This window comes from Stenotrophomonas sp. PUT21, from assembly GCF_052232875.1.
GTDB lineage: Bacteria > Pseudomonadota > Gammaproteobacteria > Xanthomonadales > Xanthomonadaceae > Stenotrophomonas > Stenotrophomonas maltophilia_N.
The window spans coordinates 4,136,808-4,194,478 of the sequence record NZ_CP197645.1; the positions used below are offsets into that span (position 1 = coordinate 4,136,808).

48 protein-coding genes and 2 pseudogenes (2 of these 50 cut by a window edge) are annotated in these 57,671 nt (G+C 66.3%); 31 read left to right on the top strand and 19 right to left on the bottom strand.

The genetic code is table 11. The features are described from left to right. A protein-coding gene (gltB, locus tag ACTT2I_RS18455; RefSeq protein ID WP_088435340.1) for a glutamate synthase large subunit crosses the window boundary here: on the bottom strand, positions 1-1,701 show its 5' portion. The gene continues 2,754 nt to the left of window position 1, outside the view; only the first 1,701 of its 4,455 coding nucleotides appear in the window; it begins with the start codon at positions 1,699-1,701; the stop codon falls past the left edge of the window. 167 nt (positions 1,702-1,868) lie between these two features. Further along, a complete protein-coding gene (locus tag ACTT2I_RS18460) occupies positions 1,869-2,225 on the bottom strand; it encodes an I78 family peptidase inhibitor (protein ID WP_253247802.1) in 357 nt (118 codons plus the stop codon). Between the two features lie 180 nt (positions 2,226-2,405). Between ACTT2I_RS18460 and ACTT2I_RS18465 the strand changes: the two genes are divergently transcribed. Beyond that, positions 2,406-3,470, top strand: coding sequence for a DNA topoisomerase IB (locus ACTT2I_RS18465; RefSeq protein WP_421100054.1), 1,065 nt, complete (start codon positions 2,406-2,408; stop codon positions 3,468-3,470). Between the two features lie 9 nt (positions 3,471-3,479). Here the strand turns inward: ACTT2I_RS18465 and ACTT2I_RS18470 are convergent, their stop codons facing one another. Further along, a complete protein-coding gene (locus tag ACTT2I_RS18470; RefSeq protein WP_088435343.1) occupies positions 3,480-3,821 on the bottom strand; it encodes a hypothetical protein in 342 nt (113 codons plus the stop codon). Between the two features lie 207 nt (positions 3,822-4,028). Between ACTT2I_RS18470 and ACTT2I_RS18475 the strand changes: the two genes are divergently transcribed. Next, positions 4,029-5,150, top strand: coding sequence for an SDR family oxidoreductase (locus tag ACTT2I_RS18475; RefSeq protein WP_421100055.1), 1,122 nt, complete (start codon positions 4,029-4,031; stop codon positions 5,148-5,150). Here ACTT2I_RS18475 and ACTT2I_RS18480 read toward each other — a convergent pair. Further along, positions 5,107-6,252: a serine hydrolase domain-containing protein gene (locus tag ACTT2I_RS18480; protein ID WP_421100056.1), complete on the bottom strand. Its 1,146-nt coding sequence runs from the start codon at positions 6,250-6,252 to the stop codon at positions 5,107-5,109. The genes ACTT2I_RS18475 and ACTT2I_RS18480 overlap by 44 nt on opposite strands. A 220-nt stretch (positions 6,253-6,472) precedes the next feature. Between ACTT2I_RS18480 and ACTT2I_RS18485 the strand changes: the two genes are divergently transcribed. Both ACTT2I_RS18485 and ACTT2I_RS18490 read left to right on the top strand, forming a co-directional pair. After that, positions 6,473-6,859: a BlaI/MecI/CopY family transcriptional regulator gene (locus tag ACTT2I_RS18485; RefSeq protein WP_088435345.1), complete on the top strand. Its 387-nt coding sequence runs from the start codon at positions 6,473-6,475 to the stop codon at positions 6,857-6,859. Positions 6,860-6,874: 15 nt separating this feature from the next. Beyond that, the gene (locus ACTT2I_RS18490; RefSeq protein WP_421100057.1) at positions 6,875-8,689 is read left to right on the top strand and encodes a M56 family metallopeptidase; all 1,815 of its coding nucleotides are present in this window, start codon (positions 6,875-6,877) and stop codon (positions 8,687-8,689) included. Positions 8,690-8,740: 51 nt separating this feature from the next. On the opposite strand, the gene ACTT2I_RS18495 is transcribed toward ACTT2I_RS18490, so the two are convergent. From ACTT2I_RS18495 to ACTT2I_RS18505, 3 genes are read right to left on the bottom strand one after another with little or no spacing between them, the layout of a single operon-like run. Continuing rightward, entirely contained in the window at positions 8,741-9,076 is a 336-nt protein-coding gene (locus ACTT2I_RS18495) for an I78 family peptidase inhibitor (RefSeq protein ID WP_088434859.1), read from the bottom strand. 48 nt (positions 9,077-9,124) lie between these two features. After that, positions 9,125-10,231 (bottom strand): ribonuclease H-like domain-containing protein, encoded by a 1,107-nt coding sequence (locus ACTT2I_RS18500; protein WP_421100058.1) that lies wholly within the window; start codon positions 10,229-10,231, stop codon positions 9,125-9,127. Beyond that, the gene (locus ACTT2I_RS18505) at positions 10,228-12,708 is read right to left on the bottom strand and encodes a DEAD/DEAH box helicase (protein WP_421100059.1); all 2,481 of its coding nucleotides are present in this window, start codon (positions 12,706-12,708) and stop codon (positions 10,228-10,230) included. The genes ACTT2I_RS18500 and ACTT2I_RS18505 overlap by 4 nt, the downstream gene beginning before the upstream one ends. A 186-nt stretch (positions 12,709-12,894) precedes the next feature. Between ACTT2I_RS18505 and ACTT2I_RS18510 the strand changes: the two genes are divergently transcribed. Then, positions 12,895-13,362 carry a hypothetical protein gene (locus ACTT2I_RS18510; RefSeq protein WP_421100060.1) on the top strand — a complete coding sequence of 156 codons (468 nt, stop codon included), beginning with the start codon at positions 12,895-12,897 and terminating at the stop codon, positions 13,360-13,362. A 30-nt stretch (positions 13,363-13,392) separates the two neighbouring features. Here ACTT2I_RS18510 and ACTT2I_RS18515 read toward each other — a convergent pair whose 3' ends face one another. The 9 genes from ACTT2I_RS18515 to ACTT2I_RS18555 form a co-directional block, all read right to left on the bottom strand. Beyond that, on the bottom strand, positions 13,393-15,222 hold the full coding sequence (locus tag ACTT2I_RS18515) for a hypothetical protein (protein ID WP_443096738.1): 1,830 nt from the start codon (positions 15,220-15,222) through the stop codon (positions 13,393-13,395). Beyond that, positions 15,219-17,384 carry a hypothetical protein gene (locus tag ACTT2I_RS18520; RefSeq protein WP_443096739.1) on the bottom strand — a complete coding sequence of 722 codons (2,166 nt, stop codon included), beginning with the start codon at positions 17,382-17,384 and terminating at the stop codon, positions 15,219-15,221. The genes ACTT2I_RS18515 and ACTT2I_RS18520 overlap by 4 nt, the downstream gene beginning before the upstream one ends. Then, positions 17,381-18,499 carry a BatA domain-containing protein gene (locus ACTT2I_RS18525; protein WP_421100063.1) on the bottom strand — a complete coding sequence of 373 codons (1,119 nt, stop codon included), beginning with the start codon at positions 18,497-18,499 and terminating at the stop codon, positions 17,381-17,383. The genes ACTT2I_RS18520 and ACTT2I_RS18525 overlap by 4 nt, the downstream gene beginning before the upstream one ends. Beyond that, positions 18,496-19,392 carry a DUF58 domain-containing protein gene (locus ACTT2I_RS18530; RefSeq protein WP_421100064.1) on the bottom strand — a complete coding sequence of 299 codons (897 nt, stop codon included), beginning with the start codon at positions 19,390-19,392 and terminating at the stop codon, positions 18,496-18,498. Before ACTT2I_RS18530 ends, ACTT2I_RS18525 begins: the two co-directional genes overlap by 4 nt. A gap of 10 nt (positions 19,393-19,402) precedes the next feature. Next, positions 19,403-20,386, bottom strand: coding sequence for an AAA family ATPase (locus ACTT2I_RS18535; protein WP_088434853.1), 984 nt, complete (start codon positions 20,384-20,386; stop codon positions 19,403-19,405). A gap of 61 nt (positions 20,387-20,447) precedes the next feature. Further along, positions 20,448-21,149, bottom strand: a complete 702-nt coding sequence (locus ACTT2I_RS18540) for a DUF4159 domain-containing protein (RefSeq protein ID WP_421100065.1) — start codon at positions 21,147-21,149, stop codon at positions 20,448-20,450. A gap of 67 nt (positions 21,150-21,216) precedes the next feature. Then, complete coding sequence (locus ACTT2I_RS18545) at positions 21,217-22,551, bottom strand: TldD/PmbA family protein (protein ID WP_070473830.1); 1,335 nt, start codon at positions 22,549-22,551, stop codon at positions 21,217-21,219. Between the two features lie 20 nt (positions 22,552-22,571). Further along, positions 22,572-24,206, bottom strand: coding sequence for a TldD/PmbA family protein (locus ACTT2I_RS18550; RefSeq protein WP_421100066.1), 1,635 nt, complete (start codon positions 24,204-24,206; stop codon positions 22,572-22,574). Positions 24,207-24,337: 131 nt separating this feature from the next. Further along, entirely contained in the window at positions 24,338-25,966 is a 1,629-nt protein-coding gene (locus ACTT2I_RS18555; RefSeq protein WP_443096740.1) for a TldD/PmbA family protein, read from the bottom strand. 144 nt (positions 25,967-26,110) lie between these two features. On the opposite strand from ACTT2I_RS18555, the gene ACTT2I_RS18560 reads away from it, so the two are divergent. The 3 genes from ACTT2I_RS18560 to ACTT2I_RS18570 all read left to right on the top strand — a co-directional run bounded on the left by ACTT2I_RS18560 (position 26,111) and on the right by ACTT2I_RS18570 (position 28,522). After that, complete coding sequence (locus ACTT2I_RS18560; protein ID WP_088434850.1) at positions 26,111-26,734, top strand: DUF938 domain-containing protein; 624 nt, start codon at positions 26,111-26,113, stop codon at positions 26,732-26,734. A gap of 92 nt (positions 26,735-26,826) precedes the next feature. Continuing rightward, complete coding sequence (locus tag ACTT2I_RS18565; protein ID WP_088434849.1) at positions 26,827-27,465, top strand: hypothetical protein; 639 nt, start codon at positions 26,827-26,829, stop codon at positions 27,463-27,465. Positions 27,466-27,589: 124 nt separating this feature from the next. Next, positions 27,590-28,522 carry an AEC family transporter gene (locus ACTT2I_RS18570; protein ID WP_088434848.1) on the top strand — a complete coding sequence of 311 codons (933 nt, stop codon included), beginning with the start codon at positions 27,590-27,592 and terminating at the stop codon, positions 28,520-28,522. Positions 28,523-28,547: 25 nt separating this feature from the next. On the opposite strand, the gene ACTT2I_RS18575 is transcribed toward ACTT2I_RS18570, so the two are convergent. Then, the gene (locus ACTT2I_RS18575) at positions 28,548-30,032 is read right to left on the bottom strand and encodes an AAA family ATPase (protein WP_088434847.1); all 1,485 of its coding nucleotides are present in this window, start codon (positions 30,030-30,032) and stop codon (positions 28,548-28,550) included. A 132-nt stretch (positions 30,033-30,164) separates the two neighbouring features. On the opposite strand from ACTT2I_RS18575, the gene ACTT2I_RS18580 reads away from it, so the two are divergent. From ACTT2I_RS18580 to ACTT2I_RS18620, 9 genes are all read left to right on the top strand, one after another. Next, the gene (locus tag ACTT2I_RS18580; protein WP_293984935.1) at positions 30,165-30,797 is read left to right on the top strand and encodes a ParA family protein; all 633 of its coding nucleotides are present in this window, start codon (positions 30,165-30,167) and stop codon (positions 30,795-30,797) included. 13 nt (positions 30,798-30,810) lie between these two features. Beyond that, entirely contained in the window at positions 30,811-31,287 is a 477-nt protein-coding gene (locus ACTT2I_RS18585; protein WP_088434845.1) for a SixA phosphatase family protein, read from the top strand. Positions 31,288-31,329: 42 nt separating this feature from the next. Further along, positions 31,330-31,887: a YceI family protein gene (locus tag ACTT2I_RS18590; protein WP_253247777.1), complete on the top strand. Its 558-nt coding sequence runs from the start codon at positions 31,330-31,332 to the stop codon at positions 31,885-31,887. Beyond that, a complete protein-coding gene (locus ACTT2I_RS18595) occupies positions 31,884-33,950 on the top strand; it encodes a phospholipase D family protein (RefSeq protein WP_443096741.1) in 2,067 nt (688 codons plus the stop codon). The genes ACTT2I_RS18590 and ACTT2I_RS18595 overlap by 4 nt, the downstream gene beginning before the upstream one ends. 25 nt (positions 33,951-33,975) lie before the next feature. After that, a complete protein-coding gene (locus tag ACTT2I_RS18600) occupies positions 33,976-34,413 on the top strand; it encodes a hotdog fold thioesterase (RefSeq protein ID WP_421100069.1) in 438 nt (145 codons plus the stop codon). 181 nt (positions 34,414-34,594) lie between these two features. Further along, entirely contained in the window at positions 34,595-35,386 is a 792-nt protein-coding gene (locus ACTT2I_RS18605) for a lysophospholipid acyltransferase family protein (protein WP_088434841.1), read from the top strand. Between the two features lie 56 nt (positions 35,387-35,442). After that, a complete protein-coding gene (locus tag ACTT2I_RS18610; RefSeq protein ID WP_421100163.1) occupies positions 35,443-36,438 on the top strand; it encodes a YheT family hydrolase in 996 nt (331 codons plus the stop codon). Positions 36,439-36,499: 61 nt separating this feature from the next. Further along, the gene (locus tag ACTT2I_RS18615) at positions 36,500-38,569 is read left to right on the top strand and encodes a tetratricopeptide repeat protein (protein WP_421100070.1); all 2,070 of its coding nucleotides are present in this window, start codon (positions 36,500-36,502) and stop codon (positions 38,567-38,569) included. A gap of 10 nt (positions 38,570-38,579) precedes the next feature. Then, positions 38,580-39,191, top strand: coding sequence for a YbhB/YbcL family Raf kinase inhibitor-like protein (locus ACTT2I_RS18620; RefSeq protein WP_421100071.1), 612 nt, complete (start codon positions 38,580-38,582; stop codon positions 39,189-39,191). A 166-nt stretch (positions 39,192-39,357) separates the two neighbouring features. Here ACTT2I_RS18620 and ACTT2I_RS18625 read toward each other — a convergent pair whose 3' ends face one another. Both ACTT2I_RS18625 and ACTT2I_RS18630 read right to left on the bottom strand, forming a co-directional pair. Next, positions 39,358-40,182, bottom strand: coding sequence for a DUF4377 domain-containing protein (locus ACTT2I_RS18625; protein ID WP_421100072.1), 825 nt, complete (start codon positions 40,180-40,182; stop codon positions 39,358-39,360). A 71-nt stretch (positions 40,183-40,253) separates the two neighbouring features. Then, complete coding sequence (locus ACTT2I_RS18630) at positions 40,254-41,048, bottom strand: undecaprenyl-diphosphate phosphatase (RefSeq protein ID WP_088434836.1); 795 nt, start codon at positions 41,046-41,048, stop codon at positions 40,254-40,256. Between the two features lie 277 nt (positions 41,049-41,325). Between ACTT2I_RS18630 and glnA the strand changes: the two genes are divergently transcribed. The 14 genes and pseudogenes from glnA to ACTT2I_RS18700 all read left to right on the top strand — a co-directional run. Next, positions 41,326-42,735 (top strand): type I glutamate--ammonia ligase, encoded by a 1,410-nt coding sequence (glnA, locus tag ACTT2I_RS18635; RefSeq protein ID WP_019184908.1) that lies wholly within the window; start codon positions 41,326-41,328, stop codon positions 42,733-42,735. 315 nt (positions 42,736-43,050) lie between these two features. Beyond that, positions 43,051-43,389: a P-II family nitrogen regulator gene (locus tag ACTT2I_RS18640; RefSeq protein ID WP_088434834.1), complete on the top strand. Its 339-nt coding sequence runs from the start codon at positions 43,051-43,053 to the stop codon at positions 43,387-43,389. 18 nt (positions 43,390-43,407) lie between these two features. Continuing rightward, positions 43,408-44,841, top strand: coding sequence for an ammonium transporter (locus ACTT2I_RS18645; RefSeq protein ID WP_293980964.1), 1,434 nt, complete (start codon positions 43,408-43,410; stop codon positions 44,839-44,841). A gap of 140 nt (positions 44,842-44,981) precedes the next feature. After that, complete coding sequence (locus ACTT2I_RS18650) at positions 44,982-45,731, top strand: N-acetylmuramoyl-L-alanine amidase (RefSeq protein WP_421100073.1); 750 nt, start codon at positions 44,982-44,984, stop codon at positions 45,729-45,731. After that, positions 45,728-46,903 (top strand): murein transglycosylase A, encoded by a 1,176-nt coding sequence (gene mltA, locus ACTT2I_RS18655; RefSeq protein WP_421100074.1) that lies wholly within the window; start codon positions 45,728-45,730, stop codon positions 46,901-46,903. Before ACTT2I_RS18650 ends, mltA begins: the two co-directional genes overlap by 4 nt. A gap of 61 nt (positions 46,904-46,964) precedes the next feature. Continuing rightward, the gene (locus ACTT2I_RS18660) at positions 46,965-47,315 is read left to right on the top strand and encodes a VOC family protein (protein ID WP_421100075.1); all 351 of its coding nucleotides are present in this window, start codon (positions 46,965-46,967) and stop codon (positions 47,313-47,315) included. Between the two features lie 666 nt (positions 47,316-47,981). Continuing rightward, positions 47,982-48,962 (top strand): AAA family ATPase, encoded by a 981-nt coding sequence (locus ACTT2I_RS18665; RefSeq protein ID WP_049441864.1) that lies wholly within the window; start codon positions 47,982-47,984, stop codon positions 48,960-48,962. Between the two features lie 181 nt (positions 48,963-49,143). Next, complete coding sequence (locus ACTT2I_RS18670) at positions 49,144-51,561, top strand: S8 family peptidase (RefSeq protein WP_049441708.1); 2,418 nt, start codon at positions 49,144-49,146, stop codon at positions 51,559-51,561. A 22-nt stretch (positions 51,562-51,583) separates the two neighbouring features. Then, positions 51,584-51,892: pseudogene (locus ACTT2I_RS18675) on the top strand (leucine zipper domain-containing protein); the annotation flags it as partial. Continuing rightward, positions 51,886-52,464, top strand: a complete 579-nt coding sequence (locus ACTT2I_RS18680) for a histidine phosphatase family protein (protein ID WP_049441709.1) — start codon at positions 51,886-51,888, stop codon at positions 52,462-52,464. The pseudogene ACTT2I_RS18675 and the gene ACTT2I_RS18680, both read left to right, overlap by 7 nt. A 1,563-nt stretch (positions 52,465-54,027) precedes the next feature. After that, positions 54,028-56,448: an integrase catalytic domain-containing protein gene (locus ACTT2I_RS18685; RefSeq protein ID WP_080355801.1), complete on the top strand. Its 2,421-nt coding sequence runs from the start codon at positions 54,028-54,030 to the stop codon at positions 56,446-56,448. 80 nt (positions 56,449-56,528) lie between these two features. Continuing rightward, a pseudogene (locus tag ACTT2I_RS18690) lies at positions 56,529-57,026 on the top strand (AAA family ATPase); the annotation flags it as partial. A gap of 168 nt (positions 57,027-57,194) precedes the next feature. After that, positions 57,195-57,449 carry a hypothetical protein gene (locus ACTT2I_RS18695; RefSeq protein ID WP_229302317.1) on the top strand — a complete coding sequence of 85 codons (255 nt, stop codon included), beginning with the start codon at positions 57,195-57,197 and terminating at the stop codon, positions 57,447-57,449. Between the two features lie 9 nt (positions 57,450-57,458). Then, on the top strand, positions 57,459-57,671 hold the 5' portion of the coding sequence (locus tag ACTT2I_RS18700; RefSeq protein ID WP_049441713.1) for a hypothetical protein. It continues 18 nt past the right edge of the window; 213 of the gene's 231 nt are visible here — the first part of the coding sequence; the start codon lies at positions 57,459-57,461; the stop codon falls past the right edge of the window.

A 57,671-nucleotide genomic window follows, 5' to 3' on the forward strand; every position in this document is an offset into this window, starting at 1 on the left:
GCGCAGCTTGCGCTGGCTGAGCACGGGCGAATTGAGGATGACGTGGTTCACCGTCTCCGCACCGGCATGGAAGATGTTGGTCTCCTTACCGAGCTGGGTGGACAACGACATGACGCAGTCTTCGCGCAACGGATCGATCGGCGGGTTGGTGACCTGCGCGAACGCCTGGCGGAAATAATCGTAGAGCGGGCGGCTGTGCTGGCTCAGCACCGCCATCGGGGTGTCATCGCCCATCGAGCCGGTGGCTTCCTGCTCGGTCTCGGCGAGCGGGCGCAGGATCTGCTCCACTTCCTCGATGCTGAGCTGGAACAGCTTGTGATAGCTGCGCAGGGTGCGCTCGTCGAACGGCTCCTCGACCAGCGACGGATCGATCAGCTCGGTCTGCAGGTAGGTCACGCCCTGCTGCAGCCACTGCTTGTAGGGTGCGCGGCCGCGGTTGATGCGGTCGATGGCGTCCGAGTCGAGCAGGTCGCCGCGCTTGAGGTCGATGGCCATCATCTCGCCCGGGCCGAGCTTGCCCTTGCGCACCACGCGCTCGGCCGGCACTTCCCACACCCCGGCTTCGGAGGCGACCAGGAAGTGGCGGTCGGAGGTCAGCATCCAGCGCGCCGGGCGCAGGCCGTTGCGGTCCAGCGTACAGGCGGCATAGCGCCCATCGCAGGCCACGATGCCGGCCGGGCCGTCCCACGGCTCACTGTTGAGGCCGTAGAACTCGTAGAACGCGGCCAGGTCCGGATCCTTGAACTCCAGCGACTGGGTGGCCGGTGGCACCAGGATGCGCAGCGCCTGGATCAGCTCCATGCCGGCGCTGACCATCAGCTCCAGCATGTTGTCCAGGCTCTGCGAATCCGAGCCATGCATGGAGATCACCGGATCGAATTCGCCGATGTCGAAGCGCGGGGTCTTCCACACCTTGCTGCGCGCCTGCGCCCAGCGGCGGTTGCCTTCGATGGTGTTGATCTCGCCGTTGTGCGCCAGCATCCGGAACGGATGCGCCAGCGGCCAGCGCGGCAGCGTGTTGGTGGAAAAGCGCTGGTGGAACACGATCGCGCTGGAGGCCAGATCGTTGCGCTGCAGGTCCACGTAGAAGCGGCTCAGCTTGTCCGGCAGCACCATGCCCTTGTAGCTGATCGCATTCGGGCTGAGCGTGGTGACGTAGTAGTCGGCGTGCTCGCGCAGCTGCTGTTCGCTGCGGCGGCGGGCCAGGAACAGCGCCAGGGTGAAGGTGGCCTCGTCCTGCGTGGCACCGGCATCGACGAACACCTGTTCGATGTGCGGCAGCGTGTCACGTGCGAGCTGACCGCAGACGCTGGGATCGGTCGGCACCACGCGCCAGCCGACCGGCTGGCAGCCGGCGTCGCGCAGCTGCTGTTCCAGCGTCTCGCGGCAGGCCTGTGCGGCCGTGGCGTCGTGCGGCAGGAACACCACGCCGGCGGCGAAGCGCGCACCAAGCGTGAGCCCGGCCTCGGCGGCGAGCGCTTTGAGGAACACGTCGGGGCGGCGCAGCAGCAGGCCGCAGCCGTCGCCGGTGACACCATCGGCGGCGACGCCACCGCGGTGGGTCATGCGCGAAAGTGCGGCGATGGCGGTATCGACCAGCAGTCGGGACGGCTGGTCGTCGAGCTGGGCGACCATGCCGAAACCACAGGCATCTCGCTCATCTTGCGGGTCGTAAAGCCCTTGGCGGTTGCGGGGGGCCATCTCTGCCTCAATGTCGGGTGAGCGGCGACACTCGTCCCCGCTCAATCCGTTGAGCGCATCTGGAGGCACCGGATGACTCGACTAGAGCATAGTTGCTGCAACGCCGCAATACACGGTTGCAGCCGCAACCAAACCCCTGTGTTTCAGGGGTTTTCCCGCCCGCCTGTTCAGCCGCAACGGACGCCGGCGACCACGTTCTTGGCATCCACTTCCACGTTCAGGCGTTCGCCGATGAACTCCATCGTGGTCATGTCATTCGGCTTGAGCACGCGCAGGCTGGTGGCCCCGGCATCCTGCTGGGCCTGGCTGCCGATCTCGGCGGTATAGGGCTGGCCGACCAGGCTCTGCACCTGGGTGGCATCGCAGCTGCCGACCGGCGGCGCTTCCATGGCTTTGCCGGCCTCGTCGGTCGGCGCGGCCGCCGCTTCGGCAGCCTTCTGTGCATCGGTGGCAACCGCTTCCTGCTCGTCCATGGGCGGGGCGCTGCACGCACCGAGGACCAGCAGGGCGGGGAACAGGGCCATCAGCCCGAAAGAACGCCGCAGGCGGCGGAACGACAGAGACGACATCGGTACTCCAGAAAGCGAGCCAGTAAACGAAGGAGGATATCGCCAAGCGCGGTGTGAGGTGTTTGTGTTGCGTTATTGACGCGGTGCCGCACCGGCAGCGGTAACACTGCGCTTCCCTGATCCCGCGTCGCGTCCATGAGCCCGAGCCGCACCGTCACCCCCGAAGCCGCCGCTGCCCGCCAGGCCGGCCTGCGTTACGTCAGCGATGAACTGCCCGGCATCGCCCGCCGCAAGGCCGGCAAGGGCTTCGCCTACCGCGATGCCGACGGCGCGGCGGTGCGTGATGCCGCCACCCTGGCCCGGATCCGCGCGCTGGCGATCCCGCCGGCCTACACCGACGTGTGGATCTGCGCGCTGCCCAACGGCCATCTGCAGGCCACCGGCCGCGATGCGCGTGGGCGCAAGCAGTACCGTTACCACGCTGATTGGGCGCGGGTGAGGGGCGATGGCAAGTTCGATCGCATCATTGCCTTTGGTACTGCCCTGCCCACGCTGCGCCGGCGCCTGCGCCGCGATCTGAAGCTGCCCGGCTTCCCACGCGACAAGGTGCTGGCGATCGTGGTGGCGCTGCTGGCACAGACGCTGGTGCGCGTTGGCAATGAAGTCTATGCACGTGACAACCGCTCTTACGGGCTGACCACGCTACGCAACCGCCACCTCGCGCTGGTCAAGGGCGGCCGGGCGCAGATGCGCTTCCGGGGCAAGTCCGGGCAGGCGCATGAGGTGGATGTGGATGATCGCGAACTGGTCAAGCTGATCCGTGGCTGCCAGCAGCTGCCCGGGCAGGCGCTGTTCCAGTATCGCGATGACGATGGCGTGGTCCAACCGGTGGACTCGGGCATGGTCAACGACTATCTGCACGATGCGATGGGCGAGGATTTCAGCGCCAAGGACTTCCGCACCTGGGGCGGCACGCTGGAGGCGATCCGTCAGCTTGCCGTGACCGAGCTGCCCGAACCCTCCAGTGAGCGCGCGCTGGCAGCATTGCAGAAGCAGGTGGTATGCGAGGTCGCCAACCTGCTGGGCAACACACCGTCGGTGTGCCGCAAGGCGTATATCGATCCTTGCGTATTCGATGGCTGGCGGGCCGGCTCATTGAAGGCCCTTGCCGGCCTGCGTGGCGAGCGCCAGTGGGAGCTGGCCACGCTGAAAGTACTCAAAGCCGCACGGCGCACCGTCCGGCGCGCCCGCGCGGAATGAGCGGGACGATCAGCCGCAGTAGATCGCGGTGATGTTGTTGGTGTTGCCGGTTTCGATGGTCAGCCGCTCGCCACCGCTTTCCGCACCGGTGGTGGATGGCACCGCGCCGCTGGCGGTCGGGCCGCTTTCCTGGCGCTGACCGCGCAGCACCACCACTTCCAGGCTGTCGCTGTCCACGCGCGCCCTTTCAACGGTTGCCGCCGACGCAGCCAGCCCGGTCGCGCCGCGGACCTTGTCGATATGGCACTGGCCGGAAATGACGCCGTCGATCGGCTGGACCTGCGCGATGGGGGTGCTGCTGCAGGCGGACAAAGCAAGGACGGCCACAGCCGCGGACAGGTAACGAAGCATGCGACGCACTCCATGGGAATTGCGCTCAGGGTGCATCGGCGCCCGTATGCGGCGGATGAATCCTCTACACGGTGTGGGCACGCTCCATTCACCGTGCCTGGCCGCCCGGTTGACCATAGTGGAGGTGCGCACTGCCGACACGGGACCCCCCATACGGCGCGCATTCGAGTTTGATCCACGCATCTGATCCGGCAACAGGAGTCGAGCATGGCCACGGCCAAAACCCGTAAGACCACCAAGACCCCCACCTCCCGCAAGCGTCCCCGTCCGGCGGAGGCGACCGCTGCAGCGACCGAGCCGCGCACCCGCACCCCGGTCGTCAAAACCGCCACCCGCAAGGCGGCCGCCACCGATCCGCGCGCTGCGCGCGTGGCCGCCCGCCAGCGCCGTCTGCAGGACCAGGAAAAGGCGAAGGACGCGCGTGCGGCGAAGAAGGCCGCCAAATCCACGACCAAGAAGGCCACCCAGGCCGGCACGCGTCGCCAGCCGGAGAAAATGCCTGCCGAACAGCTGGCCAAACCCGGCTACGAGCACGAGATGCAGTTGGCCCCGCGCTTCCTCGCGCCGGATTACCAGGGCAGCGGCAAGCTCAAGGGCAAGCGCGCCATCATCACCGGCGCCGACTCCGGTATCGGCCGCGCCGTGGCGGTGCTGTTCGCCCGCGAAGGTGCGGACGTTGCCGTGCTGCATCTGGATGAAAAGAAGGACGCGCAGCTCACCCGCGAGCACGTCGAGAAGGAAGGCGCCCGCTGCGTGGTGATCGCCGGCGACGTGCGCGACCCGGCGTTCTGCAACAAGGCGGTCAAGCAGGTGGTCAAGGCATTCGGCGGGGTCGACATCCTGGTCAACAACGCCGCCTTCCAGCTGCACTGCGACCGCCTGGAAGACCTTGAGGACGACCATCTGCAGGAAACCCTGCAGACCAACATCGGCGGTTACATCCAGATGGCGCGCGCGGTGCTGCCGCATCTGGGCGAGGGCGCCAGCATCATCAACACCGGCTCGGAAACCGGCCTGTTCGGCAGCAAGTCGCTGGTGGACTATTCGGCGACCAAGGGCGCGATCCATGCCTTCACCAAGGCGCTGGCCAGCCAGCTGCTGCCGCGCGGGATCCGCGTCAACGCGGTGGCTCCCGGCCCGGTATGGACCCCGCTGAATCCAGCCGACAAGAAGGCCCCCGATGTGGCCGAGTTCGGTCAGGACAGCGACATGGGCCGACCGGCGCAGCCCGAAGAGCTCTCCCCGGCCTATGTATTCCTCGCCTCGCCGATCACCGCCAGCTACATCAGCGGCGTGATCCTGCCGGTGATGGGCGGGCCGCGCGGCTGAGCGCCGGGACCGGCGCACGGGCGCCGTAGAACGCGGCAATCCGCGGAATGAAGTTCTGCGGGTTGGCCCCGACCAGGTTGGTCAGCACCACGATGGCCAGCCTCTGGTCGGGGTAGACGATGAACGCCGAGCGCGCGCCGCCCATGCCGGCCACCCGGCGATCAGGGCCGCTCTGCAGCACCGCCCAGCCATCGCCCCAGGCGCTGTCGCTGCCATCGTTGAGCCGTTCCGGTGTCCACATCCGGCGGGCGCTGCCAGCGTTGATCAGGCGATTGCCGGACAGCGCGACCAGCCACTGCGCGACGTCGTCGGCAGTGGTCAGCATGCCACCGCCGGCCCACAGCCCCGGGGTCATATCGTAGAACCAGTGCGAAAGCCGCGGGGTCGCATCCGGCGCATCGGTGCGGCGCGGGAACCAGCTGTAGATCGTGGCGCTGTTGGCGATCAGATCGTAGCTGTCGCCGAAGGTGGTGGACGGCATCCCGGCCACATCGAACTGGCGCGTGGCCACGTACCGGTCATAGGGCATCGCCGATTGCGCGGCGATGATCCGCGCGAGCAGCACATAGTTGGTCTGGTTGTAGGTGAAGCGTGCACCGGGGACGGCCTCCACCGGCAGCTGGGTCACGGCCGCCCACGCGGCCTGCTCGGTGCTTCCGCCCAGCAGCCCCTGCGCATCCAGGATGTCCGGCAACCCCGAGGTATGCGCCAGTAACTGCCGGACTCGAACACCGCGCCAGGCCTCGGGCAGATCGGCGAGATAGGCCGAGACCGGTGCATCCAGATCGACCTTGCCTGCTTCGGCCAGTTGCATCACGGCCACCCCGGTGAAGGACTTTGTGGCCGAGTTGAGCGGGAAACGCGTGGTGCGCGTGGCGGGCAGCGTGTTCTCGACATTGGCCAGACCGTGGCTTTCGGACAGCACCACCTTCCCATCCTTGACCACGGCGATCTGCAGGCCGGGAATACGCAGCGTCTCCATGGTCTGGCCGATGAACTGCCGGGTCTGTTGGTTGGCCGTATCCACGTCGCCGGCATGCGCGTGCACGCCCAGCGGGAGCAACAGGGCGACGATCATGATCACGCGACGGGTGGAACGCATGCGGCGGGTCCTTGGCGAAGAGGGCGCGATGCCAGGGCGCAATGCCGCAGCTCGAAGGCTTGGATGCGGGCTGGGGCGAAAAGGTTTAAGGCGCAGGTTCAAGGCGCACGGCGTGGCGGTGGCGCGGTGCCTACCGTTCGTCGGCGCGCGCCCTCCGGCACTTGACGACATCTGTAGTCACTGGCACGGTGGCGACACGTGTAGTCATAGGGAGTGCGCCATGCGCGGCAAGACCATCGGGGACCAGGAGCTGGCCCTGCTGCAATACATCGCGGAGCAGGACCGCCCCAGTGTCGGGGAAGTCGCCGCCGGGTTCGGCGAGCCGCGCGGGTTGGCACGTTCGACCGTGCTGACCATGATGGAGCGCCTGCGCGCCAAGTCGTATCTGAGCCGCAAGCAGGTGGACGGCGTGTACCGCTATGCCACCACCAGCGGCCAGGACAGCGTGGTGCAGGGCGCCGTGGCCAGCTTCGTGGAGAAGACGCTGCAGGGCTCGGTCTCGCCGTTCGTCGCCTTCATGTCGCACAAGGTGGATGTCAGCGATCAGGAACTGGCCGAGCTGGAAGCGCTGGTCGCACAGTTGCAGTCACGCAAGCGGGAGGGCTGAGCCATGGACACGATGATGAGTGAGCTGTTGATGCGGCTGGGCTGGACCAGCGTGCAGAGCGCGGTGCTGGTGGCGCTGGTGTGGGGCGTATGCCGGCTGCTGCCGCAGTTGCCGGCCGCCACCCGCTGCCGCCTGTGGTGGCTGGTGGCCGCGCAGGCGGTACTGGGCCTGGTGTGGAGCAGCCCGCTGGAGTTGGCCGTGCTGCCCGCACCCGCCACCATGACGGCACCGGCGATGGCGTTGCCCGCGTTCGATGCCGCCGCGCAGGCGGCGCCGGTCGCCTACGCGCCGGCTGCGGTCGATGCGGCGACGATGGCGTGGTCCTGGCCCTCGCTGCTGCTGGCCTTGTGGGTCGCCGGCGTGCTGTTGATGGTGGCGCACAGCCTGCGTGGCTACCGCGCCAGCCGCGCGCTGGTGCGCAGCGCCACCGAGTGCACCGACGCCGGGCTGCAGCAGGCATTGCAGCTGGCTGCCGAAGCCCATGGCCTGCGCCGCGCGCCGCGCCTCAAACTCTCCGCGCAGATCCGTTCGCCGCAGTTGATCGGCCCGTGGCGGCCCGTGCTGCTGCTGCCGGCGCGCGAGCTGCCGGCGATGTCGGCGGACGATCTGGACATGGCGCTGACCCATGAGCTGATCCATCTGCAGCGTCGCGACCTGTGGTGGGGCCTGCTGCCGGCGTTGTCGCAGCATCTGTTCTTCTTCCATCCGCTGGTGCATGTGGCGGCGCGCGAATATGCGTTGGCCCGCGAAGAAGCCTGCGATGGTGCCGTCGTGGCCGGGCATGATCATTGCCGCCATGACTACGGCCGCCTGCTGGTGCAGCTCGGTGTGGCGCCGCGTCCTGCGGTGGGCGTGGCCAGCGCCTCGCCGAACCTGCGCAGCCTCAAGCGCCGCCTGCTCACCCTGCAGCAGACCCGCAGCATGCCGCGGGTGGTGTCGCTGGCGATCACTGCGCTGTTCGTGGTGGTTGGCGTGGCCCCGCTGCGGCTGGTGGCTGCACCGCCGCCGCCGCCGGCACCCCAGGCACCGCTCGCGCCCATCCCGCCCGCCCCACCGGCGCCGGCACGTGAACCGTTGCCGCCGCCGGTATCCGCCCCGCAACCCCCGAAGGCTCCGGCAGCACCGCGTGCACCCGAGCCCCCCAAGGACCTGGATGACGACGCGAGCTTTGTGACCCACGGTCAGCTCAGCCTCTCGCGCCAACCCGCGCAGGCCTTCGTGTTGATCGGTGGCGAGAGCAGTTTCGTCGATGCCTCCGTCGCTGATCTCAAACAAGCGCGGCGCGATGCTGGCAGCGATCAACCGGCCCTGTGGGTGCGCCGGGGCCAGGACCGCTATCTGATCCGCGATCCCGCCGTGCTCAAGGCGCTGGGGCAGGCCCAGACGCAGGTCGCCGCGCTGGGCACGGCACAGGCCGCGCTGGGCAACCGCCAAGCGGTGATCGGCCAACAGATCGCGGCGGCATCGCTGCAGATCACGGCCGATGCAATGGCCTCGGTGGATATCAGTGGAGTGGTCAGCAAGGCTATCCGCGAGGCCGGCCTCGACGCCGCTGTCGAAGCTGACCGGGCGGCGCGCCAGGGTGCCCGCGAGTCACGCGCCGCTGCAGCTGCTGCCAGTCGGGCCGCACGCGAGGCACGTACCGCCTCGGCCAAGGCCGTGGATGCCCGGCAGATCTCGCTGGTGGCGCGTGAGCAGGCCGAGCTGGGCAAGGAGCAGGCACGTCTGGCGCAGCAGCAGAGTGTGGCCTCGGCGCGTGCCGTGCGGGAAGTGCGCACCGCCATCGATCAGGCGCTGGCCAGTGGCAAGGCCCAGCGCGTGCGCAACTGACCGGCACGCCAATCAAGGCGGCCCGCATCGCAGGCCGCCGGTTCCAATGAATCACCCGCAGTTGGCGCGCACGATCCTGTTCTGCGCGTCGACTTCGATACTGAGCCGGTCTTCGCGGAAATCCATGGTCATCGCCATGCCCGGCTTGAGCACGCGGGCATTGCGGGCACCGCTGTCCTTCACTGCTTTCTGGATGACTGCCTCGGTGGCGGTCTGGCCGGTCAGGCCGGTGAGCTTTTCCGGGTCGCACTGCGAGGCACTGCCCGCCACCGCGGGTGGGGCGGTCGAGGTCGGGCTGTCGGCGGGTGTTCCCGCCGTCTTGCCGGGATGACTGCAGGCGGCCAGCGGCAGGGCGCAGCCCAGGGCGAACAGAAGGTTCAGACGCATGCGGTGGTCCTCCCACGGTAAGGACCCGCAGTGTCCGTTGGCCGGCCTTTACACCGCGTCAATGGCCTGCAGCGCCAAGGTCTCCCGGTCGCGCTGTTCTTCGGCCACCAGCCGCCGCATCAACAGCGCCAGGGTCACCACGTCCTGGTGGTTATGCTCGGCCACCCGGCGCAGGTTCACCGCACTGCCGCCGCGCAGGTAGTTCAACCACGCAGCCGGGGCTTCCGAGCCGGGCAGGTCGTCTTCGCGCACGATCTGCAGCAGCTGGCGCTCGATCGTGGCCAGCCGGCAGTTCTCCCAGGTGCCGCGATAGCGGCGGCGGGTCGGGAACAGCAGGTCGACGTGGTCCAGCGGGGTGATCGGGCAGCGCTGCCGGGCCAGCCGATAGCGGGTCTTGAGCAGCGGGGCGTCGTAGCAGCGCCCGTTGTAGCTGGAGAACACCGTGCTCGGCTGCAGCCACCCGGCGAATTCGCGCAGCATCGCGGTTTCGGCGGCCATCGTGGTCATCAGCAGCTGGCGGATGCGCAGGCCATCGCCGCGTTCGGGATGGCTGTGCCAGTCCGCCGCGCCGATCATGAAGGCGCGGGTGCCGGTGCCGCCGGCCAGGCCGGTGGTTTCGGTATCGAAGAACAGCAGGTCCTGCGGCTGCACGTGCTCGCCGTCGCGCTTGGCGAAGGCCAGCGACAGCGGCTCGGTCGGAATGGCCTGCGCGACGAATGATTCAATCAGGAACAGGCCCGGCGCGATTTCCTCGCCCGGCACATGGCGGTCCTTGGCGTTCTCGCGCGGGTGGGCGGCGCTGGTGCCACGCTCGCGCAGGCCGAGCAGCCGGCGCAGGCCACCGATCTCGGGCTTGCGCAGCGCAGGCGCCGGGGGCGCCGGCGCGGCCGGTGCGGTATCGCGCGCGGCGGCACCGGTCGGTTTGTGGCGGATCTCCTGCTCCACCCAGCCAAAGACGGAGGGGGGCGCAGGCGTGCGCGCACGGGCGTCGTTGGCGGCGGGCGGAAGGGGAACGGTGCCCGCGTCGCCGGTAACGCCGGTGTCACCCGCATCGGATCGGCCCGCAGTGGCGATGGACGGATCACGGGCCGGCGCCGGCGTCGCATCACCGGCCTGCCGGCGCAGCAGGCGCAGCTTGTCCAGGCTCAGGCTCACGAGGCGACCACCTCGGCGCTCTGGCGCTCACGCCCGGCGGCAGATGGCAGCGCCGCGCTGTCGAACAGATCCAGCACCTTCAGCGCCAATGCCTTGGGCGTGGTGGCATCGTCTTCCTGCCCGGCCAGCACTGGGCCGACACAGGCGGGGCACCCGGCCTTGCAGTCGCAGCCCTGCACCAGCTCGCGCGCCCGCAGCAGCAGCTCGGCCTGGCGCAGCCACAGCGGCTCGCTCAGGCCCACACCGCCGGGGAAGTTGTCGTACAGGTACACCGTCGGCACGAACTGCTGCTGCAGCTCGATCGCGCTGGCATCGAACTCGGCACCCCGCAGCTGCCCGCGGCCACTCTGGTCGGCCACCGCGAACCACGCGCCATCGCCATTGCCGACCGCCTTCTGCAGGTCGCGCGCATCGGCCATCACCGCCACGGTGGCGACGATGTGCAGCGCATAGGCCGCGCCGAGGAAGCCATCCAGCGCTTCCTGCTTGCTGTCGAACGCGGTCAGCAGCAGCGCCTGCGGCAACTGCCACCACACCGCCGTGGTGTGCAGCTCCTGGTCGGGCAGGTTGACCGGGCCGTAGCCGATGTTTTCGTGGGTGTAATAGCGGATCTTCTTGTAGCCGGCCACGCGGCGCACCACGTGCACCTCGCCGTGGTGCGAATCGCCGCGCCCGGCGATGCAGCCATCGAAGCGGTCCAGCACCTTGAGCTTGGTGAAGTCGATGCTGTCGGTGTAGTAGTCCACGTGGGTACGGGTGACGTAGGCCTTGCGGCCTTCCCAGTCCAGCCGCTCCACCTGGTACGGGGTGGACTGCACCATGTGGATGGCACCTTCGTATAGCGTCAGCGCGGCGGCGGAGTAATCCACCTCGGCGATGATCTGCTGCTTGCCGTCGCTGCGGTCCACCACCACGAAGTTGCCATCGGCTACCGAGCGCAGGCTGACCGCGTTGGCCGGGTAGCTGTCGGCGATCCACTCCCAGCGGTCGCCTTCGCGATGGATCACCTCGGTTTCGGCCAGGGCTTCCAGGAACACCAGCGGATCGATCGGCCCGAACGGATCGCCGGCCAGGAACGGCAGTTCGAAGGCAGCGCAGCGGATGTGATCGAACAGGATCAGCGGCTGGTCCGGTGCGATGCGCGCATGCTCGGGCGAGGCCTCGGCGAAGAAATCCGGATGGCGCACCACGTACTGGTCCAGCGGTTGCGAACTGGCCACCATCACCCCGAGTGCGGGCTGCTGGCGGCGTCCGGCGCGGCCGAAGCGCTGCCAGGTCGCGGCGACGCTGCCCGGGTAGCCGTTGAGGATCACCACGTCCAGGCTGCCGATATCCACGCCCAGCTCCAGCGCCGAGGTGCTGACGATGCCGTCGATGTGCCCGGCACGCATCGCCCGCTCGGTTTCGCGCCGCTCGGTCGGCAGGTAGCCGCCGCGGTAGGCGCGGATCCGGGCTGGCTTGCGCGGGTCGTGGTCAAAGATGTCCTTGAGGTATTTGGTCAGCACTTCGACCATCAACCGGCTCTGCGCGAAGATCAGCGTCTTCAACCCGGATTTGATCGCGATGCGGGCGATGCGGTTGCTCTGCGAGCGCGCCGAGGCGCGCAGGCCGAGATCGGCATTGACCACCGGCGGGTTCCACAACAGCACGTGCTTGGGCCCGCTGGGCGCACCGGATTCGGTGATCGCGGTGACCGGCGCTTCGATCAACGCCTGCGCATGTGCCTGCGGGTTGCCGATGGTGGCCGAGCACAGGATGAACTGCGGCTCCACGCCGTAGAACGCGCAGATCCGCTTGAGCCGGCGCAGCACGTTGGTGACGTGGCTGCCGAACACACCGCGGTAGGTGTGCACTTCATCGATCACCACGTAGCGCAGGTTCTCGAAGAACTGCGCCCACTTGGTGTGATGCGGCAGGATCGCCTGGTGCAGCATGTCCGGGTTGGAGACCACGATGTCGCCGTGCAGCCGGATCGCCTGGCGCGCATCGCCGGGGGTATCGCCATCGAAGGTGAAGGCTTTCACGCCCAGATCGCCGGCGCGGTTGAGCTCCAGCAGCTCGGCCACCTGGTCCTGGGCCAGCGCCTTGGTCGGGAACAGGTACAGCGCCTTGGCCTTGCCCTGCATCGCCGCGCTGACCACCGGCAGGGTGTAGCACAGCGACTTGCCGCTGGCGGTCGGGGTCACGATGGCCACGTGTTCGCCGCGCTGGCTGGCCTCCCAGGCCTGCGCCTGGTGGCTGTACAGCTGCTCGATGCCACGCGCCTTCAACGCATTGACCAGCGCGGCCGGCACATCGGCCGGGATCGGTGCGTACTGGCCCTCGCGGGCGGGAATCGTGAAGCTGCCGGTGATGCGGTCGTGGTAGCGGCGCTGCAGGCGCGCGGTCAGCAGCGCACCATCGCGCGAAGGCAGCCCTTCGGTGGTGGCGAGGCGGCGCTCGGCGTCTTCGGTACGCTTGGCGAGTTCGTATGCCATGGTCACAACGGTCTGCAAAGGACGCTATGGAAACATGACGGCGTCTCAATGTCTGAGACATCGCGATGCGCGCGGGTGAATGGTTCAGTGCCTGCCCGTGCTGTCTGGACAGCTGCCATCAACGAAACCTGACGCCGGCCTCCGTATCCTTGAGGCCAGCCCGCAACCAACACGGATGGAGTCGCTGTGGCATTACGTGGACATCAAGGTGCAGCGCTGCTGGCCGGCCTGCTGCTGGCCGCGGCCGCGCAGGCACAGCAGGCCGCGCCACTCGAACCCGTGGACCCGCCGCCCGCGCCGGCGCAGGAGGATGTCACCACGCTGGGCGAGGTGCGGGCGCTCAAACCCGACGACGAGCCGCTGGATCTGTACCGCTTCAAGAATCCGGTGCAGGTACAGCCGAACCGGTTCAGCCGCACCTGGAGCGAACCGCCCTCGCCGGAGCAGGTCAGCATGAGCGGCGGCTATCTGATGATGGGCATCAACAAGGGGCTGGCCGCCGCGGCGCAGGGCGTGAACAAGCTCACCGGTGGACCCGACCAGATCCAGTCCGCGACCGCCCGCCCCCCGCCGGAGTTGACCGACGACGAGCAGCGCCGGGCGCAGGAAGTGTGTGTGCAGCAGGGGGGATGCCCGGCACCGCCGGAGCGCTGAGCGGGCAGGGCAGCATCGCTCCATCGACCGTCAAGCGGGCCTTGCCACCCGTCGCCGTTCCAGCCACCACAGCAGCCCGGCCGCCAGCACGAAGGCGAGCAGCCAGGGCCAACGCGGCCCCGGCGTTTCGATCACGCCGGCCGACGGTGCTGCGGTGCCCACCGCCAGACGCTGTGCGGTGGCTTCCCGCAGCTGTTGGCGATGCAGCGAGCGCGCAGTGGCCGGATCGAACACGTAGAACGCGTGGCGGTTCTCACCCTGCTGCAGCTGATGCCAGCCGGCCTGCATCGGCCAGTAGCCGGCGCAGCGTTCCGAACCGCTGGCCGGATCGATGCGCAGCGCGCTGAGCGCGCCATCCGGTGCGCGCACCTGTGCAGGCTCGCGCAGCTGGCACAGCGCTACGCGCTCGCCGGCCCACGGGGTGTCGGTGTCGACGCGTGGTGCATCTGCGGCGGGAAGTGGGCGTGCCACGCTGGCCAGTACGCCGCTCCACAGCTCGGCGTGGCGATCGTCGCGACCGGCCAGGACCAGTCGATAGCTGTCGGTGACCGGCAGCAGCGCAACACGGCCCCGGCCCAGCGGGCGATAACCGCCGATCGCATTGCCCTTGTCATCGTGCAGCAGCGGTGTCGCGTCGTTGACTGCCACGCCCAGCCGCTCCAATACCGGGACGCTGGCCTGATGCGAGGCGGCGTCGGCTTCTTCGATGTAGGCCGTGGTGTCCGACGCGGGCCGCTGGGGACCCCGGCGTGCCTGCAGCAGCGCGGCATCGGCGTCGGCCGGCAGCGTCAGGGGGGCGGTCTGGTTGTTGCCGCTGATGGGCATCCCCCAGCCGCGCAGCGCCTGGCGCGCGCTGTCGTTGAGCGGGCCGCTGGTGCGGACGAGCACGCCCAACCCACCGCGGATCGCCTGCTGCAGCGCGCTGCGTTGCGTCGCCGACAGCCCGGCCAGGCTGCGCTCATCCAGCAGCACCACATCGGTCCCGGCCAAGCTGGCAGCGGTCAGCGCGATCGGTGCATCGCCAAGTGACACGCCACCGCCCGTGTTGGCCTGCGCCTGTACCCGCAGCCCGGCATCGGTGGCCCAGCGGCGCAGATACTTGAACTCCGGACCGGGTGCACCGGCCAGTATCAACAGGCGAGGCGTCGCGGCGGCGGCGGTGTCCACGGGCACGGCAAGCGTATCGATCACATGTGGCTCGGCGTCGAGCAGGCGCAGGCCGAACACGCTCTGCCCGGCAACGCGGGCCACGCCGCTGAGCTGCACCCGCCCATCGGCGTCTGGCGTGGCCCTGTCGATGACCACACCGGCGGGATCCACTAGTTCGGCGCGCGCGCTTGGCACGCCCTGCGCACGCGCGCTGACGGTGAACACCGCCCCAGGCGCAGTGACCGCCGGCGGCTGCAGCGCGATCCAGCCCTGCGGCGCGTTGGGCGATTCGATGCGCACGCCACGGGGCAGCGCGACATCGCGATCGCGGGCGGACAGACCATCGCCGATCAGCCGAAGGGAAGGGGTACCCGGATGCTGGCGCAGCACGCTGGCCAGGTCCGGTGCCGCGAGCGCGTCGGTCACCTTCGTCGCTTCCGGCAGCGCAACCACGGTTTCGCCCGGTACCGCCGACCAGCGCACCTGATCGGCCGCGGCAGTCAGCACGGTCAGTTGACCACCAGCCACACGCTGCAGCGGCGGCACCAGGGTCAGATAGAGCAGGACGGTCACCGCAGCCTGCATCAACAGCAGGCCGGCGAACACGCCGCGCGCCCGTGTCGGTCCACGCCATTGCTGCCAGCACAGGCGCGCACTGGCCAGCGCCAACACCGCGAGCAGCGCGATCAGGATCCAGCGCGGTTCGCTCATGGTGTGGCCTCCAACGCATCCAGATAGCGCTGACCCATCGCATCGGGTGCGTTGCGCCGGGGGACCTGCGGCAGCGGCCGCAGCAGCGCACGCCACAGCTGCGCACGCAGGGCCTGATGGCAGTCGGCGCAGTCCGGGGTGATGCGCAGTGTTTCGATGGCGGCGGCCAGACTCAGCGGGTCCGGCAGGCGGGCTTCATTGCGCCGCAGCCACTGGGTCAGTGCGTCCAGATCCGGCGCGCTGGCGGGATCGGCAAACTGCTGCCAGACCTGCACGATGGCCTGGTCGGGTGCGTCCAGCGCACGCAGTGGCAACGTGCGGCTGGCCAGGTCGGCGCGATCGCCGGTCATGCGTCGCCCCTCGTCGATCGGTGGGAGCTCCGGGCCGACCCGCGCCAGGTAGATGCGCTCGGCCTGCTGCACTTCCTTGATGAAACCCAGCGCCTTGTAGGCGTAGGGCAGGGCGCGCTCGGGCTGGCCCTGGCGCAGCTCGCCTTCCGACGACCACATCTGATCCAGCGCTGCCTTCAGCGTGGCGCGCGTCTTGGGATCCAGCAGGGTGGCAGCCTCGGCGTGATCGTGGGTGTGGCCGTATTCGGAGAGCACGTCGCTGGCGCTGCCGAACACCGCAGCGTTGCCGTCGGTCGGCGCGCCGTGGTCGTGATCATCATGGCCGGCCTGCGCCTGCGCATGGTCGCCATCGTGATCATGCTCGGCGTCGTTCGTGCTGGCCGGTGTGTCACTGGTCGGCAGGACATCGCTGGTCGGCGGCGGCTTGGCCCCACCTTCGCTCTCCTCGCCGAGGAACTGGCCATAGCGCAGGCGCAGGATGCGCTGGTCCACGCCGATCGCATCGGCGCGTTTGATGAACTCCTCTGCCGGCAGCTGGCGGCGCTCTTTGATCAGCGCTTCGGCGTCGATGATGATCTGGCGCTGGCTGCGGAAGTACGCCGGCAGGGTCTTCTTGACCATGCCCTCCAGGTCGGTGCCCTGGATTTCCGCAGCGCTCGGCAGGCGCAGGATCACGCTGCTGCTCTGGGCGCTCTGCGCAGTAGGTGTGTGGGTATCGCGCACGGTCAGCTGCGCGATCACATCGTTGCCTTCGGTGGCGCCCAGCGCGGCGAGATCCAGCGTGCGCGCGAAACGTCGTTGCGTCGCCGGCCCGGTACCGGACAGGCTGAAGGTCTGCTCGCGGAAGGTGATGTTCTCACCGCTGCCCTGGGCCAGAGTGACCTTCAACTGTGCCGTGGCGACCACGCCGTAGTCGTCGGTGGCCTCGAACTGCAGCGGCCACTGGCGCTGCCCGGGCGTGCCCAGCACAAGACTGCGGTCGGGAGCGATCACGCGTACCACCGGCGGGCGATCGGGCACCACATCGAGCCGGTACAGCCGGGTGTCGCGCAGGGCAGGCTCGGTGACCACGCGGTACAACGCCGGGCGTGTCGCGCTCCACTGCGCGGTCCAGTGGTCGCCGTCGCGTTGCAGCGCGATGCGCTGGCCATCGTGGAACTGCAGCGCAGCGGTCTGCGGTTGCGCCGAAAAGCGCAGCGACCAGTGCAGTCGACTGTCCTGCGGGACCTTGCCGTCCAGCGCGCTCTGCACGTGCGCGGCCTGTCCGGTGTAGGCCGGGGCGGTGATCTCCAGCCGGGTGGAGCGCAGCTGCGGTGGCTGCGCGGGTGTGGCCGGCGGTGCCGCCGCGCCCGGGAACAGGGGCGCCCCGTTCTGGCCGCGTGGCCAGCCCAGCGCAAGCGCCATCACCAGCAGCGAGGTGATTACGGAGGCCAGCAGCCACCGGCCAGGCCAGCGCGGCCGCAGTTCGGGCATGCGCGCCTGCAGGGCGGCGGCGACATGCGTGCGCTGCCGCTGCTGCAACCGGTTCAATGTCTCCGGCAGGGCGAACAGCAGGTCGGCGCTGTCCTGCGCGACCGGGTGGTCGTCCAACCGGCGGACCAGCCATCGGCGATCCAGACGACGTGCGCGCCAGGTCGCCACGCCGACGCTGACCAGCAACGTCAGCAACAGGACCAGGCTGCCCGCGTTGAACCCGGCCACCCGCCACGCCACCGCGCTGACCGCCAACGCAACCGGCACTGCGAGCAGGGTGGTGATCCACCACTGGCGCCGGCGCGCGCGCTGCCAGGCGTGCTGGATGGCCGCGTTCATGCGCCTGGCCCCCGGCGTGGCGAGGTCGCCATCGCCCGTTCCAGCGCGAACAGCAGCACGATCAGCGCCAACAGCCAGAGGGTCAGCTCACGTGGCAGCGGAAGCGGTGTGGCGCCACCGCGCAACGGCTGCTGTGTCGCCGCGGCTGCAAGCGTGGGCGGAGCGGGTGCGGCGACGACGGCCAGCAGCTGACGCGGGAAACCGGGATCGCGCAACACCGGCAGCGCCGTCGGCGTCAGCGGTGCAGTGAAACGCAGCAGGCGACCACTGCCCTCGAACCGCTGTTCCAGCACCACCGCGCCGCCGGCATCGCGCAGGGCTGGCGTCCAACCGGCCCCAGCAGCACCCGGCGCGACCAGTGCGCTGCCACCCTGGTGCACCCACGCCTGCCAGGCATCAGGCAGCGGCGCAGCGGCGAGCCACACGCCGATCTGGCCGGCGCCCGGGGCGGTACCGGCACCCCGTGCGGGAGACAACGCCTGGTTGGACCACGCGCGCTGGAACGCGGCCAGCACGCGCTGCTCGCCTTCAGCGATCTCGCCACCGAGCTGCAGCACAGGCAGCGCCGCCGTGCGCGCGCCGGTCGGCGCCATCGGCATCGGCCGCCAGGTCACGCTACGCGACAGACGCGGGCGTTCGCCATCGAGCCCGGTCATCGGGTCGGGCACGTACACCGTCAGCGGTGCACCGGCGGGCAGGCGCTGATCCAGCTCGCGCAGCAGGCTGGCCAGCGGTTGCGGGGGCGCCGGGGTGCCGTCGGCCAGCGCCGGGAAGCCCGGTGCCAGCCATCGCCAGTCGCCTTTGGCGTCCTGGCCACGCAGGGCCGCGCCGTCCAGACCGGGGGCCACCACCGTGACCGCATGGGTATCGGCCGCGCCACCGTGCAGCACCGGCCTTGCCAGCAACAGGGCCAGCGCGGCGAGCAGCAGCAGCCGCACCAGCAGCAGCGGCCACTCGTCGAAACGGATCTTCTGGCGCGGCCGGATCCGGGCCCGCAGCCAACGCAGGGCGGCGAAGTCGAGGGGCGCGTACTGGTGACGCCGCGCCAGGTGGATCAGCAGCGGCACCAGCCATGCGGCCAGTGCCAGCAGCCCGAGCGGAAACAGCAGGCTCACGCGCCGCCTCCGGCGCCGAGCAGCGCACGCAGCGGCTGATCCAGCGGCTGGTCGAGATAACCGGTAGCGTGCACGATGCCGCTGCTCTGCAGTCGCGCCTGCAGCGCGCGCTGGGCGGCGTCGAAGCGAGCCAGATACTCCTCGCGGATCGCACGGCCATCGCCCAGCACTTCTTCCCCCGTTTCCGGATCGCGGAAGCGGTGACCCTCGGTGAACGGGAAATCGCGCTCTTCCGCGGTCAGTACCTGCAGGTGCAGCACCTCGCGGCGCGCGGCGGCCAGCCGCTCCAGCAGCACGGTGCCGCCTTCGTCGAAACCGTCGCCCAGCGCGACCAGCAGATCGCCGGCCTGTACCCGCTCCCAGACCGGGGCCAGCGCGGTGACCGGCGGCCACGCGCCATTCGCGTGCACTTGGCGCAGCAGCAGGTGCACGCGGTCGCGCTGGCGCGGGCCGTGCCCGGCGGGCACCAGTTGCACGCCCTCGCCGCTGACGACGATGACGCCGAAGCGGTCGCTTTGCTGCAGGGCCAGTTCGACCAGGCAGGCTGCGGTGGCGCAGAGATGGTCCAGGCGCGACCACTCCGGCCGTGCACGATCGCGCTGCCGCGCCGAGGCGCTCGCATCGATCAGCACCCAGGTCGTGATCGGGCTCTCGCGCTCGGATTCGCGCACGAAGAAGCGGTCCGAGCGCGCGTAGAGCTTCCAGTCGATCTGACGCAGTTCATCGCCGGGTTCGTAGGCGCGGTACTGCGCGAACTCCAGCCCGGCACCGCGGCTGCGGCTGGCGTGCTGGCCGATCCCATGCGCGCCACGCGCGCGGCGCGGCAGCAGCCGCAGCGCCTTCAGGCGGCTGCGGACATCAGCGGGGATCGCGATCGGTGCGTTGCGGCTCACGGCGTGTGGATCAACCCGGGAACGGCACGGCCTGCAGCAGCGCGGCGACCACGTCGTCGGCGCTCTTCTGCTCGGCCTCGGCAGCGAAGGACAGCAGCAGGCGGTGACGCATCACCGGTGCCGCCAGCGCCTGCACGTCCTCGCGGGTGGCGGCGAAGCGCCCCTGCAGCAACGCACGCGCCTTGGCCGCCAGCACCAGCGACTGCCCGGCACGCGGGCCGGCGCCCCACTTGATCCACTGGTTCACCGCCGCCGGTGCATCGTTGCCAGGGCGGCTGGCACGCACCAGGCGGGTGATCCAGGTAAGTACGTCTTCGCTGATGTGGACCTCGCGCACGGCGGCCTGCAGGGCCAGCACCTCGTCGGCCTCCATCACCTTGGGCACGCTGCCACTGGCGCTGCCGGTGGTCTGCAGCAGGATGTCGCGCTCCTCCTGCTCGGTGGGGTAGTCCACCCGCACGTGCAGCAGGAAGCGGTCCAGCTGGGCTTCCGGCAAGGGGTAGGTACCGGCCTGCTCGATCGGGTTCTGCGTGGCCAGCACGAAGAACGGTGCCGGCAACGCATAGGTGGTGCCCGCGTAGCTGACGGTGCGTTCCTGCATCGCCTCCAGCAGTGCGGCCTGGGTCTTGGGCGGGGTGCGGTTGAGCTCGTCGGCCAGCAGCAGGTTGGTGAAGATCGGGCCCTTCTGGAACCGGAAGTGACGGTGCCCGGTGCCGTGGTCCTCTTCCAGCAGCTCGGTACCGAGGATGTCGCTGGGCATCAGATCGGGGGTGAACTGCACACGCCGGAACTGCAGCTCCAGTGCCTGGCCAAGCGAGCGCACCAGCAGGGTCTTGCCCAGCCCGGGCGCGCCCTCGAGCAGGCAGTGGCCGCCGGCCAGCAGGCCGATCAGCAGCTGCTCCACCACCGCATGCTGGCCGACCACCGCCTGGGCCAGCGCGCCGCGCAACTGCTGCAGTTTGGGAAGAAGGGCATCAAGGCTGTCGGTCGTCATAAGGCACTCGCAGGATCGGCGTAGAGCCACGCCATGCGTGGCTGGAAATGCAGGAAAAACGTCAGCTGTTCAGGGCATACATCACGATGTTGACCGCGAAACGGGTGTTGTCTTCGGCCAAAAAGCGCTTGTTGCGCCAGTCGTAGTCCCACTCGCACCCGTAATCCTTGTTGCTGTAGAGCACACCGAGGCGGCCATCGATCTCGATGCCCTTGAGGTAATCGTGGACCAGATCATCGCCCCAGCCATTGAGTTCGAACCCGGTGGCCGGCGGGCCCTCGGGAAAGCGGAAGAAACTGCGGTACAGCGCGTGGTTGTTGGGTAGCTTCTTCAGCGCCTTGGGCCCAAAGAGCTTGGCCATCTGCGCTTCGAAGGAAGTGGCGAACAGGCCGTCGATATCGTGGTTGCAGTCATCGACAAACACGAAGCCGCCATTGCGCACATAGCGCACGAAGTTCTGCCGCTCGGCCGCGTTGAACTCGACCAGCTTGTGCCCGGCCAGGTAGCAGAATGGCGCCTCCAGCATGCGTGGATCGGACAGCGCGATCACGTGCTCGGTCGGGTCCACGCGCAGGGATGTGTAATCGATCAGCGAGGTGATCACGTTGGACGGCATGCGCGCGTCCACGTCCCAGTCCCCGGAGTCGTATTTGAGGCGGGTGAACCAGAAATCGTATCGCCCGGCCTGGGCGCGCGCCGGTGTGGGCAGGGCCGCGAACGCGGCACTGCCCAGCATCAGGCGCAGGAACTGTGCACGGTTCATCGCCGCGCACGTTCCCGGAAGCGACCGGCCAGACGAAGAGACGGCCAGTGGCCGTCACGACCGTTCATCAGACCGCGTCGGACAACGAGGTGAAGGTAAAATCGCGCAGCTTCATCGGCGGGATCATCATCACCAGGCTGGATTCGTCACCGGCCACACGCACCGGCTTGCCCAGCTCTTCGATGTTGTTGAGCATGATCACCGGCGACTCGTTGAAGCGGAAGTTCTTCACCGGGTGCTTGATCTGGCCGTTCTCGATGTAGAAGGTGCCATCGCGGGTCAGGCCGGTCAGCAGCACGGTCTGCGGATCGACCATGCGGATGTACCAGGTGCGCGTGACCAGGATGCCCTTCTGGGTGCCACGGACCAGCTCGGCCGTGCTCTTGTCGCCGCCGGACATCAGCAGGTTGCCCGGCCGCGCGTTGGCGGTCTTGCCCTGCTTCTGCGCCCAGAAGCGGGAGTAGTTGAGGTTGGCGATCTTGCCGTCCTTGATGATGTCCAGCTTCTCGCGCGGCTGGCCTTCGTTGTCCCACGGCAGCACGGCGGCCTCGGGATGCCACGGGTCGGCGACCATGGTCACGCGCGGGTCGTAGACCTGCTCGCCCAGCTTGTTGCCGCCGCCCTTCCTGGACAGGAAGCTGCGGCCTTCATCGGCCGAGCGCGCATCGAAGAAGTTCATCATGAAGCTGATCAGGCCGGCCGCGGCCGCCGGCTCCAGGATCACCGTGTACTTGCCCGGCTCCAGCGCCTTGGCTTCGGCCGATTCAGTGGCCTTGCGCATGGCGATGCGGATGTCCTGGTCGGCCTTGAAATCGGCGGCATCCTTGAGGTTGCGACCGACCCAGCCCGAGCCGCGGCCATCTTCGGTGCGCACGGTGCAGGTGTAATCGAAGTTGGTGCCGCGCTGGTAACCGAAGTTGCCGTTGCTGTTGGCGGTCGCCTGGAAGCTCTGGCCGTCTTCCAGGAAGCCGGCCGCGATCAGGCCGTTGCCACGGCACGGCGCGATCGAGTCGGCGGCGACCTTGGCGCGGAAGGCCGGGTCGATGGCCGCGGTGGATTCGCTGAAGGTCGGGCTGGGCCGGTAGGTCTGCTTGCCGATCGCCGGCAGGAACTCCGGGTTTTCCGGGGCCAGGCGGGCCAGATCTTCGGCACGGCGCACCACGCGTTCCAGCGCGGCATCGTCGAACTCGTTGATCGAAGCGGTGCCCACGCGCTTGCCGAAGGCGACCGTCACGGCCAGTTCGGTGTTGTCGACGATGCCGCTGGTGGAAACATTGTTCAGCGCGAAACGGATGTTGCCGTCGATCGAGCCTGCCAGCACGGCGGTGCACTCATCGGCCTTGGAGAGCGCGATGACCTTGTCGAGGATGGCCTTGGCCTGGGCTTCGGTGAAGATACTCATGGATTGGGGCTCCTGACCGGTCAGCCGAGGCTGCGCGCGGTGTTGATGACGTTGATGCCGTTGAAGCGCGCGGTGGACGAACCGTGCGAGACCGCCGAGACCTGGCCGGGCTGGCCCTTGCCGTCGAAGAACGAGCCGCCAAGGCGGTAGTCGCTTTCATCGGCCACGGCGGTGCAGGCATTCCAGAACTCCGGCGTGCGGATCTGGTAGGCCACGTCCTCGAGCATGCGGGTGATCTGGCCGTTCTTGATTTCATAGAACAGCTGGCCACCGAACTGCGCGTTGTAACGCTGCTGATCGATGGAGAACGAGCCGTCGCCGATGATGTAGATGCCGTTCTCGACGTCCTTGATCATGTCGGCCACGCTCAGCTTGGTCTTGCCCGGTGCCATGGACACGTTGGCCATGCGCTGGAACTGCACGCTGGACCACGAATCGGCATAGCAGCAACCATCGGACTCGGTCTTGCCGAGGATGTGGGCCTGGTCGCGGATGGTCTGGTAATCCACCAGCTTGCCTTCGCTGATCAGGTCCCAGCGCTTGGTCTTGACGCCTTCATCGTCGTAGCCGACCGCGCCGAGGCTGCCCGGCTGGGTCTTGTCGGCGAAGATGTTGACCTTGTCGCTGCCGTACTGGAAATGCTGCTCGCGTTTGTCCAGCGTGGCGAAGCTGGTGCCGGCGTAGTTGGCTTCGTAGCCGAGCACGCGGTCCAGTTCCAGCGGATGGCCGACCGATTCGTGGATGGTCAGCCAGGTGTGCGAGGGATCCAGGATCAGGTCGTACTTGCCCGGCTTCACCGACGGTGCCTTGAGCTTCTCCTGCGCCTGCTTGGCCGCGGCGATCGCATCGGCCTTCATGTCGTAGGAGTTGCGGTAGTTGATCACACCGTTGGGCGAGACCGCCTTGCCGGTGCCGACGCCATCGAGGTACTCGTAGCCCAGGCCCATCGGCGAGGACAGCCCGGAGCGGGTGCGGAACTTGCCGGTGCTCTTGTCGATGGCGGTGACCGTCATCGGTGCCCAGATGCGGTGCACGTCCTGGTCGATGTAGGAGCCATCGGTGGAGGCGAAGTACTTCTGTTCGTTGACCAGGAACAGCATCGAGTTGACGAAGCTGGCGCCGGCGCCCATCGCGCCTGCATTGACGTCCAGCAGCAGCTCGACCTTTTCCTTGATCGGCACATCCATCGCGTTCTTGCGGATCGGCGTGCGCCAGGAGACTTCACCCACGCCCGGCGCGGCAGCCAGCTGCACCGGGGCGGTCTGCACACCGGCGTTGGCCTTGGCGATCGCCGCGGCCTGCTGTGCGGCGCGGGCCACATCGGTGGTGCCAAGCTGGTTGGTGGCGGCAAAGCCCCAGGCACCGTTGACGATCACGCGGATGCCCACACCGGTCGATTCGGTGTTCACCACGTTCTGGACCTTGTCCTCGCGGGTGATCACGTACTGGCGCAGGTAGCGACCGATGCGCACATCGCAGTAGGTCGCGCCGGCCTGGCGCGCAGCGGCCAGGGCGGCGTCGGCCAGGCGCTTTTTCAGCGCCGGATCGAGCGCGCTCTGCAGTTGTTCGGCGGCAATGACCTTGCCGAAGAACGACGGCACGATCAGTCCGCCAGCGGTAAGCCCGGTCAGGGCGAGAAAGTCACGTCTTTGCAAGGCAGCTCTCCACGTCGGTGTGGGGGTGGCAGGGAAACAGCGACATCAGGGGACCGCCGCGGCGGCACAGCCGATTCTTGCGGCCGTACGGGCGCCGCGGTAGTGACATTCGGCACGGAGCGGGGCCAGGCTCATCCCAGGCTGCGTGCGGTGTTGATGATGTTGATGCCATCGAAACGCGTGGTCGACGAGCCATGCGAGACCGCCGAGACCTGGCCCGGCTGGCCCTTGCCATCGAAGAACGAGCCGCCGAAGCGGAAATCGCGCTCATCGCAGATCGCGCTGCAGGCATTCCAGAACTCCGGCGTGCGGATCTGGTAAGCGGCATCCTCGACCATGCCGGTGATCTCGCCGTTCTTGATCTGGTAGTACAGCTGGCCGCCGAACTGCGCGTTGAAGCGCTGCTGGTCGATCGAGTACGAGCCGCGGCCGTGGATGTAGATGCCGTTCTCCACGTTCCTGATCATCTCGGCCACGCTCAGCGGAGCCTTGCCCGGCGCCAGCGACACGTTGGCCATGCGCTGGAACTGCACGCTGGACCACGAATCGGCGTAGCTGCAGCCGTGCGATTCCTTTTCACCAAGGATGTGTACTTCATCGCGGGTGGCCTGGTAGTTGACCAGGATGCCGTCCTTGACCAGGTCCCAGCGCTTGGTTTTCACGCCTTCATCGTCGTAGCCCACCGCGCCGAGGCTGCCCGGGGCGGTCTTGTCGGCGAAGAAGTTGACGATGTCGCTGCCCCAGCGGAAGCCCGCATCACGCTTGTCCAGCGTGGCGAAGCTGGTGCCGGCGTAGTTGGCCTCGTAGCCGAGCACGCGGTCCAGCTCCAGCGGGTGACCGACGTTCTCATGGATGGTCAGGAACAGGTTGGACGGGTCCAGCACCAGATCGTACTTGCCCGGCTTGACCGAGGGCGCCTTGAGCTTCTCGCGGGCCTGGCGGGCCGCGGCGATGGCATCTTCGACCGGGTCGTAGGAGTCGCGGTAGGCGACCACGCCGCCCGGCAGCGCGATCTTGCCGCGCGCGTCGCCATCCAGGAATTCGTAGCCCATGCCCATCGGCGAGGACAGCCCGGCGCGCGTGCGGAACTTGCCGCTGGCCTTGTCGATCGCGGTGGCGGTGAACGGCAGCCAGATCCGGTGCACGTCCTGGTCGATGAAGGAGCCGTCGCTGGAGGCGAAGAACTTCTGCTCGTTGACCAGGAACAGGGTGGAGTTGATGAAATCGGCGCCGGCATTGAGCGCAGCGGCGTTCAGCGACAGCAGCATGTCGACCTTGTCCTTGATCGGCACCGCCATCGCGTTCTTGCGGATCGGGGTCTTCCAGCTCACGTCACCCACGCCGGTCACCGGCGCCAGCTGCACCGGGCGGGTCTGGATGCCGGCATTGGCGCGGGCGATCGCCGCGGCCTGCTCGACCGTGGCCAGCACCGCGGCCGGGGTCTGCTGGTGGGTGGCGGCAAAGCCCCAGGCGCCATTGACGATCACCCGGATGCCGATGCCCGAGGATTCGCTGTTGGTGACGTTCTGGACGTTGGCCTCGCGGGTGATGATCGCCTGGTTGAGGTAACGGCCGATGCGCACATCGCAGTAGCTGGCACCGGCGCGCTTGGCGGCGGCGAGCGCGGCCTCGGCCAGAGCCTTGCGGCGGCCCACATCACCCGGTTCGAGCAGCTGCTCGGCGGCGATCAGCCGGCCATGCGGCAGTACCAGGCCCGCCAGGCCCATTCCAGACAGCGCTAGAAACTCACGACGTTGCACAGCTCACATCCCCCAAGGACGGCCGGCGGCGCGCAGCCGGCCGGCGTTGGACAAGTCTTCGACTTTCGGTGGCATCGCACAGTGGCACAAGTGACTGCGGTCATGGTTGGATGGACATCGATTCCCCGCCGATGTGACATTCCGATGAGCCAGATACGCTGGTCCGAGGCCTGCGACCGCAACCGTGCGCCGATCCTGGCAGTGCTGCAGCGCCACCTCGCCGACCGCCACCGGGTACTGGAGATCGGCAGCGGAACCGGCCAGCACGCCGAGTACTTCGCAGCGGCCCTGCCGCACCTGCAGTGGCAGGCCAGCGACCATCCGGACCACCTGCCCGGCATCGCCGAGCGGCTGCAGGCGGCCGGCCTGCCCAATGCGCCGGCGCCGTGGCCGCTGCAGGCCGTGCTGTCCCCCACGCCCGGGCTGGGCCCGCTGCCGGCGGCGCCATTGGCCTTCGATGCGGTGTTCAGCGCCAACACCCTGCACATCATGAGCTGGGCCCACGTCCAGGCGCTGTTCGCCGGGGTGCCGGCGGTCATGACGGATGACGCCGTGCTCTGTGTGTATGGTCCGTTCAACGCCCAAGGCGCGTACAGCAGCGACAGCAACCGCCAGTTCGATGCGTGGCTGAAGGCGCGCGATCCGGCGTCTGGCATCCGTGATGCCGAGGCGGTGGATGCGTTGGCGGCCGCGGTGGGGCTGAAGCTGGTCGAGGACGCGGCGATGCCGGCCAACAACCGCCTGCGGGTGTGGCGGCGGGCCCCATAGGCCGGACCGCCGGTCGGCGGCGCTTGGTGCCGGACGCACGCTGCGGTTAGGATCAGGAGGGGAGGTTGTTGTGACAACCTGGGGGAGTTTGCATGGCAGTTGCAAGACAGATGCTGGCCGGCGTGATGCTGGCTGTGGGGGCTTGTGTGTTCAACGTGTCGGCGCAATCGCTGCCGGCAGTGCAGGAGTTCTACTTCGACACGGACGCGGCCGCCACGCCGATGGTGGTGGTGGCGGGCAGTAGTGGGGATCTGGTCGACCAGTTGATGAAACAGCGCGAGCGCGGCCGCAAGGCGCTCGAGGCGACCGTACAACTGGCCGGCGTGGCGATCGCGCAGGGGCGGCCGGAACTGGGGCGCAGCCTGTACGAGCAGGCGGCGACCACCGCGGCCGCCAGTTCGGTGCAGGCCCGTTCGGTGCGCTGGAACTACGGCTGGGATCTGTTCCGCCTGGGCGAAGCCGAGGCGGCATTGGCGCAGTGGACCACGGCCCAGAGCGGGATGCGGGGCAACCCGTCGTGGGTACCGCCGACCTACGCGCTGGCCCTGTGGACGCTGGGCCGCAAGAACGACGCGGTGCAGTGGTATGCCGCAGCGGTGCGCACCGAGCCGCAGCAGTGGAGCGGGACCGAGGGTTATGCGGCGTTGCTGCCGGGCTGGCGTGACAGCGAACGCAGCACCCTGGCTGAAGTCCAGCAGGCATGGGCGGAAAAGCCGCCGACCTGGCCGTGAGCCCTGTGCTCGCGTGATCCTGCGGGCCTGGCCGCGCCGGCGGACAGGCCCTGATCGCCGTGCAGGCGCCGGCTTCGACCATGGTCGGGGCCGGGGGCGCGGGCGATTCGGCTAGGCTGTCGCGATGGCGTTCGATGCATTCGCTCTCATCCTGACCATGCTCGGCCTGGGCATGGCGTTTTCGCGCCTGCGCGCGCTGCCGGACAACACCGCCGATGTGCTCAACCGCATCGTGCTGTACGTGTGCCTGCCGGCGGCGGTGCTGATGTATGTCCCGCGGCTGCATCTGGATATCAGCCTGATCGGGCTGGTAGCCACGCCGTGGCTGCTGATGCTGTGCACGCTTGCGCTGGTGAGCCTGGCCACGCGCATCTTCGGCTTTGCCCGCGATGTGCATGCGGTGCTGCTGATCTGCGTGGCGCTGGCGAACTCCAGCTTCATCGGCTACCCGATGGTGCGCGCGCTGCTCGGCGATCACGCGCTGCCGTATGCGGTGGTCTACGACCAGTTCGGCACCTTCGTGCTGCTGTCCACCTTTGGTCTGTATGTGATCGCGCGCTACAGCGGCGACACCCCGCCCACCGCTGCGCAGATCCTGCTGCGGATCGCCAGGTTCCCGCCGTTGTGGGCGCTGCTGTTCGCCCTGACCCTGATGCCGGAGCAGCCGCCCACCTGGATCGGCACCGGGCTGAAGCAGCTGGCCGATGCGATGCTGCCGCTGGTGATGTTGGCGGTCGGCTTCTCCCTCCAGCTGCGGTTGCCGCTGGATGAGCTCAAGCCGCTGGGCATCGGATTGTTGCTGAAACTGGTGGTGATGCCGGCGCTGGCGCTGCCGATCGCCTGGGCGTTCGGGCTGCAGGGCACGATGCTGCAGACCAATGTGCTCGAATCGGCGATGCCGACCATGATCACCGCGGCGGCACTGGCGATCGCGCATCGCCTGGCGCCGCGCCTGGCCGCCGCGCTGGTCGGTTACGGCATCCTGCTGTCATTGGCGACGCTGCCGGCCTGGGTGTGGGTGCTGCAGCGCGGGGCCGTTCTTCACGGGCAGCCCTGATCCGGCAGCCGACCAACGGCCGGCGCTACGCGTCCGCGCTGACCGTGCGCCCGCGTGCCCACTCGCGCAGTGCGGTGACCTGCTCGGCCATCAGCACCGACAACGGCCGGCTGCCACGGATCTCCTGCATCAGCAGCTCGGTATCGAGCACGCGTGATTCGGCATGCGCGGCGTACAGCCCCGAGACCACCGCCTGCTCGATCTCGGCACCGGAGAAGCCGTCTGCCGCGGCCGCCAGCGCCGGCAGCGCGAAGTCGTCGGCATTGAGCTGGCGCTTGCCCAGGTGCAGGCGCAGCAGTTCCACCCGGGTGTTGGCATCGGGCAGATCGACGAAGAAGATCTCGTCGAAGCGGCCCTTGCGCAGCAGCTCGGCCGGCAGCTCATGCACCTGGTTGGCGGTGGCGACGATGAACACCGTGCTCTTGCGCTCGGCCAGCCAGGTCAGCAGGTGGCCGAGCACGCGGCGCGAGACGCCGCCATCTTCGCCGCCGCTGGCCAGGCCTTTCTCGATCTCATCGATCCACAGCACGCACGGTGCCAGCTGTTCGGCCGAGGCCAGCGCATCGCGCAGGTTCTTCTCGGTCTCGCCGTGGTACTTGTCGTACAGGCTGCCGAAGTCCAGCCGCAGCAGCGGCACGCCAAACCCGGCGGCGGTCGCCTTGGCCAGCATCGATTTGCCGCAGCCCTGCACGCCCAGCAGCAGCATGCCCTTGGGCGGGTCCAGGCCGGCCGGGCCTGCGCCGCCGAGGAAGACGGGGCGGCGCTGGTTGACCCAGCGTTTGAGCCGGTTGGCACCGGCCACGTCGGCAAAGCGGGTGGTGTCGTATTCGTAGTGCAGGTGACCGGCGCGGTTGAGCAGCTCGAACTTGAGCCGGGCCAACTGCGGCAGGTCGTCCTGGCTGAGCGCGCCATCGGCGAAGATCAGCTGGCGGGCGATCCGCCGCGCATCGACCAGGCTCAGCCCACGCAGGTTGTGCAGGATCTTCTGGACCGCCTCGTTGTCCACCTCCACGCGCCGCCCGCCGTTCTCGCGGGCATAGGCTTCGGCTTCCTCGCGCAGCATCTTCAGCAGCGCATTGAGGTCGGGCAGGCGCGGGTTGAAGCGGGTGGCCAGCGCCTCCAGTTCGGCCGGCAGCTCCACCTTGGCCCCGATCAGGACCAGCACGTGCGCCTCGCAGTGTCGCCGCTGGATCAGATCGCGCAGGGCGCGCTGGTGGCTGGCATAGCCCAGATAGGGATGGAAATCGAGCAGCAGGTAGATGCCGCGCTGTTCGGCCTGGCGGATCATCTGCAGGGCGGCACTGGCATCGGGCGGGCCGACCGGGTCGTCCTCGCGGTCCATGTCGATCCGGCGCAGGCCTTCGGTGATCGACCAGCGGTGCAGGGCGCGCCAGACATGCATCAGGGTCTGCCGGAACAGCTCGACCACCCGGCCTTCATCCTGGGTCTCGATGATGATCAGCGGGGTGTTGGCGCGGATCAGCGCGCTCAGGTCCTGTAGTTCGCTCATGCCGGCGGTCAGTCCATTGGAGCCATGCACGATAGCAAAGCCGTGGCCGTCGGTTCTGGTTCAGCGCTGCGACTATCTCCGTCACAGGCGCCGGTGTAGGCTGCGGGAACGTTCCCCGGAAGCGAGGCTTGCATGAAGACGATCCTGGTGGCCGGTTCCAAGGGCGGGGTGGGCAAGACCACCGTCGCCACCCACCTGGCGGCGCATTCGGCATTGGAAGGCAAGCGGACCGTCCTGGCCGATGCCGATCCACAGGGCTCCAGCACGCGCTGGGCACAACGCCGTTCGGTCCTGGAAAGCGCCGTGCTGCCGATCGACGTGTACCGCAAAAAGAGCTGGGAACGACTGGTTCCCGATGGCACCGACGAGGTCATCATCGATGCGCCGGCCGGTGCGATGGCCGACGATATTCCGCATTTCCTTGACGTTGCCGATGCGGTGGTGGTCCCCGTGCTGCCCTCCGCGCTGGATATCGAGGCCATCGTCGGCTTCCTCAACAGCCTGTCGCGCGTGCCCCGCGTCCACAACCGCAGCCTGCCGGTCGGGTTGGTGCTCAACCGCACCAAACCCTGGACGCAGACCTCGCAACAGGCGATACAGATGTTGGCCGATTGGCCTTACGAGGTGGTCGCGCAGTTGCGCGACAGCCAGAGCTATGTGGTGATGGTCGGGCTGGGCCGGAGTCTGTTCGACTACCGCTCGGCCCAGGTGCGCGAGCACCAGAGTGACTGGGAGCCGCTGTTGAAGTGGCTGAAGAAAGCCTGACACGAGAGATCCCATGCGAGAACTGATACTGCTGCGTCACGCCCATGCCGAAGCCGCCAGCACCGGCCAGGCCGATCTGGACCGCCCGCTGTCGCCGGTCGGTCTGGCCGAAGCCGAGGCCGCCGGCCGCTGGCTCAAGGAAAACAACCTGCTGCCGGACTGCGTGCTGTGCTCGCCGTCACGGCGGACCCGCGAAACCCTGGAAGCGGTGCTGGGCATCACCGGCTTCGTCGAAAAGCGCCTGGAGGATGCCGTCTACGAGGCCACTCCGGGCACCCTGATGGGGTTGATCGATGCACGCCGGGAGGTCGACCGCCTGCTGGTGGTCGGCCACAACCCCGGCCTGGAACAACTGGTGGCCCTGATGAGCGAGGGCACCAGCAGCGATTACCGCGGCATGCCGCCGGGCGGGATCGCGGTGCTGGCCTTCGACCGTGAGGCTGCCATCGAGCCGGGTGTTGCCAGCCTGACCGCCTTCTGGTGGCCGTAACCCGTGGGGGCAGTCCGCGCGGCGTGGGTCGGGCTGCTGTTGATGGCAGGGGCGGCGCATGCCGCCCCGCCGTCGTCCGTTCCCGCCGCCTCCAGTCATGCCCTTGCCTTCGATACGGCCACCTCGCGCTTCGGGTTTGAGATCCGGACGCGGTTGGGGCAACGCATCGAGGGCCTGTTCCCGCGCTTTGAAGGCAACATCGAGGTGCTCTCCGACGGTCGCCACCAGGTGCACCTGCGGATGTTCACCCGCTATGTGGAGATTCCCGGCAAGGCCCGCTACACCGGCTGGATGCGGGGTGAGGAGTTCTTCGACTCGGCCCGTTACCCGGTGGTCGAGTTCGACTCGCTGCCCTACTGGCCGGAGGTGGTGGAGAAAGGCGGCAGCATCGAGGGCCGTCTGATCCTGCGCGGGGTCAGCCACCCGGAGACGCTGCGGGTCGAGCCGCCGGCGTGTGCCCGGGCCGGGTATGATTGCGACGTGGTCAGCCGCGGTACCGTCCAGCGTGGCCGGTATGGAATGGACAGCTGGCAGCTAGCCCTGAGTGATCGAGTGACCTTTGTACTGCGTGCGCGTCTGAGCGAGGCGCCGAAACCGTGAACCCATTGCTGCGTCTGTTGGTGCTGGCAACGCTGTTGCTGGGCAGCGGCTGTGCCTCGCTGTCCAACGCCGAGCGCGAGCGCGCGGCCGGCATCGCCGTGCAGGCGCGCTCGACCGTGGTCGACTGCGACCAGCCGGACCGCTGCGCGCTGGATTCGCCGCTGCGCGCCCTGGGTGGCCGCGCGTTCGCTGAATCCCACGCCGGCCAACCGCGCCACTACGCCACCATCCTCGATGAAGGGGAAGTCTCCCTCGTCGCGCGCTTGAACCTGATCCGCAGCGCCACCCGCAGCATCGACCTGCAGACCTATATCTTCGACAAGGACGACAGCGCCCGGCTGGTGCTGGACGAACTGCAGGCCGCCGCCCGCCGCGGGGTCAAGGTGCGCGTGCTGATCGACCAGCTCTCGGCGATCTCCGACCTGGAGATCCTGGGCGCCCTGTCCGGCAGCCATGCCAATTTCGAACTGCGGGTCTACAACCCGACCTTCGGCAAGGCACGCCTGAACTACTTCGATTACGCCGCCAGCGTGCTCTGCTGTTTCCGCCGTTTCAACCAGCGCATGCACAACAAGCTGCTGGTGGTGGACGATGCGCTTGGCGTGGTCGGCGGGCGCAATTACCAGGACGACTATTACGACTGGGACAGCGAGTACAACTTCCGCGACCGCGATGTGATCGTGGCCGGGCCGGAAGTGCGTGAGATGGCCGCCAACTTCGATGCATTCTGGCGGGCACCGCGCAGCGTGCCGGCCGAACGCCTCAACGATGTCGGCCGTACGCTGCTGCGCCAGGGCGTGCCGGTCATGCCGCCAGCCGACTTCCGGCGGCCCGAGCGGGTCGAGCGGGTCAGTGAAGAAGCCGACGATCCGGACTACGTGCGCCGCACCTTCGTGGACACCGCCCTGCCGGTGGCCTCGGTGCAGTACGTCGCCGACCTGCCGCGCAAGCACCGCCGCGAGCGCGCCAGCCAGCCAGCCAACGGCCAGCACGTGACCGAGCCGCAGCTGGATGCGTTGATCGCCAGCGCGCAGAACGAAGTGCTGCTGCAGACCCCTTACCTGGTGTTGTCCAAGCCGGCGCAGCGGCTGTTCCGCGACCTGCGCAAGCGCGAGCACGCACCGCGCGTGGTGGTCTCGAGCAACAGCCTGGCCGCCACCGACAACCCGATCGTCTACGCGCTGTCCTACAAGTACAAACGCCGCAACCTGCGTGAGCTCGGCTTCAACATCTACGAATTCAAGCCGTTCCCGCTCGATGCACCGGTCGACTACCGCAACCTGCTGCCGGCCCCGCTGGGTACCGAGGCGCCGCCGTCGCAGTGCAAGCGCAGCAGTCTGCTCGGCGGCAGTGCGGCCGGCAGCAATGCGCGCGGCAGCGGCAATGCAGACGCCCGCCGCGGCCGTGTTGCCGGCAGCGATGTGGACAGTGGCCGCGATGCCCAGGCCACGCGCCAACCCACGCCGGGGCCGGCCGCGCGCCGGCGGACCGATGGCAGCGTGGTCGAGCGGCGCGTGCTGCGCGCTGAAACCCGGCCCTCGTTCCTGGGCACCAAGGCGGTCAACAAGCCGCTGCCGGTCACCCGCAAGGGCGCGCGCATGGGCCTGCACGCCAAGTCGATGGTGGTGGACCGCCGCATCGGCGTGATCGGTACGCACAACTTCGACCCGCGCAGCGAGAACTACAACACCGAAGGTGCGGTGATCATCGATGACCCGGTGTTCGCCGAGGCGCTGGCGCAGAGCATCCTGCGCGACATCCACCCGCAGAACTCCTGGGTGGTGGCGCCGCGTGCCAAACCGCCGGTACTGTCCGGCCTGAACTACAGCGTCGGCAAGGCCTCCGAGGCGCTGCCGGTGCTCGATTTCTGGCCATGGCGCTACGCCACCGATTACGAATTCCAGCCCGGGCCCGAGTGCCCGGAGCCGCTCAAGCGGCAGGACCCGGCCTTCCACACCTGCTATGTCGCCGTCGGGGATTTCCCCGAGGTGAACGTCGGGCCGAAGTGGCTGCTGGTGCGCATGCTCACCGCCTTCGGCGCCGGGCTGGTTCCGATTCTGTAAGTCTGCAACCCCACGGAGAAGCTGCATGTCCCAGGTATTCCGCGACGCGGTGTCGATCGAGGCGCTTAATACGCTCAGCCGCAACACGCTCATCGAGCACCTGGGCATCACGTTCACCGCCGCGGGCGAGGACTGGATCAGCGCGACCATGCCGGTCGACGAACGCACCCGCCAGCCGTACGGCATCCTGCATGGCGGCGCGTCGGTGGTGCTGGCCGAAACCCTCGGCAGCAGCGCTGGCAACCTGTGCGTGGATACCACCGCGCAGGTCTGCGTGGGGCTGGAGGTCAATGCCAACCATATCCGCGCCGTGCGCGCCGGCGCGGTCACCGGCACCGCGCGTGCGGTGCACGTCGGGCGCAGCACCCAGGTGTGGGACATCCGCATCGAAGATGAGGCCGGCAAGCTGGTCTGCACCTCGCGGCTGACCCTGGCGGTGGTGCCCGCCGTGCGCCCGGGCTGATCGCGCACATGGCACGGATGCTGTGTTGCGTGGCCCGCGCCAGTGCGCCGGCGCGGGCCGGGACGGCCGTTGTGCCGTCGATGGCCGCAGGCTTGACCGCTTGCGGCGGCTGGCTTGCGCACGTCATCGATTTGTCCGGATTCCGCTGGCAGAGCCTGCGGCGCTCGGGTATCGTTCGCGGATGAATTCCCCCACTCCGGCCTCACGTGGCGGCGTGGCGCGTGTGTGCCGTTACCTGTACCGCGTACCGCTGCTGCTGGTCCACCTGTTGCTGTTCCTGCCGATGCTGCTGATCGCCATGCTGCCGCCGTGGGGGCGCGTGCGCGTGGGCGAGCGCACCTTCGAGCATGCGGCGGTCAACGCGTGGTCGGCCGGCCTGATGTGGATCTTCGGCTTCCGCCTGCACCGGATCGGCACCCCGTTGCCGGGCGCGGTGCTGTTCGTGGCCAACCATGTCAGCTGGGTCGATATTTCCATGCTGCACAGCCAGCGCATGATGGGCTTTGTCGCCAAGCAGGAGATCGCCGGCTGGCCGGTAGTCGGTTGGCTGGCCGCGCGCGGGCAGACCATCTTCCACCAGCGTGGCAGCACCGAATCGCTGGGGGGCGTCATGCAGGAAATGGTCGTGCGCCTGCGCGAGGGCAAGGCGGTCGGTGTGTTCCCGGAAGGGCGCACCCGCGGCGGTCATGAGGTCGGCCCGTTCCATGCGCGCATCTTCCAGGCCGCAGTCGAGACCCAGGTCCCGATCCAGCCGGTCGCGTTGCGCTACGGCTGGCGCGGTGACGCACAGACCATTGTCGCGTTCGGCCCGAAAGAGAGCTTCTTCGCCAATTTCCTGCGTCTGTTGGGGGAGCCGGCACGGCGGGCCGAGGTGCACTTCCTCGCGCCCATTGATACCCATGATCTGGAAGGCCGTCGCCGCATCGCGGAAACCTCGCGCGCGCGCATCCTGGCGGCCATGTCCTCCGAGTAAGCGGTGGTGTCCCTTCACACGCCAGCGTCGCGGCCGGGAGCAGGCTCGCGCCCATGTTGACCGCTGCCGACTATCACCCCCCGCGTTGGCTGCGCAATCCGCACCTGCAGTCGATGCTCAGCTCCAGCCGGATGCGGATGCAGCGGGGCCTGGCGCTGCTTGCGGCCACCGGCGCGCACACCGACGAACTGATCCTCGATGGCGGCGAAGGCGTCCGCCTGCAGGGCTGGCACAGCTATATCCAGGGACGCCAACCGGTCGGCATGGCGCTGCTGCTGCATGGCTGGGAAGGCAGTGCCGAATCCAGCTACATGCGCATGACCGCCGCGCGGCTGCTGGAGGAGGGTTACGACGTGGTGCGGCTGAACTTCCGCGACCACGGCAACACCCACCATCTCAATCCCGGCATCTTCCACTCCAACCGCATCGATGAAGTGGTGCAGGCGGCCGGCGACATCGCCTGCCGCTGGCCCGAGCTGCCGCTGGTCGCCGCCGGCTACTCGCTGGGTGGCAACTTCGTGTTGCGCCTGGCCCTGCGTGCGCCCTCGGCCGGGGTGCCGCTGCGCCGCGTGGCCTCGGTATGCCCGGTGCTGGACCCGGCGATCACGATGGAGAGCATCGAGAACGGCCCGGCGATGTATGACTGGTACTTCCGGCGCAAGTGGGCCGGTTCGCTGCGCCGCAAGCGCGATCTGTTCCCCGAGCTGAGCGACTGGGACGACCGTGTGCTCAAGCTGGACATCCGCGCGCTGACCGCCTGGCTGGTCGAGCACCACACCGAGTTCGGCTCGCTGCAGGCCTACTTCGATGGGTATTCCATCGCCGGCGACCGCCTGGCCGGGCTGCAGGTGCCGGCCGACATCCTGATGGCCCAGGACGATCCGGTGATCCCGTTCGCCACCTTCAACGGCTGGCGGCTGCCGGCCCATGCCCATCTGGAAATCGCCCCGTGGGGCGGCCACTGCGGCTTCCTGGAGAACTGGCGCGGCGATGGCTTCTCCGAGCGCTGGGTCGCCCAGCGGCTGCGGATCGAGGCGAATACGCCGGCCTGACAGGCCGTTCTGGCCGGCCGGCCCCGCTACAATCGGGGTTTGCCCTCGAGTTCGGACCGTCATGCAAGACCAGATTCTCCAAGCCCTGCGCCGCAATGCGGTGGACGATGCCGTGCAGCTGGCGCGCGAGTGGATCGCGGCCGAGCCGGAGCAGCCGCAGGCGCACCGCTGGCTGTCGCTGTCGCTGCAGCAGCAGGGCCAGTTCGATGACGCGTTGACCAGCCTGCAGCAGGCGCTGACGCTCGCCCCGGATAACGCCGACCTGCACCTCCAGCAGGCCGGCCTGCTGCTGGCCCTGCGCCAGTTCGATGCGGCCGGTTCGGCGCTGGACCGTACCGCCGAGCTCAATCCCAACGCACTGTCCGCCTACGTGATGCAGGCGCATCTGGCGCTGGCCCGCAATGATGTGGATGAAGCGGATCGGCTGACCCGCATGGCCTCGCGCGTGGATGAAGACCATCCGGAACTCGCCGCGCTGACGGGCATGGTCGCGCTGCGCCGGGGCGAGGTGGATCGCGCGCTGGCCCTGCTGTCAGCCGCCAGCGAAGCCCTGCCGGGCGATTCGCGGGTGCTGTATGCGCTCGGCTTTGCCTACATGGGCAAGGACATGCTGGCCTTTGCCGAGCAGTCCTTCCGCCGCGTGCTGGAATTGAACCCGAGCGTTACCTCGCTGCAGGGCCTGATCGTGCAGCTGGCGCTGCGCCAGGGCCACGTGGATGTGGCCGCCGAAATGATGCGCCAGGTGCTGGCGACCCCGGCCGGCGACAGCCCGGCCATGCGCCGCCTGGCCGGTGAGCTGGAGCTGCAGGCCGGGCAACCCCTGCAGGCGCTCGAGCACCTGCTGCCGGTGCTGGCACAGTGGCCGGCCGATCGCCACACGCTGCAGCTGCTGCTGATGGCCTGGCAGCGCCTGGGCCGCGAGCAGCAGGCCCGCGAAACGCTGGATGCGACGCTGGCCGACCATCCTCAGATCCACGACCTGTGGATGGCGCGCCTCACCGTCGAGCCCGTGGGGGGCCCGGACGCGGTCGCCGTCGGCGAGCGCTGGCTGCAGGCCATGCCCGAGCATCTGCCGGCGCTGGAGACGCGCCTGCGCCTGCACGACATGAACAACGAAGACGACGCGGCCGAAGCCGTGGCCGAGCGCCTCGTCACCCTGGAGCCGGGCCGCACCAGTGGCGAAATGCGCCTGGTCGAAGGCCTGCTCAAGCGCGACCCGGCCGCCGCGATCGCCCGCGTGCAGGCCCTGCACGATGGCGCGCCGGAGGAGGCCAGGTCCTCCCTGCGTGCCTGGCTGGGCTCGGTCCAGGACCGTGCCGGCCAGTACCACGATGCCCTGCGCACTTGGGTCGAGCTGCATGCCGCCGAAGCACCGCAGCGCCTGCCGCTGCCGCCGCAGGCCAAGGCGCCGCTGAGCTGGCCGGAGCTGGCGCCGGTCGCCGAAGACAACGCGATCGCGCCGATCTTCGTCTGGGGTGCCCCGGGCTCGGGCGTGGAGCGCGTGGTCGCCGCGATGGCCGCGGCCAGCCCGGTGATCCGCGGTGATCGCTTCGGACCGAACCCGCCCAACGATGCCTTCCAGAGCTATCACACCCTGCAGGATCTCTCGACCGGCAAGCTGACGCCGGAGGCGTTGGTCGCCCAGTGGCGCGAGCAGCTGCCGGCACGCGGGCTCAAGGACGGCGCGGTGATCGACTGGCTGCTGTGGTGGGACAACGCGCTGCTCTGGGCATTGCGCCCGCAGCTGCCGGAGGGCCGCCTGATCATCGCCCTGCGCGATCCGCGCGACATGTTGCTGGAGTGGATCGCCTTCGGTGCCCCGGCCCCGTTCGCGGTGAACTCGGTGCATGAAGCGGCCGAGTGGCTGGCGCGCTCGCTGGCCCAGGTCGCGACCCTGCACGAGCAGGATCTGTACCCGAACGCTCTGGTGCGCATGGACGATATCGGGCATGACGCGCAGGCCATGGCCCAGCATCTGGGCAATCTGTTCGGCATGCGTTTCCCGCCGGCGCCCACGCTTGGCCCGGCCCGCATGGCGCCGGGCCATTGGCGCGACTACCGCGATGACATGGGCCCGGCCTTCGCCCTGCTGACCTCGGTCGCGGTGCGCCTGGGCTACCCGGAAGAGTGAGGAGACCTGTATGCAGCTGAGCAGTGAGAACATCACCAACGGTCAGCCGATTGCCGCCACGTTCGCGGCCGGCAATGCCAAGGGCTTCGCGCCCAACCGTAATCCGCAGCTGGCTTGGCACGATGTGCCGGCCGGCACCCGGTCGTTCGCGCTGCTGTGCATCGACCCGGATGTGCCGACCGTGCCGGAGACGGTCGGCCGCGAAGATTGCACGGTGCCACGCGATCAGCCGCGTGCGCACTTCGTGCACTGGGCGATGGCCGATATTCCGGCCGACGTGCGCGAGCTGGCGGCCGGCAGCTGCAGCGATGGCTTCACCGTGCGCGGCAAGACCCAGCCGGCCGGCCCGGCGGGCAGCCGCCAGGGCCTGAACGATTTCACCGGCTGGTTCGCGGGCAATCCGGACATGGCCGGCCAGTACCTGGGCTATGACGGCCCGTACCCGCCGTTCAACGACGAGCGCGTGCACCGCTATTTCTTCCGCGTGTTCGCGCTGGACGTGGCGCAGCTGGAGCTGCCCACGCCGTTCACCGCCGCGGATGTGTTGCATGCGATGCACGGGCACGTGCTGGCCGAAGCCTCGCTGCATGGCACCTACACGTTGAATCCGGCGCTGGCGTGAGGTGAGGCCGACCGTTGGTCGGCGCGCGCCCGGCAGGTACCGACCGTTGGTCGGCATGCTGCCTTGGTAGGTACCGACCGTTGGTCGGTACTGCGCTGTCGGGAGCCGGCCAGCGGCCGGCACTACAGAATGAAGAAGGGCGGCCCGTGGCCGCCCTTCTGCTTTCTTATTTCTTCTCGTTCGCGGATTCGACCACCATGTCCAGCACGTAGGCGTTGGACGAGGCATCGGCCGGCGGGTTGGCGATTTTGTAGCGCTTCACGCGCACCACGTTGCGCACGCCGTCTTCGTGGGTGTAGCCCTCGATGACGTCGTAGAAGTTCTGCCACTCACCCGGCTCGCCCTGCTTGACGCCGTTGGCGTCGTAGCGGATCTCACGGGTCTGCAGGCACTGCTTGTCGCGGATCAGCGGGTGCGGGCACGGCTTGGTCTGCGCGGCCACTTCCAGGAACACCGTCTCGCCTTCGCCGCCGTAGCGGGTTTCCGCAGTCGGCTCCGGGGTGAACACCAGCACATCGCCCTTGGCGGTACGCAGGGTCAGCTGGCCGGCATCGCCCAGCTCGGTCTTGAGCGCGCCTTCCAGGCGGCTGCCGACGGCCTGGTCCAGCGCCATCAGGTTCTTGTCGGTGCAGGCCATCATGGTGGAGGCCATCGGCGAGATCGTCAGCGAACCATCGGCCAGCGTGTAGCCGCCGCCCATGCGGTTGCAGGTGTTGCTGATCGCGATGCGGTCATCCTTGAAATCCAGCGTGACCGGCTTGTCGGCGCGGGCGAACAGCGCATCGATGCGCTTGCCGCTGGCATCGGTGGCCGAGTCCAGGCGCCAGTGGCTGCCCTGCAGGCGCTGCACGTCCAGGCGGGCGACCGCGGCCTGGTCGGCGGCGGCGGTCGGCGCGGGGGCGAGGTCATCGCGGCCGGCCGGGGCGGTGGAGGGGTTGCTGCAGGCGGCCATCAGGGCCAGCGGCAGCATCAGCATCAGGGTGCGTTTCATGTACATCTCCTTGGGAACCTGGGGAAAAACGCCGGCACAGCCCCAACGGGGTCATGCCGGCGCCGGGCCGTTCAGTTGCCAGCCGGCAACCAGAGCAGCAAGGCCGCGCCCAGGGCGATGCGGTAGACCGCGAACGCCGTGAACCTGTGCGACTTGATGTAGCCCAGCAACCACTTCACTACGACGAAGCCGGTGACGACCGCGGCAAGGAAGGCCACGCCCACGTCCGTCCAGTTCTCGCTGGCAAGCTTGCCGTCCTTGGCCAGTTCCAGGAAGGCATAGCCGCTGGCGGCGAACATGGTCGGGATGCCGACCAGGAACACGAACTCGGTGGCCTTCGCGCGGCGGCTCAGGCCGAACAGCATCGCGATGAAGATCGCTGCCGCCGAACGCGAGGTACCCGGGAACACGCCGGCCACCACCTGCGCCACGCCGACCAGGATGGCGACCTTCCAGGTCACCTCATCGCGCTCGGGCAGCCGCGCGGTGTAGGCCTCCACCAGGATCATCCACAGGCCGCCGATGATCAGCGCCCAGGCCACCGGGGTGACCGTCTCGGGCAGTTCCCAGCCGGCCAGGCGCACCGGCAGGCCGACCACGGCGGTGACCAGGAAGGCGGTGCCGAGCTTGAGCACGTAATCGCGGTTGGCGCGCTCGTGCAGGCCGGTTGCCAGGGTCCACAGGCGCTGCCGGAACACCAGCGTGATCGCCAGGATCGCGCCGGCCTGGATGATGATGTTGAAGAAGTCCGAGCGTGCGCCCAGCCAGTGCTGGGCGATCAGCAGGTGGCCGGTGCTGGAGATCGGCAGGAATTCGGTAATGCCTTCAAGAATGCCCAGAAGGAGGGCGGAGAGCAGGTCGGACATCGGCGGTACTGGGGCTCGCGGAGGGGTGGAATCGGGCAGCGGCGACAGCCGGGAGCTGTGGCCAACGTCGCCTGTCGACGGCCCGTGGGCGTAAAGCATAGAGCATCCCGCATCGCACCAAAGGTGTGCGTGGTGCAGCCTTTGCACTGCTTTGGTGCGTTCGCGCCTGCACCGCGTTGCTCGCCACCCCAGTGAAATCAAGGGTTTGTGAAGTCTGAAAAGTTGGCACGGGGATTGCTCTATCTACCCAGGCAATCACCCATCTGAGGTTTCACCGATGTCCGTGGAAAATGTTGAGAAGCTGATCAAGGACAACCAGATCGAGTTCGTCGACCTGCGTTTCGTCGATATGCGTGGTATCGAGCAGCACGTCACCTTCCCGGTCAGCATCGTGGAGCCGTCGCTGTTTGAAGAAGGCAAGATGTTCGATGGCAGCTCGATCGCCGGCTGGAAGGGCATCAACGAGTCGGACATGGTCCTGCTGCCGGACCCGTCCAGCGCCTACATCGACCCGTTCTACGCCGACCCGACCCTGGTCATCAGCTGCGACATCCTCGATCCGGCCACCATGCAGCCGTACGGCCGCTGCCCGCGCGGCATCGCCAAGCGCGCCGAGGCTTACCTGAAGTCCTCCGGCATCGCCGAGCAGGCCTTCTTCGGCCCGGAGCCGGAATTCTTCATCTTCGATTCGGTCCGCTTCGCCAACGACATGGGCCACACCTTCTTCAAGATCGATTCCGAAGAAGCGGCCTGGAGCACCGGTGACAAGTACGACGGCGCCAACAGCGGCTACCGTCCGGCCGTGAAGGGCGGCTACTTCCCGGTCCCGCCGACCGATTCGCTGCACGACCTGCGTGCGGAAATGTGCAAGACGCTGGAACAGGTCGGCATCGAAGTGGAAGTGCAGCATCACGAAGTGGCCACCGCGGGCCAGTGCGAGATCGGCACCAAGTTCAGCACCCTGGTGCAGAAGGCCGACGAACTGCTGCGCATGAAGCACGTCATCAAGAACGTCGCCCACCGCAACGGCAAGACCGCCACCTTCATGCCCAAGCCGCTGGTCGGCGACAACGGCAGCGGCATGCACGTGCACCAGTCGCTCTCCAAGGGCGGCACCAACCTGTTCTCCGGTGACGGCTACGGCGGCCTGAGCCAGCTGGCGCTGTGGTACATCGGCGGCATCTTCAAGCACGCCAAGGCGATCAACGCCTTCGCCAACTCCGGCACCAACAGCTACAAGCGCCTGGTGCCGGGCTTCGAAGCGCCGGTGATGCTGGCCTACTCGGCCCGCAACCGCTCCGCCTCGTGCCGCATTCCGTGGGTGTCCAACCCGAAGGCACGCCGCATCGAAATGCGCTTCCCCGATCCGATCCAGTCCGGCTACCTGACCTTCACCGTGCTGATGATGGCCGGCCTGGACGGCATCAAGAACCAGATCGACCCGGGTGCACCGAGCGACAAGGATCTGTACGACCTGCCGCCGGAAGAAGAGAAGCTGATCCCGCAGGTCTGTTCCTCGCTGGACCAGGCCCTGGAAGCGCTGGACAAGGACCGCGAGTTCCTCAAGGCCGGTGGCGTGATGAGCGATGACTTCATCGACGGCTACATCGCACTGAAGATGCAGGAAGTCACCAAGTTCCGCGCGGCGACCCACCCGCTCGAGTACCAGATGTACTACGCGAACTGAGCAACAGGTGACGATGACGAAGGATTTCCCTCCCACCCTTCGTCATCGTCGCCGCCTTTCCGGCTGGGGAGCCGGCAAGGCACATCGTAGAGCGGACCGTTGGTCCGCTGCACCACCAGGGGCAAGAGAGACCGGACGCGTGTCATGGGCCCTTCCTCCCTCCCGCGTCACCGCTGGCGTCGCCCTTCGGGCGTCGGCAACGGCGTGGCTCATGCAACGTTCGGCGCAACGACCGGCGGCCATGTGCAAGTGGCCGCCGGTTGACCTGACATCGGCCCCACGCGGGCCGGTTCCATCCACCATCGGGATATGCGCATGAAACTGATCTCCGCCATCATCCGGCCGTTCAAGCTCGACGAGGTCCGCGAGGCCCTCTCCGACGCGGGCGTGTCGGGCATCACCGTGACCGAAGTCAAAGGCTTCGGGCGCCAGAAGGGCCACACCGAGTTGTATCGCGGCGCGGAGTACGTCGTGGATTTCCTGCCGAAGATCAAGATCGAAACCGTCGTGACCGACGATCGCCTGGACGCCGTGGTCGAGGCCATCCAGACCGCGGCCGGCACCGGCAAGATCGGCGACGGCAAGATCTTTGTCACCGCGGTCGAACAGGTCGTCCGCATCCGCACCGGCGAAATCGGCGCTGACGCGCTCTAACCCCACTCGGAGCCCACAATGAAGACCTCTTTGTTCACCGGGTGGCAAGCCCGGTTCCATGCCGTGTGCCTGATGATGCTGCTCAGCGCGCTGGCCGTTGGTGCCTTCTCCAGCAGCGCGCACGCCCAGGCCCAGGTCACCCCGGTGCCGTCGGAGACGGTCGCTGTCGAGCCGCTGCCGGCCACGCCGGAGGCCACCGCGGCCCCGGTCGCCGAAGCCGCCGCTGCGGCCACCTTCGACCACGGCGATGTCGCCTGGATGCTCACCTCCACCCTGCTGGTGCTGCTGATGGTGGTGCCGGGCCTGGCGCTGTTCTACGGCGGCCTGGTGCGCTCCAAGAACGTGCTCTCCATCCTCAGCCAGATCCTGGTGGTGTTCTCGCTGGTGCTGATGCTGTGGGTGGCCTATGGCTACAGTGCGGTGTTCAGCGAAGGCAACGCGTTCTTTGGCTCGTTCACCCAGTTCGCCTTCCTCAAGGGCTTCGGTCCGGATACCGTCGGCAACACGCCGATCGCCGGCCTGCCGGACTACCTGTTCGTCGCCTTCCAGTCGACCTTCGCCGGCATCACCACCGCGCTGATCGTCGGTGCGTTCGCCGAGCGCATCAAGTTCAAGGCCGTGCTGCTGTTCTCGGCCCTGTGGTTCACCCTGAGCTATATCCCGATGGCGCACATCGTGTGGGGCGGCGGCTATCTCGGTGAGATGGGCGCGATCGATTTCGCCGGTGGCACCGTGGTCCATATCAATGCCGGCGTGGCCGGCCTGGTGGGCGCGTACTTCGTCGGCAAGCGCATCGGCTACGGCCAGACCGCATTGAAGCCGCACAACGTGCCGTTCACCTACATCGGCGCGATGCTGCTGTGGGTGGGCTGGTTCGGCTTCAATGCCGGCTCGGCCGCCGCCGCCGACACCGTCGCCTCGCTGGCCTTCATCAACACCATCCTCGCCACCGCTGCCGCCGTGCTGGGCTGGACCCTGGTCGAAGCGGTCAGCAAGGGCAAGCCGTCCGCGCTGGGTGCTGCCTCCGGCGCCGTTGCCGGCCTGGTCGGCATCACCCCGGCCTGCGGCACGGTCGGCCCGCTGGGCGCGATCGTGATCGGCCTGGTCGCCGGCGTGGTCTGCGTGTGGGGCGTCACCGGTCTCAAGCGCCTGCTCAAGGTCGATGACACCGCCGATGTGTTCGGCGTGCACGGCATCGGCGGCATCGTCGGGGCACTGCTCACCGGTGTGTTCAGCGCGCAATCGCTGGGCGGCACCAAGGCCGACCTGGATATCGGTCATCAGGTCTGGGTGCAGCTGGTCAGCGTCGGCTTCACCATCGTCTGGTGTGCCGTGGCCACCGTGCTGATCCTGCTGGTGGTGCGCATGGTGTTCGGCCTGCGCGTCACCGAAGAAGCCGAGCGCACCGGCTTGGATGTCACCTCGCACGGCGAGTCGGCCTACGAGGCCTGAGCCGCGCGATACCGCATTAGAAACGAGAGAGAGATGCTTCACCTTTGCCGGCGGCCTTCGGGTCGCCGGTTTTTTTGTGGGCGCCTGCTGGCCATTACCGTGCTTTGGCAGCTGATCGTGCAATCACGCACAATGCAGGCATGCACGTGACCCGTACTTTCCTCGCACTGCTCGCCCTTCTGCTGCTCGCCGCCTGCGCCAGCACCGAGGTCCGCAGCCCGCTCGCCACCTGGGTGCCGTCGCCGAACCACAACGCGCGCGCGCCGGTCGTGATCGTCCTGCACCACACCGATCAGCATTCCGTGCGGGAGAGCCTGGACACGCTGCGTAGCGCCAACAGCGGCGGCAAGGTCAGCTCGCACTATCTGGTGGGCGCCGATGGCCACATTTACCAGCTGGTGGGCGATGACCGCCGCGCCTGGCATGCCGGTCCCGGGCGCTGGGGCACCATCACTGATCTCAACTCGGCCTCGATCGGCATCGAGATCGACAACGATGGCGACACGCCGTTCGCATCGGCACAGATCGCGGCCTTGATCCGCCTGCTGGATGACCTGTGCACGCGCCTGCGCATCCCGCGCAGCCAGATCATCGCGCATGCCGATCTGGCCCCGTCGCGCAAGCAGGATCCCAGCCGTTTCTTCCCGTGGCAGCAGCTGGCCGAAGCCGGTTTCGGCGTATGGCCGCGCGCAGCCGATGGCCCGGCACCGGCCGGCTTTGATGCCTGGATGGCTCTGCAGGCCTTCGGTTACCCGATGGACGACCGGGCGGCCGCCGTCGGCGCTTTCCATCGCCGCTTCCGCGGGCGCGACGATCTCCCCGCAGATCTCGATGCCGAAGACGCCCGCATCCTGTACTCGCTGCTGTTGCAACAGGAACGCCGCCCATGAAATTTACGCCCGTCGTCTCCGCACTCAAGCACGCCGCGCTGATGGGTGTCGGGTTGGCGCTGTTGAGTGCCTGCGCGGTCGCGCCGCAGCGCCCGGCGTCACCAGCGCCTGCGCAAACCAGCACCTATGCGAAGGCAAACTGGAACGCATTGCCCGCCGTCGCAGACACCGATCTGCAAGCCGGCTTCGCGGCCTGGCGCAGCGCCTGCCCGCGCCTGAAGACGGAAGCCAACTGGGCACCCACCTGCGCAGCGGCGGCCAACGTTGCCAACAACCCATCGGCGATTCGACAGTTCCTGCAGGCGAATCTGGATGTCTACGCATTGCGTGCCGCCAACAGCCGGGCCGATGGCCTGATCACCGGCTATTACGAGCCCATCTATGCCGGCAGCCTCACGCGTACCGCCAAGGCATCGGTGCCGGTATACGGCGTGCCCGAGGACATGGTCAGCGTCCAGCTCGACAGCCTCTACCCCGAGCTCAAGGGCAAGCGCTTGCGCGGCCGTGTCGAAGGGCGCGTGCTCAAGCCGTATGACGATGCCGCGCGGATCGCCGCGAACGGCGTCAAAGCACCGGTGCTGGCCTGGCTCACCAGCCCGATGGACCTGCAGTTCCTGCAGATCCAGGGATCGGGCCGCGTCCAGCTGGCCGATGGCCGTCAGCTGCGGATCGCCTACGCCGACCAGAACGGCCATCCCTATCGCCCGATCGGCCGCTGGCTGGTGGAGCAGGGCGAGCTGAAGCAGGCCGACGTGAGCATGGCCGCCATCCGCGCCTGGGCCGATACCCATCCCACGCGCGTGCCCGAGCTGCTGGCCAGCAACCCCAGCTATGTATTCTTCACCCTCGGCCCGGACAGCGATGAAGGGCCGCGCGGCTCGTTGAACGTGCCGCTCACCGCCGGCTACAGCGTCGCAGTGGATCGCAACGTCGTGCCGCTGGGCAGCCTGCTGTGGCTGTCCACCACGCGCCCGGACGGCACCGCCCTGGTGCGCCCGGTCGCCGCGCAGGATACCGGCGGTGCCATCACCGGCGAGGTCCGCGCAGATATCTTCTGGGGCACCGGCGATGCGGCCGGCGAGCTGGCCGGGCACATGAAGCAGAAGGGCACGATCTGGATGCTGTGGCCGAAGGGTGTGGCATTGCCGAAAGCACCGGTCGCGTCGAAATGACGACGCGCGGATCTTGTGGAGGCGGGTACACGTTCGTCTGTTGCAGCGTCCGGGAGGGTTCATGAAGGTCAAACGCATCATCGCCAACATCGCCGCGTCCGATCCGTCCGCTGCTGACAGTTTCTATCGGGACATCCTCGGCCTGGAGCTGGTCATGGATCACGGCTGGATCCGCACCTATGCGGGATCCGCGGATATGACTGTCCAAGTGAGTGTGGCGTCCGAAGGCGGCTCCGGTACCGTCGTGCCTGATCTCTCCATCGAGGTCGACGATCTGAACGAAGTGCTTCGACGGGTGCACGCGGCCAACCTCCCCATCGCCTATGGCCCAGCCAGCGAACCGTGGGACGTGCGTCGGTTCTACCTCCGCGATCCGTTGGGCCGGCTGGTCAACATCCTGCAGCATGCGTGAGTGGGCGGATGACCAAAGTGCGTGCTCGCCGAGACGTCATAGATGGTGTGAGCCGGGGGCTCCGGTCCATGCATTGCCAGTCGTTGAACAGCAAAGAGCGTGTACTCAAGGCACACATACGCTGCGGCTCAGCAGGACCAGAACCAAGGCGATAAGCAGGCCAGTGGCCTTGGTGCTCTGCGCTGTCAGCTTGGAAGACGGCCGCGTGTTGGAGCTAAGACATACGCATGCGCGTCCTCTCCCGTGCGGGGACACTTAAGCCAGTTGGCCGCCTTGGTGCGCGACTTAAGGCTTGCCGGGCCGCCTTCCTGGTGGCAACCGAGGCATAAGCGCGACTGCATCCAGCAGCTCTGTATCAGAAAGACGACTGAGCTGTGCGATCGCCGCACGCAGGATCTCGCTGCGATTGCTATTTCTTCCACCCATGGCAATCCGCCGCCGAGTCTCCTCCACAGTCTGTAGGTCCTCATCGGTGAGGCAAAAGCTGATCTTCGACAGTACGTTCACCATACAATAATATCTTATATATGGTATTATTTATTCGCAAATGAACTTTGTCTCAACTGAGCACGAGACGAAGTGATTCGCTGCCTAAGAAATAGGTGCCTGGGCCACGTAGACAGCTCGAAGGCGTTGAGCCAATATCACTTCAAGCACGGTGAGCACATGTCACGAGCAGATCTACTCGTCAGCCTAGTCAAGGCAGGAAGCGAAGGTGACCAGCGATTGCTCCGCAGCACGGTCGAGGCAATGGCCGCAGAGGAGCGCGCAAAGAGCCACCATCAATTGGCCGATCGCCTAGTGAAGAACTTGGGCGAAGCGCGCGCGCGCGCGCCTACGCCCGAGGTGGTGCGCTCCTACGATGGCGGTCACGGCGGATTGCTATATGAAATCGAGCCTCGCCGTACTCTGTCGGAGATGTTCATCGATCCGATGGTGCGCGGCGCATGCGAAGAGATCATTGAAGAGCACCACAGACGTGATCTTTTGAGGTCGTACGGCTTGGAGCCGCGGCACCGCATCCTGCTGTCAGGCGCGCCAGGCAATGGAAAGACGTCTTTGGCAGAGGCGCTGGCCACCGAGCTGATGGTCCCACTGTTCGTGGTGCGCTATGAAGCAGTTATCGGCAGCTTCTTAGGGGAGACCAGTGGTCGTCTGAAGAAGCTCTTCGACTTCGCTAGAACCCACCAATGCGTACTGTTTTTTGATGAGTTCGACACTCTAGGTAAAGAACGTGGCGATACGCATGAAACTGGCGAGATTAAGCGCGTGGTGAGCTCGCTGCTCCTGCAGATCGATGCATTGCCTAGCCATGTTGTCGTCGTGACTGCCACTAATCATGCTGAGCTGCTCGACCGTGCAGTTTGGCGCAGGTTCCAGCTCCGACTTGAGCTTGAACCGCCGACTGCGGCGCAGAAGGAAGCCTGGTTCATTAAGCTCCAACAGCGCCTAGATGCACCGCTGGGTGTCTCTCCGAAGACCTTGGCAGCCAAGCTGCATGCCACCAGCTTTTCGGATCTGGAGCAGTTCTGCGAAGACGTCCATCGCCGCTTCATCTTGGCAATGCCAGAGCCAAACCTGAAGAAAATTGTGACCGAACGCTTGAATCAGTGGCATGCTCGCTACCAAGTCAACAGGATGACGTGAGCGCTCAATGGCTAATGAGGAATTTCCGCTTCTCCTTTTCCCGAAACGGGCGAATATCGAAGATAGGAATGACGGGGCGGGTGGGGCCCCAAAGCCCATTCAGCTTCCAACACCTCAGCGCCAAGGGGAGCGACTTACCCCAAAGTTCACTGAACTGTTTGAGACACTAGAAGCGCATCGGTTGACCATCTCTGAGAACGCGCCAGAACAGGATCCAGAGTTTGTCCTAGTACTGGAGACGGTTGGATCTCACGAAAAGTTCTTCAAGGCCGTCCAGAAGCTGCAGGCCGAATGGCTGTTCGAATTCGCTGACGAGTTCGTGCAAGACGAAGATTTTCATCGTCTGGAGGCCGGAGCCGAAGCCGACGAGCCTCTGAATGGACGCATGTACCTAGTAGGCACCAACCAGCGAGCTTTAGCTGAGTTGCTTTCCCTTTGGCAGCGCTTTCAGGCTGATCCACGCGCAAAGTTTGACCGGGGCTTGGCGCCGCTGAAAGAAGTCTTCGTCCATCTGCATGACATCAGACGATGGGGTGTCGAGGATCGCATCGATGCGGACATGCGATTGTACTGGCAAGATGAAGTCGAAAGTGGTCGTGCGACAACTCGCTTTGAGTTGGAGGCCTGGTACTTCGGGTCCCCGGCAAAGAACATTGCAGTTGTGCGCGACCTACTTACCTTCATTAGAGCGTCCGGCGGTCAGGTCCTTCAAAGGGCGCTAATTCCTGAGATCGCCTACCACGGCTTTCTCGTCGAGCTACCTACACCTGTTGTATCTTCAATTCTGAAAGGCGATTACCCATCGTTCGTCCTCTCCGATCGCGTCATGTTCTTCCGGCCACGAGCTCAAAGCGTCAACCCAGGCTCTGAAGTAGGGCCAGTCCAGCAATTGGTTGGGGCGCAAGGGGAAGTCCTAGGCGATCCGGTCGTTGCTTTGTTTGACGGACTGCCGCTCGCCAACCACGCCGTACTGCAGCGTCGCCTACTGATCGACGACCCAGACAACTGGGCGCTCGAATATCCAGCCAAGGATCGCGTGCATGGGACCGCCATGGCCTCGCTAATCCTCCATGGCGATTTGAATAATCGCGCGCCGCCTGCCAATCGTCCGCTTTACGTAAGACCTATCATGCGCCCTGACCCGAACGACGGGCGGGCCCGGCGGGCGGAGTGCACGCCGGATAATCAGCTGCTGATCGACCTAGTTCACCGTGCTGTACGGCGCCTGTTCGAGCAAGACGGTCAAGAGCCTCCGGTTGGACCTTCAATCAAGGTCATCAACCTTTCGGTAGGCAACGAGCACCGCATCTTTACCGGAGAAATTTCTCCCTGGGCCAGGCTGATCGACTGGCTGTCCTTCAAGTACAACGTGCTCTTTGTAATTAGCGCCGGCAACCAGTCAGAAGATCTTGAACTTCAAGTTAGGCGTGACACGCTCAGCAACCTTTCTGAGGATCATAAGCAGGCAGCTGCAACAAGAGCGTTGCTACAGACCTCAGTCCGGCGCAGGCTTATGTCGCCGAGCGAATCGATCAACGCAATCACGGTGGGAGCGCATCATAGTGACGGGGCCCCCGGCCCAGCTCATCCCAACCTTCATGATCTCTTTGCCCGAGGAGGGTTGAGCCCAGTCTCACGCATTGGCATGGGGATGGGGCGCTCCATCAAGCCCGACATCTTGATGCCCGGCGGCCGGATCGTTTTCAAAGAGCATGTCCTATCCAAGCCAGAGAGCACGACCGTGCAGATGGCACCCACCGGGTTGGCACCTGGACATTTGGTGGCTCGCCCATCCGCGGCCGGCGGACCTGTCGGTGATACCGAATATTCTCGCGGGACCAGTAACGCAACAGCATTGGCCAGTGGCATGGCGGCAAGAGCATTTGAGGTTATCGAAGCCTTGCGTGCAAGCGGTGCGGCCATCCCCAAAACGCACGATGCTGCGTTGATCAAGGCATTGCTTGTCCATGGAGCTCAGTGGGGTTCGCTATCGAAAACCGTGCTCGATCATGGCCCGAGCTTTGCTCACATCACTCCGCTCAACTCGCGACACATGCGGGAGAAGGACTTCATTTCAAGCTGGCTCGGCTACGGTCCAGTCGACGAAGAGCGAGCGCTCAGGTGCGCGAGCAATCGCGCCACACTGATCGGCGTGGGGGAGGTCAAGAAAGACAGGGCAGTATCATTCACCGCCCCCATGCCGCCAGGGCTTGGACGCGTCGTGACAATGCGTCGAATGACCGTGACCTTGGCCTGGATGTCGCCCACAAAATCTTCGCTGCAGCGCTATCGTCAGGCCAAGCTGTGGATACAGCCACCCGAGGATTTCGGCACCAGCCGCATCAACACACCCTTCCACATGACTGTCAAGCGCGGCACCGTTCAACACGAGGTCTGGGAGGGCGAACGCAAAGCGCTGCCCATCGTTGATGGGCAGATGTTCGAGTGCAAGGTGAATTGTATGGAAGATGCCCCCGGTCTAACCGACGAGATCAAATTCGCCCTATGTGTCACCTTGGAAGTTGGCATTGAATCCGGAATCGACATCTATCAAGAAATCCGTGATCGAATACGCCCCGCTGTTCCGGTGCTAGTCTAGTGCTGTTAGCAAAAACGCGAGCCTTGGTGCAGGCGTCAGTATGCGCGCCGCCTACAAGCTGCAGGCAAGCTTTTTTGACGAGCGTCTTGCCGAACTCCTCAAGCGTCCTTGTCGTTCACACCCCAGTCCTTCGGCCGTTCCACCCGAACGGGTGCAGCGCTTCGAATATCAGCGCCGCTTGCTTCGGCCACTGTGGCACATCGCTGCGAGGCCTGCCGCAGCTCGGCCAGCGTCGAGTGCTAAGTGCCACATGCTAGAGACTGGCTTGAGGCGACTCACATCAGGTACCTGTCCAGGAGAAAAGCAGAACAGAGGAGAGGGGATATGCTAGTGGTAGTTAGGCATGCGCAAAGCATGGCTAATGCGGGATTTGTAACCGCCGATCCGGAATCCATTGCCCTTACTGCCGCAGGGGAGGAGCAGGCTCGCGCATTGGCAATGACCTGGTCGGCTGCGCCTGACCGAATCTTTACCTCACCATTCCTCCGGGCGAGGCAGACCTCACAACCACTCGCCGAACGCTTCAAGATGGTCGTTGCGCCCCTGGGGGTCCACGAGTTCACTTACCTGTCGCCTGAGCGGTGCGTGGGCACCTCGGCAGCAGACCGCAGGCAGTGGGTAGAGGACTACTGGTCCCGTTGCGATCCAAACTATGTGGATGGACCTGGTGCCGAGTCATTTGCCCAGCTAGTTGCCCGCGCTGCGCGAGCGCTGCGCATTCTTAAATCCTACTCCGCGCATGAGCAGGTGGTCGTGTTTAGCCACGGCCAATTGATGCAGGCGATGCGCTGGATTTGCGGGAGCAAGGCTCCCTCCGTGGTGAACGCTGCAGCGATGGGCGCATTTCGAAAGCTGGATTTGGATCAGCCTATAGCCCATTGCCAGAGGGTATCTTTCGAATAGAAGGCGATCGCGGATACTGCCAACCTCCCGGCCCCGCTCCCCGGCCGCAGATCTTTGGCCTGGTCGGATCAGAAGACTACCCGTTACGCGCGAACAGCAAAGGCCGTTGATGAGGGCCGCACTTTTGGTATCGGTAGGAGATGATTGGGCTCACAGGCTCTGGGATGTGAACGCCACGCCTTTCAGCAGCCCGCCTCATCAAGTAGGAGGGCTCGTGGACGTTGTTCCGGATCTGATCCCAGATCACGTCGTCATTCACGTGAATTGGAAAGCTCGTGTCCGGCAGCAGGCGAAGAAGTTGCTTCGTCTGTGTGATCAACTCATGAGCGAATGGACGCACTCTGGGATCTCTGCATGCTCCAGATAGCGCTCGTATCATGTGGCTTGCCGCATACCACTGGCGATCAGCCAACCGCTGCAAGTGGAACAGCCGATACGTGCACGTCAGCATGAGAAAGCCATAGATGTCACCTCGTTGGTAAAGGCCATCCAGGTCATATGCCATCACAGGCACGCGGTTCTCATCAGTGCTGGTCCTATCGCCCGGGAATGAATAGCGGTCTCCGAGTAGTCCGGCGCTGGACGTAAATAGGCGATTCCAGCCAACAACTGTCCTCATATCCCACTCTCGATGGCTGAGGGCTGCAAAGGGCCACTTAACCACCTCTTCAAGCTGGGGATGCTGCAGGGCAAGGTGCTTGCGCCGCTTGGGTGATAGCGACCGCAATCCCTGCCGATATGCACTGAACTCATCGCTGCGCATCATTAACGGACCATCTAGGCTCTGGCGCCGAAGAACATAGCGTGCCCTCAGCTCCTCCTCCCCGCCTTCCACCAGAGACCATGTATTCCAGAGAATCCTGGAGTGCAGCCTGTCCGATGCATCAGAGGCAGGACGACCTATATTGGAGCACTGCATCGCTTGGAGTGCTTGGCAAGCTTCGTGCAACTCCCCCATCGGAAACCTCCAAAAAAAGTAGACGTTGGAAGGGTAGTTTTGCTGGATGAAAAGGCTACGGTAGAGCGTTAGGGTTACCTGGAACCTAGCATCACTGGAGCGTACGTGAGCCTACCAAGTAAAGAGCCGGATGCATTGTCTGTGGCTTGGGTGGCGCAAACCTATGGCGGGCTGGTGCCGGCCAAAGACCTGTCGCGACTGCTCGGATTCAATAGCCCGGCAGCACTTAGGCGGGCAGCCGCCACAGGTCGTTTGCCAGTGACGCTGTTTCGTCCACAAGGTCGTCGCGGGTGGTTCGCTCACGCCGCCGATGTCAGCGCATACCTTCGATCTCAGGCACCTCAATTTCCGAGGGAGGCAGGCAGCCCATGACCTAGCCCAATCTAAACTTCCCTCGCCGGAAGTTGGAAAGAAAAAACCCGTGAGGTAGGACTCACGGGTTTTCAGGTCGGCGACTTTGCAGGTCTTGCCGATACTTTCCCCTTCCCTGACTCCCCTGTCAAGCCTGCGCAGGCCTGTCACGGGCACCTATGTCCGACTCGCCTGGTAAGGCTCGCCCAGGCATTTTGGACGGTGCTCCCGTGGGGTGCGCATGAGGAATCGGCATGTCCACAGACGCTCAATCTGGTGGCCTATCGTTTGAAGACCGTCACCAGCTTTACACCCGCATAAAGGCAAGTGAGCTCAGTATCCGGCAGATCGAGAGCATGGTTACCGGCAGCGGAACAAAGACTGTAGGCAAGGCGGCGCTAAGAAACGTTCGTGTTAGGCACAACTCAATCAAGAACGGTAGTGCGCGAACAGTTGAAAGCCACACGTGCGAGTTGGTCTTTGCCTATGAGCTTGAGCTTGATCCCGAGGTGCTGGGCTACTACGTACAAGTACCATGCCGCCGCGTGCAGCGCACCACGGCGTCCGGGCGCAATCACATCAGCACTGCACATGTGGATTTTCTTGTTTTTCGCAGGGACCACGTAGAGCTAGTGGAGTGCAAGCCGCTATCGTGGCTGGAGAGCCAACTGGGCCTTCCGGACTCCCTTTGGGTCAAGCAGGACGCGGTGTGGACCTATTCCCCCTACGCCCAATGGGCACAGCAGCATGGCCTGGTGTTCAGAGTCTGGGTACCGCCCACTCCAACCGGTGTGTACCTCCAGAACCTTGAAGCGTGCTACGCGGTAGCCGGTGATGCCCTTCAGCAACATGAAACTACCGCAGTATCCAAGGCAGCTGGGCTAATCGCCAAGCGCCCGCTTCTGCTGGACTGTCTCCTCGCCGAGGTGCCCGGATTCACACCGCGCCTAGCGCTTTGGATGCTGGGAAGATCGGCGGCCTTCGGTCCATGGCAGAGCACTCCCGTGGCTAGGACTGACCGCTTCCATCTGTATGGCACGAAGGAGCAGGCCAAGGAGGCGGACGAGCTACTGTTTGGAGCCATTGTCAAAGGTCAGTCGCAACCAGCTGTGGACGATCCATTGCTGGTCGCAACCGCTACCGACCTCCAGCGGGCACGCCAGCGACTCAGTAGGCTTGCGCTGATTGAGGCCGGAAGTCTGCCCGCAACACGACGGATGGGCGCTCTGCAGCGACAGGTTCGAAAGGCTGTTGCCGAAGGAAGATCCGCGCTTTCGGCTTGTCTTACCAAATATGCCTTTAGCGGAAACCGAGCATCGCGCCTGCTTCCGGAACACGAGCAAGCCATAGAGACCGTCATCGCGCTGCACTGGAACACCGGGAGGGTACATAGACCGAAGGACTTGCTCTATGTGTTCGAAGAGGAGTGCCTTCGGTTAGGAGTTGAGCCTTGCGGTAGGGGCCGACTGGATGCCAGACGAAGAAGCGAGAGCCCAACGCGCCATGCGCTATCCACGGGCGGCTTTCGCGCCTACCACGCGACGCGTACACGCACCGATCCTCGCCATCGCTCGCTACCTCCGATCGGATATGGCCACACACTGCACGTAGATTCGTCGGATCTGGATGTTCGCTGCGCTCCGAACCTGATTCACTGCTTCCCAGCAAGCAAAGCAAAGTTCTATATCGGCATAGACGGAGCGACGGGCTATCCGATGGCTCATGCATTGGTATTTGGCTCAGCAAGAACCGACGCCTTGGCATTGCTTATGCGTGAGTACGTCAAAAGGCAGGGCTTCCTGCCCAAGTTGATCCATCTGGATCGAGGGCCGGAGAACACTTCCCGCTGGCTACAAGATTTCTGCCATGGCGAGATCAGTCTAAGGTTCTCCCCAACGGCAGGCAGCGCCTGGAACGGCATTGCTGAGAACGCCATCAAGCAGGTCAACGAACAAGTAGCACAGCGATTCCCGGGAAGCACGCGGCCCGATCAGATGGGACGTAAGGTCGACGGCAGATTCAAGAGCCGAAACAATGCGAGGACGGACTTTGTCCGTGTGCACGAGGAGTTCCTGAAGTTCGTCTATCACGACCTTCCTATGACACCGGGGCCAGATGATACAACGCCAGCTGAGAAGAGGGTTGAGGCGCTCGCGGCCTACGGCGCTGTCGGAACACCGTGCGAATGGAACGATGGGTTCCTAATCAGAACCGCGATCAAGGTGGAGACCAAGAAGCGAATCGACCGCCAGCGTGGCGTACGCACTGCCGACGGTTGGTTCACCAGTGACGGGCTTTTACAAGCGCTGCGAACTGAGGATGCCAGTGAGATTCGTAGCGACTGCTGTGACCCAAATGTGATCTACGTGAAGGTTCGGGGGAGGTGGTTCAAGGCCTTCCACAACAAAGTGCAGAGCGATGCGCTTTTGTCGGATCAGGAGCGACTGTTTCATCTGCTCTGGGCACCCTCGTTGCGCTCACAATCGGCAAAAAGAAAAGAGGAAGTTGCCCGTGCTCGTCATTCGCGCCGAGCGCAGGCCCAAGCGGCAATGCCCGCAACAGAGCACCTTGCCCCGGTGCCAATGACCGGCAGCGATGAGAGGTTAGATATCGAACCAGTGCCACCTGCGATCGCACAGGACATCGTTCCGTTCGATGAACGGGAGGACTACTGATGAAGATGGTTCAGCACCCAGCCTACGAGGGCCCACGCAAGCAATTGCGAACGGCGCTCGACCGTCATAGGCCAGGACATATGGTGTTCATTATTGGGCCATCGGGCGTGGGCAAGACCACGATGAGGCGCTCGGTAATGCAGGAGATGTTTGGCAATCCAGCATGCTGGGATTGTGGGCAGATACCCCTGGTCGAGACATTCGCCACACTTCCTCACGGCGCGTACTTTAGTTCGCGTCAGCTCGCTGTCTCTATTCTCCAAGAGTTGCACGCGCCCACGTTGGCGTGGCTACTGGACGGAAGCTATCTCGGGGAGGATGCAAAACTGCGAATACGACGCGAGCTCGCCGCAGCAACATCGGAGTGGGCGTCCTTAGCGCGAACAAGGCAGACAGAAGGCGAGTACTGGGGGATGGTGCAGCGAAGCCTGAGAGCGCGTAGCTGCAAGTATGTGTCAATCGATCAGGTTACAGCGCTACTAGTCAACCACAGGGACAAGTCACCCGCTGACCACACCCTCCATCTAATGGCGATAGCTGAAGCCACAGGCGTGATGTTCGTTATGACTGGGGTGCACAAAGCCACGCAGTTGTGGTCGGTCAACTCCGAGTTGCGACGCCGAGTCACAACCGTTTGGGTGCCTCCATATAGTGATAGGCGTCGGGATGACAAACTGCCGTTCCTTCGTTTGCTCAAGTCATTGGCCACTCGCTACGGGCTATCACAGGATGATCTGCTAATCCGGATGGCCAACGATATCCTTGCCGCTACCGGCGGCGTATTCGCTGAGGTGGTCGAACTACTGGGGCGGGCAGATATTGCTGCGAAGCAGGAGGGATGCAACAGAATTCTCAAGCGACACATTGAGATCTCCTACTACGGAAGTGAGGATCTTAGGAATCTATGGCGGGACATCGACGCCTTTGAGATGAGCATGGTTGCCGGCAGTGTCACTGAGCGATCAGAGCATGTGAAGGCTCGCTGGGGATCTCCAACCTGAGGGAAGAAAATGGTGACTACCGACTCAAATCAGTTCCGGTGGGGCGCCGATGCAAGGAGGCGGCGCGACGATCTCGCGCGAAAACTGCACGCCAGGAGGCGGTTCGCGGCTGCATTAATCATTGCTATTGCACTCCTCTCCCACCTGGCGGAGCTGGCGGAATCCACCAGTCACGAGGGCCAACATATAGGCCCTTCGCAGGAAGGTGTAGAAGCGCTCGAC

Excerpts from the sequence above, each read along its gene's own strand:
- mltA (WP_421100074.1), top strand. The coding sequence starts at position 45,728 with ATGAAATTTACGCCCGTCGTCTCCGCACTCAAGCACGCCGCGCTGATG.
- ACTT2I_RS18645 (WP_293980964.1), top strand. The coding sequence starts at position 43,408 with ATGAAGACCTCTTTGTTCACCGGGTGGCAAGCCCGGTTCCATGCCGTG.
- ACTT2I_RS18520 (WP_443096739.1), bottom strand. The coding sequence starts at position 17,384 with ATGAACGCGGCCATCCAGCACGCCTGGCAGCGCGCGCGCCGGCGCCAG.
- ACTT2I_RS18485 (WP_088435345.1), top strand. The coding sequence starts at position 6,473 with ATGCGCGGCAAGACCATCGGGGACCAGGAGCTGGCCCTGCTGCAATAC.
- ACTT2I_RS18480 (WP_421100056.1), bottom strand. The coding sequence starts at position 6,252 with ATGCGTTCCACCCGTCGCGTGATCATGATCGTCGCCCTGTTGCTCCCG.
- ACTT2I_RS18545 (WP_070473830.1), bottom strand. The coding sequence starts at position 22,551 with ATGAGTATCTTCACCGAAGCCCAGGCCAAGGCCATCCTCGACAAGGTC.
- ACTT2I_RS18615 (WP_421100070.1), top strand. The coding sequence starts at position 36,500 with ATGCAAGACCAGATTCTCCAAGCCCTGCGCCGCAATGCGGTGGACGAT.
- ACTT2I_RS18680 (WP_049441709.1), top strand. The coding sequence starts at position 51,886 with ATGCTAGTGGTAGTTAGGCATGCGCAAAGCATGGCTAATGCGGGATTT.
- ACTT2I_RS18650 (WP_421100073.1), top strand. The coding sequence starts at position 44,982 with ATGCACGTGACCCGTACTTTCCTCGCACTGCTCGCCCTTCTGCTGCTC.
- ACTT2I_RS18695 (WP_229302317.1), top strand. The coding sequence starts at position 57,195 with ATGGCCAACGATATCCTTGCCGCTACCGGCGGCGTATTCGCTGAGGTG.
- ACTT2I_RS18535 (WP_088434853.1), bottom strand. The coding sequence starts at position 20,386 with ATGACGACCGACAGCCTTGATGCCCTTCTTCCCAAACTGCAGCAGTTG.
- ACTT2I_RS18685 (WP_080355801.1), top strand. The coding sequence starts at position 54,028 with ATGTCCACAGACGCTCAATCTGGTGGCCTATCGTTTGAAGACCGTCAC.
- ACTT2I_RS18515 (WP_443096738.1), bottom strand. The coding sequence starts at position 15,222 with ATGAGCGAACCGCGCTGGATCCTGATCGCGCTGCTCGCGGTGTTGGCG.
- ACTT2I_RS18490 (WP_421100057.1), top strand. The coding sequence starts at position 6,875 with ATGAGTGAGCTGTTGATGCGGCTGGGCTGGACCAGCGTGCAGAGCGCG.
- ACTT2I_RS18660 (WP_421100075.1), top strand. The coding sequence starts at position 46,965 with ATGAAGGTCAAACGCATCATCGCCAACATCGCCGCGTCCGATCCGTCC.
- ACTT2I_RS18565 (WP_088434849.1), top strand. The coding sequence starts at position 26,827 with ATGGCAGTTGCAAGACAGATGCTGGCCGGCGTGATGCTGGCTGTGGGG.
- ACTT2I_RS18580 (WP_293984935.1), top strand. The coding sequence starts at position 30,165 with ATGAAGACGATCCTGGTGGCCGGTTCCAAGGGCGGGGTGGGCAAGACC.
- ACTT2I_RS18585 (WP_088434845.1), top strand. The coding sequence starts at position 30,811 with ATGCGAGAACTGATACTGCTGCGTCACGCCCATGCCGAAGCCGCCAGC.
- ACTT2I_RS18665 (WP_049441864.1), top strand. The coding sequence starts at position 47,982 with ATGTCACGAGCAGATCTACTCGTCAGCCTAGTCAAGGCAGGAAGCGAA.
- ACTT2I_RS18630 (WP_088434836.1), bottom strand. The coding sequence starts at position 41,048 with ATGTCCGACCTGCTCTCCGCCCTCCTTCTGGGCATTCTTGAAGGCATT.
- ACTT2I_RS18590 (WP_253247777.1), top strand. The coding sequence starts at position 31,330 with ATGGCAGGGGCGGCGCATGCCGCCCCGCCGTCGTCCGTTCCCGCCGCC.
- ACTT2I_RS18600 (WP_421100069.1), top strand. The coding sequence starts at position 33,976 with ATGTCCCAGGTATTCCGCGACGCGGTGTCGATCGAGGCGCTTAATACG.
- ACTT2I_RS18620 (WP_421100071.1), top strand. The coding sequence starts at position 38,580 with ATGCAGCTGAGCAGTGAGAACATCACCAACGGTCAGCCGATTGCCGCC.
- ACTT2I_RS18465 (WP_421100054.1), top strand. The coding sequence starts at position 2,406 with ATGAGCCCGAGCCGCACCGTCACCCCCGAAGCCGCCGCTGCCCGCCAG.
- ACTT2I_RS18470 (WP_088435343.1), bottom strand. The coding sequence starts at position 3,821 with ATGCTTCGTTACCTGTCCGCGGCTGTGGCCGTCCTTGCTTTGTCCGCC.
- ACTT2I_RS18540 (WP_421100065.1), bottom strand. The coding sequence starts at position 21,149 with ATGAACCGTGCACAGTTCCTGCGCCTGATGCTGGGCAGTGCCGCGTTC.
- glnA (WP_019184908.1), top strand. The coding sequence starts at position 41,326 with ATGTCCGTGGAAAATGTTGAGAAGCTGATCAAGGACAACCAGATCGAG.
- ACTT2I_RS18505 (WP_421100059.1), bottom strand. The coding sequence starts at position 12,708 with ATGGCATACGAACTCGCCAAGCGTACCGAAGACGCCGAGCGCCGCCTC.
- ACTT2I_RS18625 (WP_421100072.1), bottom strand. The coding sequence starts at position 40,182 with ATGAAACGCACCCTGATGCTGATGCTGCCGCTGGCCCTGATGGCCGCC.
- ACTT2I_RS18575 (WP_088434847.1), bottom strand. The coding sequence starts at position 30,032 with ATGAGCGAACTACAGGACCTGAGCGCGCTGATCCGCGCCAACACCCCG.
- ACTT2I_RS18460 (WP_253247802.1), bottom strand. The coding sequence starts at position 2,225 with ATGGCCCTGTTCCCCGCCCTGCTGGTCCTCGGTGCGTGCAGCGCCCCG.
- ACTT2I_RS18475 (WP_421100055.1), top strand. The coding sequence starts at position 4,029 with ATGGCCACGGCCAAAACCCGTAAGACCACCAAGACCCCCACCTCCCGC.
- ACTT2I_RS18605 (WP_088434841.1), top strand. The coding sequence starts at position 34,595 with ATGAATTCCCCCACTCCGGCCTCACGTGGCGGCGTGGCGCGTGTGTGC.
- ACTT2I_RS18560 (WP_088434850.1), top strand. The coding sequence starts at position 26,111 with ATGAGCCAGATACGCTGGTCCGAGGCCTGCGACCGCAACCGTGCGCCG.
- ACTT2I_RS18570 (WP_088434848.1), top strand. The coding sequence starts at position 27,590 with ATGGCGTTCGATGCATTCGCTCTCATCCTGACCATGCTCGGCCTGGGC.
- ACTT2I_RS18640 (WP_088434834.1), top strand. The coding sequence starts at position 43,051 with ATGAAACTGATCTCCGCCATCATCCGGCCGTTCAAGCTCGACGAGGTC.
- ACTT2I_RS18495 (WP_088434859.1), bottom strand. The coding sequence starts at position 9,076 with ATGCGTCTGAACCTTCTGTTCGCCCTGGGCTGCGCCCTGCCGCTGGCC.